Genomic DNA, 57,671 nt, shown 5'->3' with positions numbered 1-57,671 from the left:
GCATGAAGCGGGAATGCTGGAGGATCTGACCGAAGTATATGACAAGTATGCATCCGAACTGTTGAAGGAGTTCATGTCTGCTGAGGATGGAGCAGGTTTGAAGCCGGTAACGAAGGATGGCAAAATATACGCCATGGTGAGTTTTCCAGGCTCGCTGGATTCCTCGGATATGATCTGGATTCGTCAGGATTGGCTGAAAAAGGTCGGTCTTGGAGCGCCCAAATCCATGCAGGATGTTATCCAGGTTGCAGAAGCCTTTACCTTCGAAGATCCAGACGGAAATGGCAAAGATGATACGTACGGCATTGCCTTGAACAAAGATTTACCTATAAACGCGTTCTTGCTTGGTTATCATGGTTATCTCGAAACCTGGATTAAGGATGCTTCAGGTCAAGTCGTGAATGGGACGATCCAACCCGAAGTGAAAGAAGGATTACGTGAGCTTCAGACTCTGTATCAGAAGGGTGTGCTTGATCCCGAATTTGGCGTGAAGGATTTTGCTAAAATGATGGAGGATGTGAATGCAGGCAAGTCAGGCATGTTCTTCCTGCCACAATGGGCACCTTTTCAGGTTAGCAGCATGATCAAAAAAGACAAAAACATCGACTGGATGCCTTACCCGGTTCAATCGATTGATGATCAACCAGCAAAAACACAGAATCATCTTAGTCTGGGCGGTATATTTGCCGTTCGCAAAGGCTACGAGCATCCGGAAGCGTTAATCAAGTTGCTCAATTTCCAGGCTGAAAAAATGTTCGGTGAGTCTGCCAAGGAAGAACGGGCTGCTTATTTGAATGGACTGACAGGTCTTGGTTTTCATAATGCAACGGTCTCCAACCTGCCAGCCAACAAAAATGTGAAGGCACAGGATGAAGTGGAGCAGGCGCTCAAAACAGGAGATACGTCCGGATTGGAACTCGAAGCGAAGCTGTTCTATGACGATATTATGGATTATCGGAATGGGAATCTCGACAAGTGGCATATGGAGCGTATCTTTGGCCCAGAGAGTTCACAAGGTGTGATTAAATATTATCGGGATAATAACCTCATTGTCATGAATGAATTCATCTATGCACCGACGAGAACAATGAATACGAAGCAAGCAACACTGGATAAACTGAGAGCCGAGACGTTTCTGAAAATCATCTATGGTAACTTGTCAATTGACGAGTTTGATAACTTTGTAGCCAATTGGAAGAAACTTGGCGGGGATCAGATCACACAAGAAGTAAATGATACCATCGCAGCTAACCAATAGAAGGACTAATTGATATAATCCAAGAATGAAAAATGAAAAAATGGTGCGCTCCTAAAGGGAGGCACCATTTTTTGATGCTGATCATTTGCGTTTCAATAACAGAACTCCACTGATCGCTGACGTTTTCTGGCGGTACACCACTTTGAATCCAATATCATTGTCCAACAAACAGTTTAATGCATTAATCAGTAATGCACCGGGAACCAGTGTGAATGTACATGGAGACGTATTACCAATCACGCGTACACTTTGGATTCTGCGCGCAGAACCGGGAATGAGCGGATTTCTAGACCAATAAATTAATACCAGATCCGGTTGTGGAACAGCATTGACACGAGCCATACTAATCATCTCTTTTCTATTAAAGGTTCTTAATAGTAGATGAAAAGTAGAGAAAAGGGTGTTAGACGGAAGACATGATGTTTAATAAATAGACTCTACTTATTCGTTGAGTGCTGTTTGGATGGCAACTTGTCCCCTGGCGTTCCCTTGCCGTTGTTTTTATTGTGACGCGCTTTTTCGGCATTTTCGTTAACTTTCTTCACAAAATCTTGAGTACTTTCCATTTTAAATTACAGCTCCTTCCACAAGCAAAATGTGTATTCCCGATTGTTAATATAACCACTGGAAAGTGATTTTATTTTGGTGACATCGCTAAATTTAATTTTGATTCCACATGCTTAGGTCAGTTGGGACATACTGGACATGGGAAGTTCATGCGTCTAAACTAGATAGACCAGACACACTAAGAAGGGATGCGCCGATCCAAACCATGTTGCAGAAATTCGGGTTTACACAATATGAAAGTCAGGTATACGAGGCTATATTTGCCCAGGATGAACCGCTTGATGCCACATCGATTGTTAATTACTCCAACGTTCCCAAAGCCAAAATCTATGAAGTGCTCAATCGCCTGATCGACAAGGGAACGGTGCTGACAACGATGGATGGGAAGAAGAAACTATATATGGCTGTGGATCTTCAGTCCATTATTCATAAGATAAAGGCTGATTTTGAGAAAGATATTGAGGAATTGAAGAGTTACAAAATCAAACGTACATTCACCGATGAACATATCTGGACGTTAAAAGATGAGTCATCCATCGCGTCGAATATCGAACAGCTTATCGAAGAAGCAGATTCATCGATTCTTTTTCTGGCCTGGAATGAGCGAATGGAGAAATATCGTGAACTGCTGGAGCAGAAGGAAAAGCAGGGAGTGTACGTTGAAGTGCTTGCCATTGGGGGAATGGAGACATCCTTAAACCGGATATACTCGTTGATTCCATTGCTTGATGCGCCGGAACCTTCACAGCTGCTTATTGTGGATCATGCATATCTGCTGTTTGCTGGTGTAGAGCACGATTCATGGCGAGCGATCAAGACGATGTCCAAACCGATTGTTAAAGCGATGACTGATTATTTCTATCATGATGTTGCCCTTACTCAAATTACCAAAAAATACGGTGACCAACTGTTACAGGATGCTGAAATCGAGCGATTGCTCACCAGATTGATTTATTAAAACTATTCTCTTGGAGGATAGTTTTTTTGCTTGAAAAAAATCATGAAAATAACTATTGAAACTTTCATTCTTATGGGTTACTATCGTAGTTGTAACTTTTGAGGAGGATTCAAAAATGAACAAGAAAGTATATGTGCTTGCTATCGCAGCATTTGTGGTCGGAACCGTTGAATTGATCTTGGGAGGAATTCTGGACCTGATTGCTACGGATCTTCATCTTTCCCTGGCGAAAGCCGGGTATTTAATCTCTATTTTCTCACTTGTCTATGCGTTGTCTGCACCAATTTTATTAAATATAACGGCCAGATTCGAGCGTAAAAAAGTATATATGTGTACGCTGTTTGTATTTCTAATCAGTAATCTGATCTCTGCGTTCAGTACCAGCTTTTATATGCTGATGGCGGGTAGAGCACTCGGAGCAGCAACGGGTTCACTTATTTTTGTGCTCTCCCTAACCCTTGCAGCGCGCATTGTGGAACCACAGTATAAAGGACGCGCCGTGGGGACCATTACCATGGGAGGCAGTGCCTCACTTATCCTGGGTGTACCCCTTGGTATCTTTGTAGGCAACTTGGCTGGCTGGCGTGAAGTGTTTATGTTGATTGCTATACTGACCGCAGTGGTTATGGTAGCGATCTGGATTGCGATGGATCGAGTGCAACCAATTCCCGCTGTATCCCTGAAAAAACAGCTTACGGCTCTGTGGAATCCAAAAATGTTGGCAATTCATGCTACGACTCTGCTTGTTCTCGCGGGTCATTTGACGTTATATGCATATTTCACACCATTTCTGCAAGAAACGCTGGGTGCCAGCGCGACGATGGTTACCTTTATCTATATGATGTTTGGGATCGCCGCTGTTGCAGGTGGAGGCATTGGGGGCATGTTATCTGATCGTCTGCACCCTGCTAAAGCGATAGTCATTGTGCTGATTCCCTTTATCGTGAGTATGGCTGTCATTCCGTTCAGTGTTCAATTGCCTTTGATTGCCTTCTTGATATTATTAAGCATCTGGAGTGCACTGAGCTGGACGGTTACGCCTGTACAGAATAGTCTCATTATCAAAACTTCGCCGGAAACAGCCGAAACGCTAATCAGCACCAATTCAGGTATTGCACATGCAGGTATTGCACTGGGTACCTATATCGGCGGCATGGTGATTGATCACTCATCGATTCTGAACACCGGATGGGTTGGTTCTGTGCTGATTCTGCTTGGTTTGGTGTCTGCCATCTATGCCATTAGCGTTAAGGAAAAAACCGTTCAGGCGGTTGCTTAGAATAAAGAAATTAGACAAAAACTTGAACCTCTGCATTCCCATAGACAATGGGGTGTAGAGGTTTTTTTGCTATCTTACGAGAGTAAGCGAGAGTAGAATAAACTACTTTTCATATAGACTGAAACTTGCTTTATTCATCGTAATCTATATAATTAAAATAGTTTTAAAAAGTGTCATCTAATGTCGAACTGGATGATATACACAGAGGGGGCAATGATCATGATCACAAAGACGGAGAAACAAAAAATGCTGGACGGCGAGCTGTACATGGCTTCGGATCTTCAATTGTCTGAGGACAGAGAGTATGCAAGGAAAATGACGCGGACGTTCAATCAAACGACGGAAACGGACGGTGAGCTTCGCACCAAGTTATTGAAGGAATTGTTGGGATCTACTGGGGAACACTTGAGTATGGAACCCCATATTCATGTGGATTATGGATATAACATTCATGTAGGCAACCATTTTTATGCCAATTTTAACTGTACGATATTAGATGTGTGTGAAGTACGTATTGGAGACCATTGTTTAATGGGGCCTGATGTACATATCTATACGGCTACTCATCCACTCCATCCGCATGAGCGCAATACGGGTGCAGAATATGGCAAGCCCGTTACGATTGGAAATAATGTATGGATTGGTGGTAGAGCCGTTATTAATCCGGGTGTGACCATTGGACACAACGTAGTCATTGCTTCTGGGTCTGTGGTTACGAAGGATGTTCCGGATAATATGATCGTGGGCGGCAATCCTGCTAGAATCATTAGAGAGATAGAGCTTTAACATATTTATAGATAGAAGATGGGAAGTGCTAGGGATGATGACTGAAAAAGAGAAATCTCAATTAGGGCTCTTATATAATGCTAATTATGATCAAGAGTTAATTGAAGAGCGTTTGTATGCCAAAGGACTTTGTTACGATTATAACCAGCTTCATCCAGCCAAGATCAACGAAAGAGAAGCGTTAATCAAGAAACTGCTGGGGAAAACGACGGATCGTTTCCTGATTGAACAGCCATTTGTATGTGATTATGGTTATAATATTGAAATTGGTGAGAACTTCTATAGCAATCATAATATTGTCATGCTGGATGGGGGAAAAATCAGTTTTGGAGATAACGTTTTTGTTGCTCCCAATTGCGGATTTTATACAGCAGGCCACCCTTATGATGTTGAGCAGCGCAATGAAGGTCTGGAGATCGTTGGACCCATCACGGTGGGCAATAATGTGTGGATTGGTGGCGGTGTGACAGTCCTTGCTGGTGTGACGATTGGAGATAATACGATCATCGGCGCAGGGAGCGTAGTGACCAAGAGTATACCGTCTGGTGTGATTGCTGCGGGTAATCCTTGCAGGGTCATTCGCAAGATAACAGAAGAAGACAAATCAAAGTACAGCAGGGATGTAGTGAAGAACATCTAGTGAAGAATAAATAGTGAACAACGTGATAGTCGCTAATGATAATGCCCGATGTGTATCATCGGGTGTTTCTTTTTGAAAATAAAAATAAAATCCCCCAGACAGAAAACATGCCAAGGTATCATATAACCGACACTTTTTCATGTGATATGTCTGGGGGATAGAAGAATGTATCTGTTACATTTGCTTAAAAAACCTTAACGCTGCAAACTTTTCCCGTTACTGCTGATCACTTCTTTGTACCAATGGAAGGATTTCTTGCGATAACGTTCGAGTGTTCCTGATCCATCGTCATGACGATCCACATAGATATAACCATAACGTTTTTTCAACTGGGCAGAAGACGCACTGACCACATCAATACAACCCCATGATGTATAACCCATAACTTCAACGCCATCTTCAATAGCTTCACCAACTTGAACCAGATGATCATTCAGATACTGGATTCGGTAGTCGTCTTCAACTGTTTTCTCGCCGTCAGCACCCGTGATCAATTCATCAACAGCACCAAGACCATTTTCTACAATAAACAGTGGTTTTTGATAACGGTCATAGAACATGTTAAGCACATAACGCAATCCTTGCGGGTCAATCTGCCATCCCCATTCACTTGCTGGCAGATAAGGGTTAGGTACACCCCCAAGCAGGTTACCTTCACCTGCGATTTGTTTCTCCGGGTCTGCCGTCTGACAGATACTCATGTAATAACTGAAAGAGATAAAGTCTACCGTATTCAGCAACATTTCCTCGTCGCCAGCTTCCATCTGAATCTCGATTCCATTCTCCCGGAAATAACGTTTCATATAACCAGGGTAGCGACCTCTTACATGCACATCACCGAAGAAATAGTTGCTATGTTCGAATTCCATGACTTTAATCATATCGTCTGGATTCGGTGTCAGTGGGTAGGTAGGCATACTGAGCATCATACAACCAATCTGTGCCGTAGGAATGATCTCATGACAGAGCTTCACAGCGGAAGCACTGGCTACAAACTCATGATGGATCGCCTGATAGAGATCTTGCTTGCTAAGCTTTTCCTTCGGCGTATAGATGCCACCGCTCATGAATGGTGCTTCGAGAATGGAATTGATTTCGTTAAAAGTAAGCCAGTATTTTACTTTGTTTTTGTAACGGTTGAAGACAGTGGTTACATAACGCTCGTAGAATCCAACCATTTTCCGGTTAACCCAGCCGTCGTATTCTTTGGACAAGTGAAGAGGTGTCTCATAGTGGGATAACGTTACGAGTGGTTCGATCCCGTATTTGTGACACTCGTCAAACAGATCGTCGTAGAATTGCAGTCCTTCTTCATTTGGTTCCAGCTCGTCCCCTTTTGGGAAAATACGGGACCAGGCGATGGAAGTACGGAATACCTTGAAGCCCATCTCGGCAAACAGTTTCACATCTTCCTTGTAGCGATGATACAGATCGATACCGATCAGTTTCATGTTATCTTCGGTTGGTTCTTCCGTGATTGGCCCCATGATGCCTTTGGGAGCTACATCCTGAGTAGATAATCCTTTGCCGCCTTGATTGTATGCACCTTCAGCCTGGTTGGCTGCAATTGCGCCACCCCACAGGAAATTTTCCGGGAATTGATAGGTTTGATTTTGAGAGTTGATCATGTTTATCGCTCCATTCATCAAATTGATTTTAAGAGGTTGTTCAACAAGCCCGCTTTTGATTACAAATGATGCCCAATGGCATCATCAGCATCGAATATGGAATTCAGCCGAAATGTCCGTTGCTCACGTAGTTTTCCCTACGCTCTGCTACTCCATTTCTAGCTTCATCCCATCTTCTCGGTACTGAAAACCGGTCTTTTTGAACACTGACTTTAAGATGATTCATGTATGACATAAAAAAAGCTTAAACGTTGTAACGGGTTACACGTCAAGTTTTACTTTTGACCCCAATCTAAGGCATACTATTATTCTAAATAAGTTCAACTAAAATTTACACGAAAACGGAGAGGACAGTAATAACCAGAAGAAGCGAAGCGGTCGCCTGAAAGCTTTCTGAAAGAAAGCTACATCGGAAGCATACGCTATCCCCGGATTTTCCCGTTTAGATATGGGAATCAAAAAATCTGGGGATAACAGCGATCGGAAGGTTGTTCTGTCATCGAAGTGCCAGTGTAAATAATCTTAGTTGAACTAATACAGTTAGTTAGCAAGAAGGGAGTCTCCGATGTCCAAGTTTGATGAAATTATGAAGCGGTCCGGTTACTCAAAAGCGACAGTGTCACGCGTGATTAATCATTCTCCGCATGTTAGTGATGAAGCAAGACAGATCATAACGGATATTATGAAACAGTTGAATTATATTCCCAACCGGAATGCGGTATCGTTATCTACAGGACAGACAAAGCAGATTGGAATTGTGACCTCTACCACAGGTGAGATCATTCTTACATTCATGAATCAATTCATTGATACAGCCATGGATTTTGGGTTTCAGACGATTATCTATACATCCCGTGGAGATCCAGAGATTGAATTGCAGGCGTTCGAAGATCTGCGCAGTAAACGAGTTGATGGTCTAGTTATTATTGCTTGTGTCAATGATCCTCGGAAATTAAAAGCTTATATGGAGTATGGGCCCATTGTCTCCTGGCAGCGAATGGGGAACGACGAGATTCCGTCTGTTGCGATGGATCAGGCAGAGGGGTATAAGTTAGCTCTGGAGCATCTGGTATCAAGAGGATACACCCGAATTGCAAATGCATTTGGCAGGGCTGAAAGTTTGAATACCCAGAGTCGCCGTGAAGCCTATGAATCTTTCATGAAGAGCAGAGGGTTGCATGTGTGGACTGAAGCATATCAATATTCCGTATTCAGCTCCTCCGACGGCGAAGAAGCGATGCGAAGAATGGCTGAGGGACCAGAACTTCCACAGGCCGTATTATGTTCGAATGATTATGCAGCCATCGGTATTCTGAGTGAAGCACGCAGACGAAATATTCAGGTACCGGAACAACTCGCCATTGTGGGGTTTGATGATATCGAGCTTTCCCGTGTTCTTGGAATCACGACCATACACAATCCGATTGCGGAGCAAGCCACCCAGGCTTTCCATCACTTGTGGGCTGTATTGGGTAAAACAGAGTTGAAGACAGAGCAGCTGACATACCAGCTGATTGAGCGTGAGACAACTTGAATCCATAAGACCTGATGTGGAAATCTGGTTTTATGGATTCAATAATTATTCAAATTTGAAGCATCTTCGAATCGGACACATACGTTATACTGAATATGAGCTTCAGAACGACATATTTGTATGGAGATGTGGCGTGAGGTTTTTGTATCATGTTACAAGTTACATATTTCACAAACGATCTGCGGGAAAGGTGAGAATGAACTTTATGAAGACAGTGACAGGCCGATTCAGAATTGCGGGCATATGGGAGGGCGTATCCTTACTTCTGTTGATTTTTATTGCTATGCCTCTGAAATATTTTGCAGATATCTCTTCCGCTGTAGCCGTAATGGGCATGATTCATGGTATTTTGTTTCCTTTGTACCTAATTGCGCTAGTTCACTTGGCTTTGGTCAAGAAGTGGAAGATAACGCGCTGGCTGATGGGTGGACTGGCCGGTCTACTGCCGTTTGGAACTTTTGTATTTGAATCTTATCTTCGGAAGAGAGATTGGAAATAAAAATCAATAAGAATAAATGAAAGCAGGCGACTAATTCAGATGTTATCCGAATTGTCGCCTGTTACTTTCTGTACAAGTACTACTTTACTGTACCTTGTTGACGATCGGACAATAAGCTGACTCCAATATCGCCAGAGGCATTCGATACAGGTGCATATGCCGAGAAGGAAGTAACAACTACCAGCGCAGTGAACAGAAACAAGAATGATTTTTTCATACCATAACCTCTTTCATATGGGGATATATTCCATTTGATTCTAACGCATATAGGCTATACTTGAAAAGAAAAAGTTTAAATGAGCAAGCTATTGAATGACTGAAAGGGTTGAGCTTCTATGAAAGATATTCATGAGTTAACATCCATAGAAATGGTTGAAGAAACTATTCAACAACATGAATTGGTTTTTTTGTATGTATCTCGGCCAGAGTGCAGTGTATGTCACGCTTTACTTCCCAAGATCAGGGTGTTGCTTGAACATTACCCATCAATATACCTGGGTCACATTAATGCTAATGAAGTGGAAGAGGTTGCGTCCAAGTTTCTTATTTTTACCGTTCCAACAATGATCATGCTTGTGGAGCAGAAGGAATATATTCGAGCGGATCGTTTTGTTCGCTTGGAACGTCTGGAAGAGCAGCTGCAACAGATTCACTCCATGTATATCCAGGATGAGGAATAGAAAGCAAAGTTACAGGAACAGCGGCTCATACATGAGCCGTTTTTTTTCACCCGCAGTGGCATATAGCTATATATAAAGTACATGATGTCTGAACTCGCAAATTAAAGTGTTGCCATGAAAACGGTTTTATGATAATTTAAACATTATAAAAACGTTTTTATAGTAAAGGGACAAAACTTATGGCAAAGATAACGATTAAAGATGTAGCAAGGGAAGCGGGCGTATCCATATCTACAGTCTCCAACGCCTTGAATGGTGTGGATGTCTTGAACCCGGAGACGAAATCACATGTTCTTAAGGTGGCAGAGCGTTTAAACTATGTGCCTAACCTGAATGGTAAGCTATTGAAGTCCGGTCAAACCAAAATGCTTGGTTTTTTCACTACAAGTGTATCGGGTCCGTATTTCTATAAGCTGGTTGAGTCAATGTCTCGCGAATGTGATCGTCTTGGGTATGGGCTGAATGTATTTGTGACCAAGGATAAACACGTTATTATGAGTAATATTCTGGGTCGGCGGGTGGATGGTGTCATTATCTACGAAGAGCTTCGGATCGACGAGCAAGATATTATCGCCATGGAGAAAGACAAGATCAAGGCGGTTTTTCTGGATCGGGTCTATCAGAGCGATACGATGGGAAGTGTCATTTTTGACTCGTATGTGGCGGCTTATGAAGCAACCAAGTATTTAATTGGGCTGGGGCACAAAAAAATTGCTTATATTTCGGGTGTGGACACGATGTTTGACAGTGTGCAGCGTAGAGACGGCTATTTGGCCGCCTTGCGTGAATACCAGCTACCAATCGATGAAGATTACATTATACAAGGGTATTTTGAGGAGGAGAGCACGTATAGTGCGATAAAATCTTTTCTTCATTTGCACCCCGGCAAGCGGCCAGATGCATTTCTTGCGGGGAATGACTTGAGTGCAATTGGCTGTATGCATGCGTTGAAGTCTGAGGGCTTTGAAGTGCCTCAAGATGTTAGTGTCGTGGGTTTTGACGATATTGATATCGCACAGTATTTTTCTCCACCGCTCACAACGGTAAGAAATCAAATTGCAAGACAGGGTATCCTGGCAATCAACCAATTGGTGGGGATGATCAAGGAGAAAGAACAAGGGGCTGCGCAAAAATTGGCGGGTGAGCTGGTGGTGAGAGGTTCAAGCCATGTGAAGATCGACCGGAAAGACTACCGTACATAAGTTGATTCAGCGTCTTCTCCGGTCTTTTTTTACATAAATAAAAACAAAGGGGTTTTTTATGCCGAAAAATAAAAACGTTTTTATAAACATGCATGCATGATGGAGGGGAGTAAAAAAACGTGGATAAATTAGCCGTAGAACCATCAACTAGTAAACATACGATCAGTCCCAACGGAAAGAAGCCCATCGGGCAACGAATCAAAGAATTCGTCGTGGATTATCGAAGACAATGGGAGATTCAATCGATGATTATCCCGGGCATTATCTTTATGATTATTTTCTGTTACATCCCGATTTACGGTTTGACGATTGCCTTCAAAAATTACACGGTCATTGATACGCTGGCCACCGCTCCTTGGGTAGGGCTGGATAATTTCAGAATCATTTTGTCAGATAAATACTTCTGGGATGCAGTCGTGAATACACTAGGAATCAGTTTTTTGAAATTAGGTATCGGGTTTGTCATTCCGATCATTCTCGCGATCATGATCTATGAGTTAAACAGCGGACGCTTCAAGAAGTTTGTGCAAACGGTTTCATATTTACCTCATTTTTTGTCCTGGATTGTACTTGGGGGAATGCTGATTACCTGGTTTTCGACAACGGGGTTATTTAATCAGTTGTTACTTAGCCTGGGAGTGATCTCGCAACCGCAGAACATCTTGCTGGATGCAGGCAAGTATTGGTGGATTGCTACGTTATCGGATATTTGGAAAGAAGCAGGTTGGGGAACGATTCTGTATCTGGCGATCATGGCAAAGATTGATCCTACGTATTATGAAGCTGCCAAAATCGATGGTGCAAGCCGTCTCAGACAGATCTGGAATATCACATTGCCTAACATGAAATCAATTATCAGCTTAAATCTGATTCTAACTGTAAGCGGTTTATTGGGATCGAATCTGGATCAAACGCTGGTTCTCATGAACTCCCAGAACCGTGACAAAGCGGAAGTCATTAATTCATACGTGTACCGTATGGGGATGTCTCAGGGTGACTTTTCATATGCAACGGCCGTTGGCTTGGGTGTCTCAATCATCTCTGTCATTCTGCTCGTCACGGCAAACAAAATCACAAGCAAATTAAACGATAATCAATCTGTGTTGTAGAAGGAGGCATCCCGCGTGAATGGAAAGGTGGCAAAAGAAGATCTCGATAGTCGGATCTTTGATACGTTAAATATGATTTTGCTAATCATCTGTACGATCGTTATTCTGGTTCCGCTCTGGAATGTCATCATCTCTTCCTTTAGTTCAGGCAAGGCACTGGCGGAAGGTGGATTCATCTTCTGGTCACCGGAATTCTCGCTGGAGAATTACAGAGCTGTATTCAATGATCAGGGCATCTGGCAGGCCTTCTTCATATCGGTGTCCAAAACAACGATTGGCGTTGTTACACATGTGTTCTTCTGTGCCATGGTTGGTTACGGTCTGAGCAAAAAGTACATAAGAGGCCGTAAATTATACGTTGCCATGGGTGTTATTACAATGTTCTTCTCGGGCGGCATGATCCCGACATACCTGTTAATCAAATCACTTGGATTGTTAAACAGCTTCTGGGTGTACATTATTCCGGCGTTGTTCAGCTTCTATGATGTCGTGATTCTGATGAATTTCTTCCGGAATGTTCCGGATTCGCTGGAAGAATCGGCCAAGATTGACGGTGCAGGGGATTGGCATATTTTCCTGAAAATATTCATTCCACTCTCCATGCCTGCTATGGCTACAATTGCGCTATTTAATGGGGTGGGGCAATGGAACGACTTCATGACAACCAAGTTATACATTACCGATCAGTCACTGTATCCACTTCAGATGATGTTGTACGAGATTATCGTTCAGTCACAGACACAATCCATGCAAAATGTCGGAGGTTCAGCTGTCATTGAAACAACGACCAAAGGCGTGCAGTTGGCCACCATTGTCATTACAACACTCCCTATCGTGCTGATCTATCCCATCGTTCAGAGATACTTTATCTCGGGAATGATGCTCGGAGCAGTCAAGGAATAGGAGCAACAACTATCCCATTTTGAGGAGGAACAAAAACATGTTGAAGTTGAACAAGGCATCAGGAAAAAAAGGGGTTAAATTGCTCGCAACACTACTCACAACCGTACTTATGATTACAGGTTGCAGTGGTGGATCTGGGGGCTCCAGTGAAGGAAACTGGGTTTCCATTGAAGATCGGTATACGGTTGACCCGGAAAAGCCGGCTTGGCAGTTGGATAAAAAGGAAGAGGCTACCGACCTGACGTGGTACGTCAATGCTGACTGGTGGAACACTGATTTTGGCAAGGACATTGTTACCAAGAAAATCAAAGAGGATCTGAACATCAATATTAAATTCATCACGGGTGATGATACCAAGTTAAACACCTTTTTCGCGGGTGGAGATATGCCTGACTTGCTGACCGTATTTGACTCCAATTCTCCAGTGGTGCAAAAAGCTGCAACCTGGGCTATGCCGCTGAATGATCTGGCGGAAAAATATGATCCTTACTTCAATAAAGTTGCGGCTGCCGATACATTGAACTGGTTCCAATTGGCGGATGGTAAAACGTATGGTTACCCGAACTATTCCAATACGCAAGAGGATTATGATAGCGGTAACATTCCTGCCAAGACGGCATTTATCATTCGTAAAGATGTGTACGAAGCATTGGGCAGCCCTGTTATTGGAACACCAGAAGAATTCCAGAGTGTGATGAAACGAATTAAGCAAGAGTTCCCTGCGCTGATTCCGTTTGGATTCAACTCCATTGGTGAAGGAACAGGTTCACTCGGGGATACGTTGCAAGATTTCATCGGTGTTCCGTTGGAGACCGAATCAGGAGAATTCTATGATCGCAATCTGGATGAAGATTACCTCACGTGGTTGAAAACATTGAACACAGTGTATAGAGACGGCAATATCAGTGATGACAGTTTTGCCGATGATGGAACCGCTTTTGAGGAAAAAGTGAAGTCCGGTAAATATGCGACCATGCTGCTTGACGGTACACCTCAACAAGGAGGAAACTTGCAAATCTACATGAGTGCCAATCCAGGCAAAGAATATGTTGCTATCGATGGACCGCAGAGCACCAAAGGCAATGCACCAACATTGAATCAATCCGGGATAACGGGGTGGATGATCAATTTCATTTCCAAGGACTGTAAAGATCCGGCCAAGGCCATTCAGATATTCACATACTTGCTGAGTGAAGAAGGACAGACACTTATGAATTACGGGATCGAGGGGGAAACCTACCAAACCAAAGCCGACGGTAGTGTAGAATTGCTGCCAGCAGTTAAAGACCTGCAACTCAATAACGCGGATCAATTCAAAAAGGATTATCGGATGGGTGAATTTATGTTCTTCGGTCATGACCGCCACAAAGCACTCAGTGCAGATGCTTTTCCGGAAGCGATTAAACAGATGCAGGAGTGGGGCAAAGGCAAGCTGAAACCACACTTCATTCTGGAGAATATTAGCCCGGATCAAGGTACACCTGAAGCTCGTGCGTTGTCAGCAATCAATACGAAGTGGAATACAACACTGGTCAGTATGGTACGTTCCAAGGATGATGCCTCGTATGACAGTGCACTGGCTTCTTACAAATCATTTTTAGGTGAAAATCGGTGGGAAGAGATTGTGAAGGTACGTAGTGAAAAGATGAAATTGAACAAAGAGAAACTAGGCATTCAATAATAGAAATACAAAGGAGAATCCTATGACTACATTCAAAATGTACAAATCTACGGGTGAAGAAGATTTATTCGTATCTCTACCCCAAGAGCAATTGAAACCACTGGATGCTGATAAGGAGACAACGACGATCCATCTGGATGATCAGCTAACGTATCAGGAGATGGACGGATTTGGTGCTTCTTTTACCGATTCATCTGCCTATTTGATCAACCAAATCTTGAGTGAGGAGCAGCGTGATGAGGTCATGACCCGGCTCTTCCATCCGGAGAAAGGGATTGGGCTGTCGGTCATCCGTAATCCGATGGGCGCTTCGGACTATGCGAGAACGATATACAGTTATAACGATATGCCAGAACAGCAGACAGACCCGGAATTAACCCAATTCAGCATTGCACATGATGAAGGTGACGTTATTCCTTTAACGCAAAAGGCGTTGGCATTGAATCCTGAACTGAAGCTATTTGCTTCACCATGGAGTGCACCCGGCTGGATGAAAACGAGCGGATCAATGATCACCGGACAGTTGAAGGCTGAATGGTATCCCGTTTATGCTGAATATTTCGTGAAATACGTTCAAGCGTATGCAGAGCATGGATTACCGATCCATGCCATCACACCACAGAATGAGGCGCTGTATGAACCCGGGCACTATCCGGGTATGTTGATGCCAGCCGAGGCCCAAGCAGATTTTATCAAAAACCATCTTAAACCAGCCTTTGTGCAAAACGATATTCAAACCAAGATTCTCTGTTACGATCACAACTGGGATCAACCGGACTATCCCCTGACCGTACTTGAACAAGCTGGAGAGGAAGTGGATGGCGTAGCCTGGCATTGGTACGGGGGAGATGCTTCTGCTCAAACGAAGGTTTATGAAGCTTTTGCAGGCAAAGAAGTACACTTCACTGAAGGTTCGGGTGGAGAGTGGATTCCGCCATTTGAGCAAGCTTTCTCGAATGTGATACGAACAGGAATTCAGATTCTTCGTAATTACAGCAAGTCTTTTGTACTTTGGAATATGGCGCTTGATGAGAAGAACGGGCCGACCGTTCCTGGATTTGGCCGCAGTACGTGTCGTGGGATCGTACAGGTGAATCAGCAAACAAAGGAACTTACGTATACACTTGATTATTATGCTCTGGCTCATTTCAGTGCTGTGATCCGTCCGAAGGCTGTTCGGATCGAATCAACATCCAGTGATGATGGAATTTGTTCTGTGGCTTTTAAGAATGTCGATGGTTCCGTAGCATTAGTCCTCTTCAATGATGGGGAGGAGACGGGCAACGTACAGGTTAAGCTGCGGGACGATGTATTGATGCAGTTCCAGCTGGAAAGCAAGAGTGTCTTGTCCGTATTAATCACAGTTTTATAAATGGATGAGTTATAACCAGGCTTCATTAGAAAAGAAACCAAAAGAAGCGATATCCAGAGTGTACACGGATATCGCTTCTTTTGGTGAAATTCAACTGATTCATGGCTATATTATACGGGCTGAATGGCGAGATGGGGTGTCCCGCTACTCTCATCAACGAACAGGATATATTGGTTGCCAGCAGTCCCTGTTAAGACCAGACCGGGTTGACCTGCAACACCAGGATTGTAATATCTGAGTTGTTGCAAAACAGGTAGGGAGATTGGAAGAGTAGGTTGATTGAGTGCCATTAATTGTGTAGCGGCCTTAACGCTATCTCCAGCTTCAATTACTCCGCCTACACCCAAATGGTTGACAATCGAGGAGCTGGCGTTGATTTGAAGGCTGCCTGCTATGGTCTGACTACCATTGACTTGTAGATCGACACCAACGGTTTGATTACCATTAACGTGCAGATTTTGATTTATCGTCTGATTGCCGGTGACAAGGATACTATCAAATGTTGGCAAAGATATCATCTCCTATACAGTATTCATATATTCTATGAGGACAAGATCTGGAATGATCCGGGTGGCCACACATTATATACTTGGGATAAAGCCCCTTTTGCAAAAAAAGAGTTAGCGAAACACTATTTCGTGCATATTGTAGGCAGAGAATGTTTTCGCATGGAACAGGAGGGTTTGTTATCCGAAAGAAGTTAAGAACGCAGGTTAAGTCCACGAAAAAGAAACGTTCAGTTCATGATGCGAACCGGTTATTCCTGAGACAGATGAATGTGGTTCTGAACAGGAAACTCAAATCCATGCGTAAACATATGGAAGTACAACAATTGGAACTGAATCAGCAATGGCTGAAAATGATGCAGGTGGGAAGCATACCTGCCCGAGAAGTGCCAAAAGTGATCTATAAAGAGTTAAATGTGCTTCTTATTACTCCTTGTAATGACCGAGAAATGTCATCACATTGCGTCCTGATTGAACAGAGTCTGAAACATCTCGTGAGAAATGTAAATGAGATTAAATATATCGAATCCGTGTCAGCCTGTTTATCTTCTTATGATGTTGACCTGATTATGGTCATCGGAAGCGAAGAAAACTTGCCGGATGAGAATATCACAGCATTAAGGACATCAACCGTGAAGAAGGCAATCTGGTTGTCTGCCGATCAACAGGTGAATCAAAGCGAAACTATTCTACCGATTTTTGATCACGTGTTTACACAACATTCAACGCAAATAAGCGATGATCAGCAGCATATGGGAAGCACTGGTAGTCATGAACTGTTCATGCCGCCTGATCCACATATATTCTGTCCGCAAGCTGTTCCCCCGGAGTATGAATCGGATGTTTATATCATCGGGGATGCAGAACCGGATGGCATCGTCACCGCAATTGCCAAATCAGGTCTTATGGATAACAAAAAGGTTCGGGTGGATGGAAAGGGTTGGGCACAGATCGGGGATTTCAAGCCTGTTCATATGAATGAAGCTCGTCAGATGTTATATAACGGAAGCAAACTGGTTATTCATGGTGGGGAATCAATCAAAAACGTGATGGAAATTGCCGCATGTGGGACGTTTCAGCTCATAGGCCCATCTGTGAATCAGAGCAACGGGATTGACCTTAGTAACTTTCAACAATACAACTCTTGTGAAGAACTCACTCAGAAGTTTGAACATTACTGGCAGAGTGTTGATGCAAGGAGACTGGCCGCTAGCCATGCTCTGGCATACATGAAATATAATCAATCCCATCTACAAAAAACATTGCGACTGCTGGATATCATTTTCATATAAATCATCCCAAAAATCACAGGAGCGTAGGCTGCATCATGTTGCTGCATTGGAGGAGTTCTGATTGAAGGTAATTGCTCTGCATCTGCCCCAATTTCACCGGATTGAGGAGAACGACCGATGGTGGGGGGACGGTTTTACTGAATGGACGAATGTAAAAAAAGCCACGTCTTTATATTCGGGTCATTATCAGCCTAAGCAGCCGTTTCAGGGGAACTATTATGATCTTTCCGATCCAGATGTACGAAAGTGGCAAGCGGAAACGGCTAAACAGCATGGCATTTATGGATTTTGTTATTATCATTATTGGTTCAAAGGCAAGCGTTTGCTGGAAAAACCAGTGAATGAAATTCTGGAAAGTGGGGAGCCTGATTTTCCCTTTTGTTTGTCTTGGGCCAATGAGACATGGACAAGAAAATGGGATGGGCAAGAATCCGATATTCTCATGGCCCAGAACTATGGGGATCGAGATGATTGGGAAGAACATTTTAATTATCTGGTAAAAGTATTTAAGGACAAACGATATATTCGAGTGCAAGGTAAGCCTTTATTTCTGATCTATCGACCAGCGAGTATTCCGCAATGTGAGGAAATGATTCAGTTTTGGCGTGAATTGGCTTTGAAGCATGGCCTGAAAGGGATCCATTTTGTGCAGACCATTGGTGGATTCCCTACATTTAATCGTCAGATCTTTGATGCGAGTATGGAATTTGAACCGCATTATACGTTTGCACATGGACATATGAATGGAATCTGGATCGGAATGAACATCAAGGGACAGCAGCATATTGCTGTGAATTACGACAAGGTTTGGTCCTCCATTCTCGAACGAACACCACACCGTAACGGAGAAATTGTCTATCCAGGTGCTTTTGTCAATTGGGATAATACACCGCGGAGAGGCGTTGACGGACAGAGTACGCTCGGTGCTACTCCAGAGAAGTTTGGGCTGTATCTATCAAGGCAGATGGAGAGAGCAAGGACACTGTACAAAAGTGAATATCTTTTTGTTAATGCCTGGAACGAGTGGGCGGAAGGGGCATATCTTGAGCCGGATCAAAACTATGGTTATGCTTATTTGAGAGAACTCAAGAAAGTAACTCAGCATGAGCAATTGAATAGAAACAAGTCTATAAGAGGGAGTTCCGAATGAGGGAACTCTCTCTGAAGTGAGCTTATTTATAGACCATGTTTCGTTGTCAGTACTGTTTTTTGTTTGCGGTACTCCGTTGGAGTTAGCCCTGTATGCTTTTTGAACTGTCTGGAGAAATAATACAAATCACTGAAACCGAGATGCTCGGCGATGGCAGTTATTGTGTTCGGGGTGCAGGCCAGCAACTCCTTGGCCTTATCGATTTTTTTACCAGTAATATAGAGGATCGGAGGAACTCCAATCTGCTGCTTGAAGAATCGAATGAAATAATTTGGATGCATGTAGGCGATCTGGGCCAGATCCTGAACCGAAATATTCTCTTCAATGTTGGAATCAATATATGCCAGAATGGTGGACAGTTTCTCCATGACAGGAACGTTAATAAAAGAGATCTGATCCAGATCCAGATTCATTAGATAGTGGGATAGTAACTCGGTCAGTTTGCTCTTGGCCATCATATGGGCATAGACTTCATCGGATTTTGCATATGTAAGGATACTGCTGAAGATTGCTTGAACCAACTCAGGTTGATCTATCGTACAGATGCGTGGGAATTTCAGAATTTGGAACAAATTGATTCCCCCAACCTTTGCGCTAAAGTGACACCAATATTTGAGAAAAGGACTTTCATTAATGGCAGAGTATGACTGTTTGATCCCCTCTGGCATTAGAATAAGCTGATTAGGCGCAGGATAATACTCCTCATCCCCAATTTTGAGCCAACCTTCACCTTCGCATATGAAATAAAACTTGCTGTAATCGGGCGTGTAATCCAGATCCCGCCAATCCGTATCGCACCGATTGTAGTTGACCATGAATAATTCGACTTGGAGATTGGACAGGTAGTTCGTAAGCAAAGTTTGGTGATTCATACTTTTCATCTCCATACAAGGTTATTATTGTCCATCTAAAAGTTAGTGTTCTGCATGTCTATCCTTCGGCCTTAGCACTACAATACAACTACAGACAATAACAGAAGGGATGAGAACATCTCATGGACAAAAACGAATATTTGCAACATATCGAAGCAACGATTGAGAGCGGTAAATTCAAGGACAACTGGAGTTCGCTTAGCGCCTTTCAAGTACCCGAATGGTACCCAAAAGCGAAATTCGGCATATTCATTCACTGGGGGCTATATTCTGTACCGGCCTATGATAGCGAATGGTATTCGCGAAATATGTACATACAAGGCACCAAAGCTTATGAACATCACCTTGAGGTGTATGGACCTCATAAGGACTTTGGATATAAAGACTTCATTCCGATGTTTCAAGCAGAGAAGTTCAATGCAGATGAATGGGCAACGTTATTCAAACAGGCTGGAGCCAGATATGTTATGCCTGTGGCTGAGCACCATGATGGTTTTCAGATGTACAAAAGCTCTATCTCTCACTATAACACATATGAAATGGGCCCCAAACGGGATCTTCTGGGCGAGATGAAGGTTGCATACGAGAAGCAGGGGCTGACCTTGTGTGTGTCGTCTCACCGCGCCGAGCACTGGTTCTTCATGTCTCACGGGAAGGAGTTTGATTCAGATATTAAGGAACCTCTGGCGCGTGGGGATTTCTATTGGCCTGCCATGCCTGAACCCAAGGATCACTTCGACTTGTATGACTCACCTCCAACCGAGGAGTATCTGGAGGACTGGTTGATTCGCTGCTGTGAACTGGTTGATCAATATCAGCCAAAGGTCTTCTATTTTGATTGGTGGATTCAAACGGTTGCGTTCAAACCCTATCTAAAAAAATTTGCTGCCTATTATTATAACAAAGGCGAAGAGTGGGGTGTGCCTGTAGCTATCAATTATAAACATGAGGCCTACATGTTTGGTAGTGCCGTTCCGGATGTGGAGCGGGGACAGTTCGCTGAGCTCAAGCCCTATTTTTGGCAAACGGATACAGCTGTTGCTAAAAACTCATGGTGTTATACGGAAAATAATAACTATAAAACGGCTGAGGAGATTATTCGGGATCTCGTCGATATTGTAAGCAAAAACGGGAATTTACTGCTGAATATTGGTCCCAAAGCAGACGGCAGCATACCGGATGAAGATCGCGACATTTTGCTGAGCATTGGCAAGTGGCTGGAAGTGAATGGGGAAGCGATCTATGACACGTCATTCTGGCGTACGTTTGGCGAGGGTCCGACAGAGGTGAAGGAAGGGCAATTCACGGATGGGGATACGAAGATATTTACGAGTGAAGATATACGTTTTACGTTAAAAGAAAGCAGTCTGTATGCCACGGTTCTTGCCTATCCAGATAATGGGGTGGTGCAGATTAAATCCCTGAAGGAAAATTCTCACCATTTTCAAGGGGTCATTCAAGATATTCAGGTACTTGGCTATGAAGAACAGCCGCAATGGGAGAGAACAGCGGACGCACTGACGATCACAACAACAACTGTGAAAAGTAATGCGCCAATTGTTTTCAAAATTAAATTGGACTAATCAACAAAGATAAATTAACTACTGTAAATATAAAAAGGGCGCATCCAGGAGTATTGTACTCATCGGATAGCGCTCTTTTGGTTGGGCTATACACAGGGCTGACTTCCATGCAAAATCCTCTCCATGATAATGGAGGCTGCTCCAAGCTGAAAACGGTAATTCGGAAACTTACTTATATAATAATCACGAAATTCTTTCTTGCTAATATACTGATATCATCAAACCAGTGATGTTCGCCTGTAATGGAATGATTGAGACTCACTAAGGAGGATCTGCAAAAAAGATGAAACCAAAGAAACGCATCAGATATGGTTGGAGCGGATTTAAGAAAAAAAAAGCTGAGGACTGTGACCATCCCCAAGAGCAGCACAAAGAACACCATCACGAGCACAATAACCACCACAATAACCACCACAATAACCACCATCATAAGTGTTTTGACAAAGAAGCCGAATTGCTTCTCAAATTAATTGGTGAGTTGAAGGGAGCAATTGTACAGGTTTTTGCCAATCCCACGCCTCACAATGTTTCACTTCTGATTGAGGTACTGCGTAAATTACTGGCTCTGGTTCATCATTCGGATTTGAAAAAGGGAACCAAGGCAGATCTCGAAGCGGTCTTGGAGCTTACCATTGTATCTGCAGAGGCCGTTCCATTTTCTCCAATCAGTGTGGGAACCAATTTGCAGCAATTGCTGGATGTGCTCCTATCTGTCATTTTACAGGGGAATATCGATTCGGCTGAGAAAGATCAACTGGTCATTTTGATCCGGGCGACCGAATTGGCTATCACATCAGGGCTTAGAAACATAGGGAGTCAAGGTCCGGCAGGACCTGCAGGACCAGCGGGTCCTCAGGGCGTACCTGGTCCACAAGGCCCGGCAGGCGTTGCTGGTTCTCAGGGTGGTGTAGGTCCAGCTGGTACACCGGGAGCTGCTGGTGCCCAGGGACCAGCAGGTGCGACAGGTGTTACTGGAGCAACGGGTGCGGCAGGCCCAGCAGGTGGCGCAACAGGATCGACAGGGGCAACGGGGAGTACAGGAGCTGTTGGGGCAGCTGGCGTTACAGGAGCAACTGGTGATCCTGGCGTAGCAGGAGTCACCGGGGCTACCGGGGCAGCTGGACTTGCGGGAGTCACCGGGGCTACCGGCGCAACTGGGATTGCGGGAGTAACTGGCAGCACTGGTGTTACAGGAGCTACGGGTTCGGGCGCCATCATACCGTTTGCTTCTGGCGGACCTGCCATATTAACAACGGTTCTTGGTGGACTGGTCGGAACGACAAGCCTTATCGGTTTCGGCAGCTCGGCAACAGGAGTAAGCATTCTGGGTGGCACCATTGATTTAACGGGAACGATTGTCGGACCACTCATTAACTTTGCGTTCTCTGTCCCACGGGATGGCGTTATAACTTCCATTGCTGCCTATTTTAGTACCACAGCAGCCTTGGCCTTGGTCGGTTCAACGGTGACCATCACTGCGCAATTATTCAGTTCACCTACACCTGATAATGCATTTACTGCGGTTCCAGGGGCCGTCGTTACACTGGTACCTCCACTCACCGGTATCATTGCTTTGGGTAGCATCTCCAATGGCATAACCACCGGATTGACTATACCTGTGACTGCACAGACACGTCTTCTGCTTGTATTCTCCGCAACGGCAACTGGACTTAGTCTTGTGAATACCGTTGTTGGTTATGCAAGTGGCGGCGTGAACATTACATGATGAGATATAAATTTTGATATGAACGACATGAGAGTTCTCATGTCGTTCATTTTCTTGGTTTGAAATTTTGAGTATCAGGTCTTGGTTATATAGAACTACTAAAACCTATTATTCATCAAAAACATGCAGGAATACGAAAAATAAGCTGAAATGTGTAAGCGACATGAGACACATAAAAGCATTAAATAGACTTATTTTCTATATTTTTCAATAAAGTGCTTGTATATATCGAATAATGATTTTATACTATACCAATAAAATCCAATTAAATTCCTAATCGACTATTATATGTAATTAAAATGTTTAACTACTCACTCGAATCACGATCGAAAGTCATATTGACCACTCCTTAGCAAGCGTTCTGCTAACGCTCCAGATTACCCTTCCACATGAATGCTTATCGACATTCACTCTCATTGCATTATTCAAACACCCAAACTATTCACTCACATGGTTTAATCCGATTCATTCAATCTCCTAAACTTCCAAGTCAAAAATCATAGACTGATCTGTTATCTCTTCTGACTCATATTGTTCCCTAACCAGACCTGCAAAGGAGGTGAGGCTTTATGTGAAATCCATGGTATCTATTTCGTCCGCAATAAAGGTTATTTTACCGTTTTATTCTGCAGAGAAGGGTATATGTACCAGACTAAATTAAAAAACCGGGTAAAAGGAGTGGAAAAGTTTGATAAAGATTAATCGGTTACGCAAGCCCATCTCCATGGGGCTCTCGCTTCTCCTTGCATTTTCGATCATTCATCCGGTTTCAGCTGAAAACTCCACATCATCCAAATTGGATATGAAATCTGGACTTGCCAATGTTTCGGAGTCCAAAGTAAACGCCAAGTTGACCAAAGAATTCGAAGGTAGTGAATATGTTACCTATCTGGTGAAAATGAAGGAACAGGTGGATACAGCAGCAGTCTCCAAACAGGCCCTTGAAAAGGCGACCATCGCCAAACAAACGGCTTCAGCCACAAAGCTGTCCGTTCGTAATTCGGTCGTCAGCTCTCTGCGAGAAACGGCCTCGCGTACACAATATCCATTGGAAACTTATCTGGAAAAGGAAGTTGACCTGGGTAAGGTCAAAGAATATAAAAGCTATTTTATTGTCAATTCACTGGCAGTAACGAGTACCAAAGAAGTCATGGAACAGATTGCGCTGCTGCCTGAGGTGGAGAAGATTCTACCAAATGAGACACGATACTTACAGAAAGCCGAAGTGAGTAAAGAACCGGCGAATGCGGTATCAGGCAAAGATGCTGTCCAAACGCCAACTAAAGACTCTGCAGTCGGAGTCAAAGACAAAGAGCCTGCTACAAAGGACAAGCTTGCGACAGAGAACGTGGAATGGAACCTGGATTACATCAATGCGCCAGCCGTGTGGGATCGGGGCATCGATGGAACAGGGATTGTTGTTGCCAATCTGGACAGTGGTGTGGACTATACCCACCCTGCGCTTCGCAGCAAATGGCGGGGACTGGATGCTTCGGGTAATATCGTTGATCCCGAACTGAGCTGGTATGATCCGCACAGTAATGCTTCCCTCCCTGCGGACGGAGACGGGCATGGTACTCACACGATGGGTACGATGGTTGGCTCCGAAGCAGATGGCACCAACCAGATCGGGGTTGCTCCCGGTGCGAAGTGGATTGGTGTACGGATATTCAATCCGGAAACAACAGATGCCATTATTCTGGATGGCGGACAATGGTTGATTGCTCCGGTGGATGCGGAAGGCAATCTGCATCCTGAACTTGCACCGGATGTTGTCAACAATTCATGGGGCGGAGGAGCAGGACTGGATGAGTGGTTCCGACCGATGGTGCAAGCCTGGCGTGATGCTCAGATTTTCCCAGAATTCTCCGCAGGAAATGTGAGACTGGGTAACCCGGGCGGACCTGGTTCTGTTGCTAACCCGGCGAACTATCCTGAAAGTTTTGCTACAGGAGCAACCGATATCAACGGAAACCTGGCTTCATTCTCCTTGCTGGGCCCATCCCCGTATGGTGAGATCAAACCGGAAGTATCTGCCCCTGGTGTGAATATCCGCTCAGCAGTTCCGGGCGGTGTATATGAGGGAGGGTGGAACGGAACATCCATGGCAGGCCCACATACAACTGCGCTTGCTGCACTTCTTCTTCAAGCCAATCATTCCCTTACAGTGGATCAGCTGGAGCAGATCATTACAGATACAGCCACGCCGAGAACAGATAGTCAATATCCGACATCTCCTAATAACGGCTATGGTCACGGCATTATTAATGCCCTTGATGCTGTAGGTTCTGTACTCGAAGGGATCGGCACAGTATCCGGCAGAGTGGTTACGGCCGGAGATGATCTGGAAGAGCCGGTACTGGCACACACCCCTGTTAATTCTGCCTTTACAGGCATCGATATACCATTAACCGCTCATGTGACAGATAACGTCGCGGTAGTCTCCGTCGAGGCTTTTGCCAAAACGACAGGTACCAACCAGTACGTCTATCTGCCGATGAATCGGATTGCTGGAGATAACAAAGATGGTACGTACACAGCGACCATTCCGGCATTTCTCATTGAGCCACAAGGTGTGGAGTATTATATCCGCGTTAACGACTACGGCAACAACGGCTTCGAAAGTCAGGTATATAAAGTGGCTGTGTCCAATGGTGTTCAGCCAGGATATCTTCAGGATTTTGAAGAAGATCAGCTGGGCTTCACGACAGGCGGAACCGGAAGTACTTGGGTATGGGGAGCACCAACCAGTGGTCCTGGAAGTGCATACTCCGGTGACAAGGTGATTGCAACCAATCTGCAAGGGACTTATGTGGCGAATAGCAATGCATATCTGCTTGCGCCACCAATTGATCTCACCGAGAGTCCAGAAGGCGCGTTATTATCCTTCAAACACTGGTATGATCTGGAGAATAACATCGACTTTGGCAAGGTATATATCGCTTCCGAGGACAGCGACTATGTGTTCGAAGAGTTGTTAAGCTTCACGGGTACAGGTGGGAACTGGAAGAAACAATATGTCGACCTTCGCGAATACGCGGGACAGCAGGTATTTATCAAATTCAATCTGACCAGTGATAACTCGGTGCAAAAGGCTGGTTGGTACATTGATGATTTCGCAGTTGAAGAATTGGATGATCTTGCACCAGGAGCTCCAGCGGGATTAACTGCAACCGCTGATATTCTGGGCAACGTAGCCTTGAGCTGGACTGGTCCGAGCGATGAGGATCTCGAATCCTATATCGTATATCGCTCCACAACCGCAGGTGCAGGTTATGAATCCATTGGAACTGCAACAGGAACAACGTTTACGGATACGGCTACGGTGACAGATTCGACCTATTACTATACCGTTTCCGCACTTGATTATAGTGGTAATGAAAGTGACAAATCGAACGAGGTCTCCATTACAGTGGATGTGCCTCAGGATATCTACATTGATCATTTCGATGGTAGTGATGATAATGGCTGGACTCATTCAGGAACCAAAGATGAGTGGGAACGAGGCATTCCGGTAACGGGACCTGCAAGCGCCGTTTCTCCGCCAAATGTCTGGGCGACTGATCTCGACAATACGTACGAGAATGGCTCCAACTATTCACTCGTATCTCCAGTTGTTGATTTGACGGATGTATCCGAAGGAACACTTACGTTTAATCATTGGTACGAGATTGAGAGTGGATACGACTACGGTTATGTGGAAGTTACCAAGGATGGTGGAACGACATGGTCAGAACTGGGCAAATTCTCACATAGTACAAACGGTAAACAATGGACACCGGTATTTTATGACCTGGATACACTTACCGGCAATGAAGTGCAATTCCGGTTCCGTCTGACCTCAGACAACAGTGTTGTGAAGACAGGTTGGTTCATTGATGATTTCCGTGTACTGGGAGTTGCTGCGGAGACGGTAACGGAGGACAGTGCGGTTGTGCTTAACAGCGACAAACCGAAACCGTCCTATGATAACCCATGGTACAAAATTTCGCGGACTGACAAAGCGGAATTTAACAAAACGAAACAGCAATTACCGGAAGTTGAAAAACCAGGAACAGGTTCGGTTAATCCACAAAGCCTGCCTGCAAGTGCAACGGTTACCGTACTGGAAACCGGACGTTCGGTGAAGACAGATTCAGCTACAGGCAAGTATAGCTTCACACACGTAGCAGGTGATTACACGTTAAAAGCTGAGGCATATGGATATTATCCTCGAACTCAGCAGGTAACGATCACCGATGGCAGTGGTGCCAAAGCCAACTTTAATCTGGAGGCAATCCCGCATGGGCAGATTGAAGGTGTAGTCACAGATGAGCGGACAGGACAACCACTGGCTGATGCTTCCGTTCTCGTGATGGAAGATGCCAATGTAGGTGAAGTTCGCACAGGTTCAGATGGCAGCTTCAATATTCAGGTATTGGAAGGAAGTTATACCCTGTCCATCCGGGCTGCTGATTATTACAGTAAAACCGTTACTGTTACTGTCCCTGGTAATGGTACAGCTGAGGCAAATGTTGCCTTGAAACCATTCATCGGTTTCCCTGGGGAAATTGCTTATGATGATGGAACAGCAGAGAACGCACGAGCTTTTAACGCTGCGGATAACGCTTGGGCGGTTCGAATGACACCAGAGCTGGAGACCGCTCAACTGACAGGTGCATCGTTCCGATTCTGGAACAGCGAATGGCCTGTACCTGGAGGTACAGCGTTCCAATATGCCGTCTATGATGCTTCGGGTACTGGCGGCGCTCCGGGACGACAACTGGCTGGACCATTTGACGGTACTGCACTTCGTAACGATCAATGGACAACCGTTGAATTCCCGGAACCGGTCATTGTAACGGGCGACTTCTATATCGTGTATGTTCAGAGTGTAGCTGGAACTGGTGCTCCGGGACTGGCTACTGATGAGAATGGTACGAATGCAGGTCGAAGCTGGCAGCGAGTAGGTGGCGCATGGAGCACTTCACCTGCAGAAGAAGGTAACTACATGATTCGTGCAGTTGTGAGATATCCGGTAAATGCACCGGTGCTCACAGCCCCTGCGAACACGTATACGAATCAGTCAACCTTCACCGTGTCGGGAACGTCTCCAGCATCCGGCGCCCAGATCAAGTTTTACAACGGCAAGGATCTGGCAGGTACAACAACGGTAGCGAATGGGAAGTTTTCATATGGTGTGAAACTCCGTTCTGGCATTAATGCGATTACTGCTGAGGCAGTGGTAGACGGTAAAACAACCGACCGTTCACTCCCCGTTGTCATTATTCTGGATCAGACCAAACCGCAATTGACGATTGTTACCCCAGCTCAAGGGGATCGCATCAATGCAGAAGTTGTTCACGTAACGGGTAATGTCGTGGAACAATTCCTCGATAAGGTAACCGTTAACGGACAAACCGTACAAGTGGGCAAAGACAGAAGCTTCAGTCACCGCGTATTGGTCAATGAAGGCGAGAACACAATTACCATCACGGCAACCGATATCGCTGGCAACAAAACAACCGTAACACGCACCGTTTATGTGGAGACGGTGTTGCCAGAACTTACGAATACTACTCCGGCTGAGGATGTGCGAATCACATCAGGGGAGAGTGTTACCGTTTCATTTGACAGTAAACCTGGTCTGCAAGCATCTTTCCGTATTCAGTTACCCTTGAATCTGAATGCCCAAGGGGCAGGAGAGATTCCATTGGTGGAGACTGAGCCTGGTCGTTACACGGGTACGTACACAACACCTGCATCCCTTGTTCTTGAGGGGGGAGTCATTGTGATTCGCGCTCAGGATGCAGCAGGCAACAAAGTAGAGGCTGAAGCAGCTGGACGATTGTTCGTCAGCGCAGCACAAGAACAATCAGTTCCAGAACCAGATACGACCTCTGAAGAGACTGAAACAGAAGTAGATCCACCGTCCGCTGAGGGTCTGCAACCTTAATTATGAAAAGTGTGACATGGATGATAACTGCATTTTGACCATCTAAGCAAGAAGTCGATAAGCCGAGGGTATCAGGGCTTGTCGGCTTTTTGTTGTATCAATTCATATCTGACGCCTAAGATTACTCGGCTATCAAACCATTTATCCCTGATACACAGCGAAGTTTGATATGCGACCTAAATGCATCAAAGACGTATAATATCCCTTAAGTCATTATTAGATGGATAGGGAGATGAACGATGAGAACACAAGTGAGAATATTTGAAAATACAAGTACTGTAGAGTTGGAGAAAGAAATGAATGAATTTTTAAATGGGATCAATACTGTGAATGTAGTGGATATCAAGTATTCTGAAGTATCCGTTACTAACGGAGGTTACGTTATAAATCATTATTCGGCTATGGTTATCTACGCCAAATAAATTTAATAATGAACTTTTGGAAATGAAGCATCCATCGGGATGCTTTTTCTTTTGCTCTCATAGGACACAAGGTGAGCCGTCTCTTTCTTCACATTAATGATATAACATGATATATTAGGATGTAGAACATGAGAAGTATGGGTATTTATGGAGGTGCTTGTATTGGGGAAAGATTCGGCATCGAAGCCGATGTATGAACAGATCTTTGAATCCTTGCGCGAACGGATACAGCTTCATCAATATCAAGTCGGTGAGCGTGTTCCTTCGGAGAAGGAGTTATGTGATGAATTCGGAGTTAGCCGGATTACAACAAAAAAAGCGCTTGAGATGCTGGCGAGTGAACAATTAATTGTTCGTCAGCCAGGACGGGGTTCTTTTGTAGCCGATACAGCAGATGTGTTACAGGAAAGACCTAACAGACTTGCTCCGCGTGCTTCGGTTAAAGATCCAGAGAAGAAGCTGCTCATTGGTCTTGTCATTACTAACTTCAGTGATATGTATGGTACAGAACTGTTATATGGTATGGAAGAAGCTTCGCGAGAGCATGATTGTTTTCTTGTACTTAGACGCTCCTTCGGGATTCCCGAGCAGGAGGAACAGAGCATTCAGGAACTGCTGGAACTGGGTGTGGACGGATTGATTATTTTCCCGGCACAGGGTGAATACTTCAGCGATGAGATTCTTAAACTGGTTGTTAACAAATTCCCTTTTGTCCTGATTGATCGGTACTTGAAAGGCATTCCGGCTTCATCTGTCAGTACGGATAATGTAGGCGCGGCGCGAGAAGGGATGAATTATTTGTTCGATCTCGGTCACCGACATATCGCTTTTCTGACGCAGCCTCCGGCGAACACTACACCGATTGAGGAACGAATTGAAGGAATCATTGAGGCTCATCATGATCAAGGGGTTCTGGTGAACAAGGAACTGTGGTTAGAATCTTTTCTTTCGACACTGCCAAGTGTGTTTGATCCTCAAGTCGAGGTCCGTGATGTGGAGACATTGGTGGAACATTTACAGAAATACCCCCAGATTACTGCACTTTTTGCTGCGGAGTACCATATTGCTTTACTTGCAGAGCAGGCAGCGGATCGGCTTGGTCTGAGAATCCCGGAAGATATGTCCATCATTTGTTTTGACAGTCCAAACGCTGCCGAAGGAAGCCGTATAACACATATGAGACAAAGCCAGTTTGATATGGGAAAACAGGCATTCGAGATGGTGCTTCAAAGTATGCAGAACAACGAAATGGCAGTGAACAGAGTTATTTTGCCTGCCCGCTTGGTGAAGGGCAAATCAACGAGTATGGTGAAACAAAAGGGTTAATTTTAGCGGCTTTATAATTATTGTGTTTAAAGAGGGACTTCGTGGAAACGAGGTCTCTTTTTGTTGTGGATAAAAAGGGACACATTACCTTAATTGGTATACTATTTAGTGCGGTGAAATTAAAATAACATGCTAATATACAAATAAATATATTGACATAACATTATATTCGTTTTAGGATGATGAAAGCGGTTAACAAATTGGATTACATAAGGAGGACAACATGCTGACACCCAGAGATGATCAAGAAATTTCCCCCTCGATATACGACATGATTGATCGGGTTAACAAACGTATGCCGGATTATCCGGAACTTAACCAAATGTTCAAAAACTGTTTTACCAATACAATGGCGACCACAATTCAGCGCAAAGAAGATGGCACAACTTTTGTGATTACGGGAGATATCCCTGCCATGTGGTTACGTGATTCTGCTGCTCAGGTCAGACCTTATCTGGTTCTCGCTTCAGAGGATGAAGATATCGCCGACATGATCGCTGGATTGGTTGAACGTCAACTGAATTATATTCTGCTGGACCCTTATGCAAACGCTTTTAATGAGACGGAGAGTGGGAAAGGACATCAGGAAGATCTGACGCAGATGAATGATTGGATCTGGGAAAGGAAGTATGAGATCGACTCTCTGGCTTATCCGATTCAGCTCAGTTATCTCCTGTGGAAGAACACGGGAAGAACAACTCAATTCAATGATACGTTCCGCAAAGCAGCCCAGGTCATCATGCAGTTATGGCAAGTGGAACAGCATCATGAGACGAAATCACCCTACACGTTCCAACGTCTGGATGCTCCTGAAACCGATACGCTCAGCCGAGAGGGACGAGGTACTGAAACAGCCTACACCGGCATGACTTGGTCGGGATTCCGTCCCAGCGACGATCGCTGTGAATATGGTTATCTGATTCCATCCAATATGTTCGCCGTTGTGGCGCTTCGATATCTACAGGAAATTGCTGAAGCGGTGTTCGAGGATGAAACGCTGGCAGCGACTGCTAAGCAGTTGGAGGAACAGATCAACAAAGGTATTCAGGATTACGGCACCGTTGAACATCCCGAATATGGAACCATATATGCATACGAAACGGATGGGATGGGCAATCACAATCTGATGGATGATGCCAATGTGCCGAGCCTGCTGTCTTTACCTTATCTCGGATATGTGGATGAGAACGACGAGGTGTATCAGAATACACGCCGTTTCATTTTATCCACGAACAACCCGTATTTTTATGAGGGAACAGCTGCAGCGGGAATCGGTAGTCCGCATACACCGGAAGGGTACATCTGGCATATCGCGTTATCGATGCAGGGGCTGACTACAGGGGATCGCAACGAAAAACTACGATTGCTTCAGCTTATCCATAAGACGGATGCGGATACCGGACTGACCCATGAAGGCTTTTCGGCCAACGATCCACGTGAATATACACGTCCATGGTTTTCATGGTCCAACATGCTCTTTAGTGAACTGATTATGGATTATTGCGGATTCCGCGTACAGAAATAGGATAGGAAAGCAAGAGAGAACCTGCGAGTACATCATAACGTTCGGAGTTCGTTGAATTCCGACAAGAGGAGAGCGAACCATGAGAAAAATATCATTGAAAATGCCGGTAGCAGCAGTTATGACATCCTTACTTATTCTAACTACAGCCTGTTCGGGCGGAAGCTCAAGCACAGGCACAACCAGTGATGGCAAGAAGGAAGTAACCGTATCGTTCCGTTCTTCAGGATCTGAAGATACACTTACGAAATTCTTCCAATCAGGTTTGGTGGATCAATTTGAGAAAGAAAACCCTGATATCAAAATCAACATTGCGCCTGTATTGGCAAGTGAGGGTGATTATACGTCCAAAATGGTTTTACAGATGAAATCGCCTGACACGGCGCCTGATGTTATTGCCGAAGATACATCCATCATCAAATCCGATGCTGCTGCGGGATATCTGGAGCCGCTGGATACACAGGTTCAGGGATGGCCCGATTGGAAAGAACATATTATCGATAACCTGAAGGCGGGGGTTACCGGCGAAGACGGCAAAGTGTATGGCGTTCCGGCTACCTCGGATACACGCGGGATCTGGTACAACAAGGAACTGTTTCAACAGGCGGGACTTGAAGTTCCATTCAAACCTGCAAGTTGGGCAGAAGTACTCGAAGCAGCACGTACCATCAAGCAAAAACTGCCAGGTGTGACACCGCTTAATATGATCGTGGGCAAAGCAAACGGTGAAGGTGTCACCATGCAAACGCTGGAAATGCTGCTCTATGGTACGGCGGATACGCTGTACGACGACACCACCAAGAAATGGGTCGTTAACAGCCCGGGGCTGCTGGATTCCTTCAAATTCATAGATCAAGTGTTTAACACGGATAAAACAGGTCCGACCATGCAGGTTGCCCTGAATGGACAAGCTGGCAGTATTGCTTTCCAGCAACAGTTCCCGCAAGACAAACTGGCAATGGCTGTAGATGGTAGCTGGGCAGGTTCGACATGGGCCGAGAACTGCGCTGCTCCAATCGCCAACGTTGAAGAGAAAATAGGTTTTGCACCATTCCCAACACAAAATGGGGAAGAACCTGGAGCAACTACGATGTCTGGAGGATGGGCTTGGTCTGTTCCTGCACAGGCGAAAAACAAGGAAGAGGCTTGGAAATTTATCGAGTTCCTGATGAATAAGGAAAATGCGACTGCTCGTGTAGTAGCGGAAGGCAGCCTCAGTCCACGTAATGATTCCACGGAAGTTGAAGGTTATACGGATCGTCCATATACCAAAGAAGCACAGGAACTTTTGAATGTGGCCCACTTCCGTCCAGCGAACGATCAATATGCAGCGGTATCGGCACAATTGCAAAGCATTGTTGAGAGTATTGCCTCTGGTAAGCTGACGCCGGAACAGGGAATTACGCAATTGAAGGACAACGTATCCCGTTCCCTTGGCGCGGACAGCATCGAAGAGAAATAAGGATATCGATATATTCGGAGGGGGAGGGACGATCTCCCCTTTTTCCGGTTCGAATGGAGAGTGACTTATGAAAAGGAAAGCACCAGGTTCATTTCTGTTTCTAATGCCTTCCGTACTGTTATTACTTGTGTTTTTCATTGTTCCCATCATTCTGACGATCTGCTTTGCCTTTACGAACATGGCTCTGACTGGGGCGGCAGCCAAGAGTTTGGAGTTTGTTGGATTCCAGAATTTCATTAATATGTTCCATGATCCGGACTTCCGCATTAGTGTCTGGCGTACGCTGGTCTTTCTCATCTTCTCCGCAGTGATTGGTCAGGTATTGCTTGGGTTCATTCTGGCACTTCTAATGAAGGAGAAAAATGTGACGTTCCGCCGGGTCATCGGGATCATCGTCATTGCCGGTTGGGTGACACCAGAGATTGTTGTGGCATTCTGTATGGTGGCCTTTTTCAGTGACAATGGTTCATTGAATCAGATTCTCGGCTGGTTTGGGGCAAATCCAGTCTCCTGGTTGTTCAGTTTCCCTATGGTGAGTGTCATCATCGCAAATATCTGGCACGGAACGGCCTTTTCGATGATGGTCTATCAGTCGGCACTGGATGATATCCCGAAGGAAGTTGAAGAAGCTGCAATTATTGACAGTGCCACCGGGTTCCAGATTGTCAGACATATTACGATTCCAATGGTAAAAGGGTCCATCGTGACCAACATGATGTTGGTTACCCTACAGACGTTGGGTGTGTTCACGCTGATCTATACGATGACCGGTGGTGGCCCGGGTACTTCAACACAAACCTTACCGATCTTCATGTATAACCAGGCCTTTGTGAACTATCAGTTTGGATACGGCACAGCCATCTCGTTGGTTCTGTTGTTCATCGGTATTATCGCCAGCCTGTTCTACATGCGATCCATGAAAGTGAAAGTGTAACCATGAAGGAGGTTCGATCCCTATGGTCAAACATGGGCTTCAACGCAAAATCCAGTACGGCATTTTAGTTTTTCTAGGGCTCTGTTTTTTATTGCCGTTGCTCTGGATCATTCTGGCTTCATTTGACCCGAACGCGCAGCAGGGCATCAAAATGCCCAGTACCTGGACCATTCAAAATTTCAAGGATGTACTTGGGGATTCGAGCAATCTTCGTTCATTCGGTGTAGGCTTGATTCTGTCGGGAGGGCAAGCGATATTGGTTGTTCTGGTATCGGTGCTTGCTGCGTATCCTTTATCCCGTTACGAAATGAGATTCAAAAAAAGCTTCTTGTTATCCATTCTGTTCATGACAGCTCTTCCGATTACTGCCGTGATGGTTCCGGTATTTCAGATGTTTCTGTTCTTCAAAATGCAAAATAGCATCATTGCCACGATGCTGTTCCTGACGGCATCCTCACTTCCGTACGGCATCTGGATGATGAAAAACTTCATGGATTCGGTGCCGATTGATCTGGAAGAATCGGCATGGATTGACGGTGCGTCCGTATGGAACGGATTGAGACGAATTGTAGCGCCATTGATGTTGCCGGGTATTGCAACGATAGCGATATTTACCTTTTCGGGAAGTTGGGGCAACTTCTTCGTGCCATACATCCTGCTCCAGACACCGGAGAAACTTCCGGCATCGGTCACGATCTATCAATTCTTCGGCAGCCACGGCATGGTTGAATACGGCAGATTGGCTGCATTTTCACTACTTTATACAATGCCTTCGGTTGTGTTATATATTTTCTCCCAGCGTTACATGTCCAAGGGCTTCAGCATGGGCGGGGCAACCAAAGGTTAATGACAGGAGGTACGCAACATGACAACCAAAAAGACGGCACATCTCATCTCGCACACCCATTGGGACCGCGAATGGTATATGCCTTATGAACACCATCACGTACTGCTCATTGAGCTGATGGATAAACTGCTGGACACGCTTGATCAGGACCCGAAATATCGTTATTTTCATCTGGATGGGCAGACGATTATTCGTGAAGATTATTTGCAGGTTCGGCCCGAACAACAGGAGAGGCTCGACCGTTATATTCGTGAAGGACGTATTCATTTTGGCCCATGGTATGTGTTACAGGATGAGTTTCTGACCAGCAGCGAGGCCAACTTGCGTAATCTGCTCATCGGTCATCGTGATGCTCGACCTTTAGGTGTGATATCCAAGACAGGATACTTCCCAGACTCATTCGGAAATATGGGACAGGCACCGCAGATTCTGCAACAGGCGGACATTCATAACGCGATTTTTGGGCGTGGGGTAAAGCCTACGGGATTCAATAATGCGGTGGTTGATGCAGACAGTTACGAATCTCCATATTCCGAGATGATCTGGCGTTCGCCGGATGGTTCGGAAGTACTCGGCATTTTGTTCGCGAATTGGTACTGTAATGGGATGGAAGTTCCGGTTGATTCAGAGAAAGCCCGAGCGTATTGGGATAAAAATCTGGAAGATGCCGAGAAGTTTGCCTCGACCCCACATCTGTTGTTCATGAATGGTTGTGATCACCAGCCGATCCAGACGGACCTGCCCGAGGCATTACGTACGGCAGCGGCTTTGTATCCTGATGTGGAATTTATCCACTCCAATTTTGACGATTACATTGAGGCGGTTACGAAGGATGTCCCTGAGCATCTGGCGACCATTGAGGGCGAACTTCGCAGTCAGCACACGGATGGTTGGGGAACACTGGTGAATACGGCATCCGCACGAGTTTATCTGAAACAGTTGAACCAGCAGGGGCAGACGTTGCTTGAAAAAGTAGCCGAACCACTGGCCGCCATGGCGCATATGGCCGGGGTGAAAGATTATCCGCACCACCTGTTGACGCATGCTTGGAAGATGCTGATGCAGAACCACCCACATGATAGCATCTGCGGATGCAGTGTGGATGAGGTTCACCGTGAGATGGTGACCCGCTTTGCCAAGAGCAGACAGCTTGCAGAGAAATTGGTTTCCCAGAGCGCGCAGGCGATTGCTGAGTCCATCCGTGTGCAACCTGCTGAGGCTTGGGGAGAGGAAGCAGTGCTGTTCACTGTGTTCAACACGAGTGGATGGAATCGAAATGGAATCATTGAGATGGACCTGATTGTAGACAAAGCTTTTTTCCCAGAAGGGCCTAATCCCCAGGCACTTGCGCAGAAGGTGGAAAAAGATGCACTGCCAGCGTACCAGCTGGTCGATTCGGATGGACACGTGTATTCGGCAGAACTCACTGATATGGGCGCACATTTTGGTTATGAACTTCCGAAAGATCGCTTCCGACAGCCTTATATGGCTCGTAAAGTAAGAGTTACTTTCCAGGCGGTGGATGTACCTTCGCTGGGTTATAAGACATATGCTCTCATTCCAGTAGAGAAGCCAGCAGAGATTGCTGAGATTGCTGAAGTGCCCGATACGAGCGAACTCATCCTGGTTCAGGGAATGATGATGGAGAACGGTCATTTGCGGGTGACGGTTGAAGAGAATGGTACGGCAACGATTGAAGATAAAGTCTCTGGTGCTGTTTACAGGGGGTTGAATTCATATGAGAATACCGGTGATATCGGCAATGAATATGTCTACCGTCAACCTGAGGGAGAGACAACGCTGACCACGGAGCATCTGAAGGCAGACCTGCGGATTGTGGAGCAGTCTCCGTATCGTGCAGTTATGGAAAGTGTATTACGCTGGGATATTCCTGCTGAAGCAGATGAACTTTTCGAACTTGAAAAACGCCAAATGGTTCCTTTTACAGAACGAAAGGCGCAGCGAGTTAAGAACACCGTTCCGCTTGTGATTACGACAACGTATACATTGGAAGCAGGCAGTAATATGGTCAAGGTAAAGTCTGAATTCAACAATCAGGCCAAGGATCATCGACTGCGCGCACTCTTTCCATCAGGACTGCTGACAGAGGATCATTATGCGGATTCTATTTTTGAAATCGCCAAACGTTCCAATACACCGGCCAAAGAATGGGTGAATCCGAGTAATGCGCAGCATCAGCAAGCGTTTGTACATGTGACCGATGGTGCTCATGGCTTGATGATTGCAAACAAAGGGCTGAATGAATACGAGATTTTACAGCGTGAAGAGGGCAGTAAGATTGCGGTTACGCTGCTGCGTGCCTCTTCGGAACTGGGAGATTGGGGTGTGTTTGAAACACCGGAAGCCCAATGTCTGGGACCTCAGAGCGTGGAATATGCGATTATTCCATTTGCAGGCGATGCGGCACAGTCAGGTGCATGTGCATCCGCATACGTGTATCCGATTCCGTGGACGACTTTACAGCTAGGGGCACTAGCACGCACGTTTGAGCGAGAAAGTCATGCCGGAGCTGATGCGCACAAGGTGGAGCTGCCTCTGTCGAAGCAATGGCTGGCGTGGAATGCACAAGGTTCGTCACTGGCCTTCTCCACATTGAAGATCGCAGAGGAAACCGGAGATTTGATTGCTCGCTGGTATAATCTAAACTCCGAACCTGTTGAGTTGAATGTACAAACTGGATTCGAATGTGCTTCCGTCTATGAGAGCGATGTGCTGGAACGGGTTAAGGACACGTTGGAGGGGCACAGCCAGATGGTATCGGGGTACAAAATTGTTACACAAGGGTACGCGTTACGTTGAGTTGATTATTGAACATCATAATTATAGAAACCTCCTGTTCACGTTATTGTGGACAGGGGGGGGAGTCAAGAAATTCAGCAAGTAAAAGCCGCTATATAGCGGCTTTTTTACTTGATATAGGTTATTTTGTACAATCAACTAATTAATATTTTATTTATTGACTTAATTTGTAAAAGAATATATTATATTCTATATAAATACTTATTTCCCATAATAGAGAGTTTTGAATAGCTGGCCAGCTTTCAAATATATTTAATAATTGAGAGGGAGATATAAAAATGAAAAAAGTGGTATCAGCTTTATTAGTTACAGCATCCTTATTTGTTGGTAGTGTCGCTTCTTTCGCATATGCAGAAGAATCCGTTAGTAAAATTCCTACCAGAATGCAGGCGGGAACAATATTAGAGTATGACGGATCCAATCAGATGGTTATTTTGGAAAAGGGTGAACCAGTAAATATCCCTTCCGTCTATCAAGGTCAAACAACAAAGAGTGTCACACAAAAAGTAGATCTTGATAAATTAAAAATTGAAGAAGAATTCATTGAAAAAATAAAAGCAGAAGCAAAAAACTTGCCTGTATATAAAGTTGAGAACCCTCTTCCACAGCCAGGTTTGAAAGTTATATACGATGGCGAGGGTTACATAAAGGAGTTTGTTTTCCCTCAAGGGAACGACTTCGCATTAGCTGCTTATAAAGCCCTACCAAGGGGCACTAGAAAAGCAGCGGGAACCTATACTTATGGAGATAACAATAATAAAATTACAATTACAACGAGCACTGTTCTTGGTGAGGGACGATTCACTAATTTTACTGATACAACTGGCGAAAACAGTAACACTCTGAAAAAAGGTGATGCAGCAACAAGAGGGGATATAGATAATCCTAAATATGAGCAAGTTTTGGATGCGCGGAATTTGGATAATAATGTATTTGCGAATGTAACTAAGAGAGATAATGGAGCACTTCCAGACGCGACATTAGATATTTGGAAAACTGGAGTAGAACTTTTTGACCTAAAATGGTCTTCCTCCCTATCGTTTAAAGGAAGATACTTCTATACATTTTAATTTATAAGATTATTATAAAGGGGGCGATATATTCGCCTCCTTATCCTATCTTCTTAATGAAAAGGATGATGAATCATGAAAAAAAATTTTTCAATCACAAAATATATTCCAGTCATAATTACCCTAATTCTCTTCATTGGGGGATGTAGTTCCGAAAAACCAACAATTGAAAAAGTGAACCCCACTGATATGCAAACCATAGGTCCACAAACTCATGAATATCTTTCAATTACAAACACCGAGTATGTTAATGGAAAAGATACCAATGATGGAATGGTAATGAGAGTATACACATATGATATCCTCTCTAAGAATCTAACTAAATTAGCTGATTTACCCTATAACTCTCAATATCCCTTAACAGTGGCTTCCTTAGCAGAAGACACCATATACTACTCGGGATCTGGAAAAGATAAGGGTGACGAATTGTTTTCCTATGATATAAAAACACAGATCACCCAGCAATTAAGCTCCGACTTATTTGCAATCAATTCGATAATTCCGGATACCGTTGATCATACATTGGTTATGGCTGCTGTTAAGAACGGAGAACGGCCTGTCAAAGTTATGTTCTTTGATAAAGAAACTCAAGAAATGACCATATTGAATGACAATGATTCGGATACAACAACATGGGATATTTCTTATGATCCAGAAACAAGAAAATCCTATGCCATCCAATATTCAGAAGAGGATCAATATAATCATATGGAGGAGTCCAATAAAACGCAAACACCGATGGTTCCTCCAAACCATACGATTATTGAGATAGATCCAATCTCTAAACAGACACGCAAGGTTATTGAACTAACGGAGGAACAAATTTTAACCTTATCAACAAGGGGAGACCAAATTCTAATTGCCACTGCAAAGCATATCAACAAGTATCCAATTAAATATAGTATGGTTAATATTAAAACAGGAGAAAGAAACGAAATTGATCTTCCCATTAAGGCCAGCAGTGAATTGTTTTTGTCCAAAGACGGGCAGGGTTTCTATTTCCTCGGAGAAAATACACAAGCAAAAGAAAATCAGGAACGAGGGATTTATTTCTATGATTTGAAAACGCAACAAGTTGAAGCCATATTTCTTCAAAAAGAGGGCTTCATTAATAATTTTATGCTGTTAACGAATCCAATAAAAAAATAAATTAAATTCTCCTTAAACACTATATTATAAGCCATTAATCCTTAGAGCTAAACGTCACTTCACCAATTGTGGCGTTTTTTAGTTTTCGTTAAAACACGTTCTTTAAAAAGTGGATATCTATTTCGTTTTATCTCCAATATAGAAAAATGTGGTATTATTGTGCTCTAGTTTGTTGTAATGGAGGTAGACTAATGATCTATATTTTATTTGTATTCATCGTTGTAGTGATTGTTGCACTTAGCCTTTGGATTCTGAGTTTGACACGTAAACAAAAGAAATCAGCGGTACTCTTTAAGGAGAATTACGACTTAAAAGCGATTACTATTGCTGATATAGACAGGATGGAGGATGGCTCTGGCTTCGAGATGTACTTGTACAGATTGTTAATGGAGTTGGGTTATTCAGGAGTCTACAAAACGTTAGGAAGTCGCGATTTTGGTGCAGACGTAGTTTTCACTGATCGGGAAGGTGTTAGAAATGTCATTCAAGCAAAGCGATACTCAATAGAGTATCCGGTCGGCATCAGCGCTGTACAAGAGGTGTTTTCTTGCATGAGATATTACAAGGCTAAGAAAGCAATCGTAATTACTTCATCCCACTTCACAGAGTCGTGTGAGACATTAGCTGGTATTAACTTTGTAAAGTTGATTGATCGAACTGACTTAATTCATGTGATTGAGGCTTTTAGAGACGGTGATATTATTGAGGCGCGTGACATCATTGAAGGGGAACCGAGGATGATACTTGAATCCTGGTCGGAATCGAATAGCAATACGCTACATGAGGTTCGAAAAGATTACAAGGCAGAAAAGTATGTAAAAAAAGTGATGAGTAAGTGAACATATGAATTATTCAGTAGATTTTGTGATGATTGATCAATAAACGAGTATTCTATCTAAAATGAATGATTTTGGTGGCTTTTCATACATAATATTTAATTCTGTATTTATTCAGGGATGGAGATGGGTGACACATTTAGGTTCACTAAGTGTAATCTATTTGTGGGAAGAGGGGGTTCAATTTTAGTGAAAAAAATGAGCTGGATTGCTTTGTTTTTAGTCCTGATTTTGTACTTTGTTTCGATGTACTCACTATATTCTCATATGAATAATAAATGGCTAGTTAGTCCTCCAACCTATGTAATACTAATTCTTTCTATTTTAGGACTGGCTCTAGCCATACTTGGTTTTAAAGATACATCGAACAAGTCTACGAAGGTAAGAAGTTGGATCTCAACGGTTCTATCCTTAGCATTGATCTTCATCCTTTTGGGTGCTTTGTCATTTACATCGATATTTTCTGGGTACAAACAATTACTTACGACTACACATTCACCAGATAAGCACTATACAATAAGTTTCTATAAAACTGACGCTGGAGCCATGGGATCGTTTGGCGTTATGGGGGAATTGAAAGGCCCGCTTTGGTTTAAAAGAGTATTTTATTATGAGGGAAAGACGGATCAGGTAGACTTGGAATGGGTTGATAACCATACCATTTCAATTAATGATCAAAAAGTTAATTTATTAAACGGTGAAACTGTACGCTGTAGCCCTTAATTTTCTAAGATTTTTTTCTTAACTGATATCTAAAGTGAAATTCTTTTGCGGAGTTTCGCTTTTTTGCGTTTCGAGAAAAAGATGGATAGAAGAGGAGTGATCGTCATCAAGAATCCTTTGAGGTTTTATATGAATGAATAGAAGAAGTTAAACATGTCGTGATTTTATACATTTATTGTCGTGAGTTTCTATTAAAAATAGATTAAGTCTATGATAACTTATAGATAAATGTCAGAATATTATATAGTATGGAGGTAAGACAACAGTGACCATTCGAATTGGGAAAATTAGCTTGTGGCATGTTCACGCATGGGATTACATCAAGCAGGCACAAGAACATGAGGATACAGTCATCGCCGCTGTGTGGGATGAAGATGCCAAGCGGGGGCAGGAAGCGGCTGAACGCTTAAACGTACCATTCTATGCTTCGCTTGAAGATATGCTGGCCAAGGATGACATCGATGCCGTTATTGTAGATGCGCCAACCCGCATCCATGAAGAAGTGATCACCGCTGCTGCAAAAGCAGGTAAACACATCTTCACGGAGAAAGTTATTGCGTCGACACAGGCGGAATCCAACAGAATCCTTAATGAGGTAAAGGCAAACAAGGTTAAAATGACGGTCTCCTTACCTCGTCTGAATGCAGGGTATACGCTAACGATTCAGGATGTACTTAACCAAGGATTACTTGGCAAAGTGACTTATGTTAGAGCGCGTTTATCGCATGATGGAGCGATCTCGAACTGGTTGCCTGAACACTTCTATGATCTGAAGGATTGTCAGGGCGGTGCACTGATTGATCTGGGGTGCCATCCAATGTATCTGGCCAAACTGTTTTTGGGTCAGGAAGTAACAGCGGTTAATGCGAACTTCGGATACATTACAGGCAAAGAAGTGGAAGATAATGCAGTTGCAACCTTGTTTACGGATTCCGGAGCAGTCGGCGTTGTTGAAGCTGGTTTTGTGAACAGCCATTCTCCGTTTACGATTGAGGTTCATGGTACGGAAGGTACACTTCTGTATGGAACACCTGATGACAAGTTATTGATTCGTACAAAAGCAGCACAGGGGAAATATAATGACTGGACTGAACTTCCTTTAGCAGACAAAAGAGAAAGCGCATTCAATCAGTGGGTTGCACATATACAGAATGATACGGATGCAACTGAAAACGTGCAGATCGCTATGGAGCTGACCCGTTTGATGGAAGCTGCGAATCTCTCTGCCAAGGAAGAACGTAGAATAGCTCTCAATGAGTTGAAGGGTTAGGTTTTATTAAGGAGGTGTGCAATCTTGAGCCTGTATCCTTATGAGAAAATGCTTGAACGGCAGGATCTCCTGGAGAGACTGGATATTCTAATGGTTTGGGGACATTATGAGATTCGCGTGATGCGATTTCATCTGACTTCTTTTCCAGCGGGCCGAGTTGTGGATTTCCATAATCATGCGGAGTTTGAGTTTCATTTTATCCCGAGAGGTAAAGGCAAAGTTATTCTCGATGATCAGACACATGCACTCTCGGAAGGTATGCTTTATTTGACTGGACCGGGTGTCGTTCATTACCAGGAGGCTGATGCCAAAGAGGACATGGATGAATTATGTCTTCATGTGGATATCGTTCACAAGCCAAGAGAACATGTCGATCCCTGGGAAGCTGCTGAATCCGAGGAAACGATTGAAAAGCTGAGAACGCTTCCGCTTACTCCGGTGAATGATTATCATCGGGCGATGCATTGTTTTTTGGAAGCCTACGAGGCATGTGATCAGAAATTGTTAGGTTATTATACATCGATCAAGCAACTGGTCATCAGCATATTACTCAAAACCGTGCGAGCATACGACACCGGGGGGAATCGACCGGAAGCCCCTGTGCGGGATATGTCGGTATATCGCTATGAGTATGCAGTGCAGTATATGGAGGCGAATCACCCTACCGTGGTCACGCTGGAGCATGTAGCTGAGAAACTTCATATCAGCAGCAGACAATTGCAGCGAATCTTCTATCAAGTACAGCCGGAGATGCCGTTCAGCCGCGTACTGGAGGATATTCGTCTGCGCGCTGTGTGCCGTAATCTGGAGGAAAGTAACGTATCTATCGAACAGATTGCTCTCGCTTCAGGCTTCAATAATGCCAACTATTTGCATGCTGTATTTCGCAAACGGCTGGGGATGACCCCGTCGGCTTTTCGTAAAATGAAACAACCAATACTTAAGTGAGGGTGAATATATATGAGTAAAGTATATCGTATCGGAATTATTGGCTGTGGGGGAATCGCGAATGGCAAACATCTGCCGAGTCTGAGTAAACTGGATAATGTTGAACTGGTGGCTTTCTGCGATATCGTTCAGGAACGTGCGGATGAAGCCAAACAGAAATATGGCACTACTGAAGCCGAAGTCTACACGGATTATCAGGAATTGCTCAAGGATGAGTCTTTGGATATTGTGCATGTGCTAACGCCGAATATTTCTCATGCCGAGATTTCCATTGCTGCTCTGGAGGCAGGCAAACACGTGATGTGTGAAAAGCCAATGGCGAAGACATCTGCTGAAGCACAGCTCATGCTGGAAGCGGCAGAACGTACCGGCAAGAAATTGACCATCGGATACAACAACCGTTTCAGAGAAGACAGTCAGTATTTGAAGAAGGTGTGCGAAGCGGGTGACCTGGGTAATATTTATTTTGCCAAAGCACATGCGATTAGACGTAGAGCAGTACCAACATGGGGTGTTTTCCTGGATGAGGAGAAACAAGGTGGCGGCCCGTTGATTGACATTGGTACGCACGCACTCGATCTGACGCTCTGGATGATGGATAACTATCAACCAAAAGTTGTGCTGGGTACGACCTATCATGAGCTTTCGCAACGTGAAAATGCGGCCAATGCCTGGGGCCCGTGGGACCCAAAACAATTCTCTGTAGAGGACTCGGCCTTCGGCATGATTGTGATGGAGAATGGCGCAACGATTATGCTGGAATCCAGTTGGGCACTGAACTCACTGGATGTGGATGAGGCGAAATGTAGCTTGAGTGGCAGCGAAGCGGGTGCGGATATGAAGAACGGACTGCGCATCAATGGTGAGAAATTTAGCCGTCTATACACGAATGAGATTGAACTGAGTGCAGGCGGGGTGGCTTTCTATGATGGTAAGAGCGAGAGCGCACCGGACGTTGAGATGAGAAAGTGGATTGAAGCGATTGAGAACGATCAGGAACCAGTCGTTACACCAAAACAAGCGCTGGTTGTATCTCAGATCCTGGAAGCACTTTATGAATCTGCTCGCACTGGCAAGGCTGTATACTTGAATAACGCTAGCGAAGCATAGAACATACTGAAAAGAATAGATTACAGAACCCTTTGTCCTGTTATTTGGGGATAGAGGGTTTTTTGGTGTTTTGGTAAATTCAGCGAGTTTTGAGACACGCCATAGCTATTGGTCCATACCAGACTCTATTTCGGCACATATGATGAGAGAAAAATAAGCTGAAAAGAGGGTATGTCGTGACTAAACACAAAACGAGTCATGGTGTTTCCATTGTGGTATGTACCAATCGGCCGCAATTTTTTGAAAACATTCTGCAAAATTACAGTCGACAGCATTACAAAAGCAAAGAACTGATCATTGTCCTGAATCATGACCGTATGAATCTGGCATTATACCAAAACCGGGTTCGGAATCTTGCCAATGTTCATGTATATCAAGTTCCTGAGAGCATTTCGCTAGGACAAAGCTTGAACGCTGGCATGACAAGGGCTCGCTTTTCGTTGATTGCGAAATTTGATGATGATGACTACTATTCGCCGTATTATTTGACAGAGCAGGTGAGAGAACTTAGACGGACCAAAAGTGATATTGTGGGCAAACATTCGTGCCTGGTCTACTTGGGTGCGTCCAAGACACTGTTGGTCAGATCTCCCGCTGAAAAAAATAAACCGGTTGAATTTGTACAAGGGGGCACTATTTTATTCAAAAGAGAGATCTTGAAAAAAGTCCGCTTTACGGACCGTTCCATAGGGGAAGATGTGACCTTCCTGAGACAATGCAGGAAAAGAGGATTCAAAGCGTACGCGACCTCTCCTTACAATTATGTCTATCACCGCAGACAGAACAAAAAGAGTCATACCTGGAGAGCGGATGACAGCTTTTACCTGGAGGGAAGCAAAAAACTTGCGGTTACAGAGGATTTCAGACCCTTTGCTAACAAGAAACTGTAGAGGACAGGAACTAAACATTTACACAAAACGGAGAGGACAGAAAGAACCTGAAGAAGCGGAGCGTTCGCCTTTATCCCCGGATTTTCCCCTTTCAAAAGGGCTTCAAAGAAATCCGGGGATAACAGCGATCGGAAGGTTGTTCTGTCATCGTAGTGAACGGTGTAAATCAATTAAAGGGAAGATGTATCTGCTGCGTGCAGATGCATCTTTTTTGTGCCAAAATGGTTCAATTTGGAGGTGGTTAGAAAAAAAGTTGAATTTACTTGAAAAAAAGTATTGCATATAAGTTTAGTCGGAATTATATTAATGGTATAAGGTCTAGACCATATACAGATCGGAGTGTTTAGATGTCCAGTACGTTTTCATTTCGTTTTGAGAAAGTATCTACCAAAAAAGTTAGTGAATTCATTAGAGAACAACTGGAAGAAGCCATTATTTTGAAAGAATTAATGAGTGAAGAACAGCTTCCAGCCGAGCGAGATCTGGCAGAGATTTTTAACGTAAGCCGCATTACCGTTCGCGAGGCACTCTCTTCACTGGAAGAGAAAGGTTTGATTGAGAAAAGGGTGGGTGCCAAAGGTGGAACATTTGTACTGCCTCTGACAGCCAATTCGCATAAACGGACCAGAGAAGAAATTAAACGGGACTGGTCACAGATGCTGAAGGTGTTTGAATATCGAACCATCATCGAGCCGGAGGGAGCTTTTCTCGCTGCTGAGCGGATCACCGCAGGCGAACTGGAGCTGCTTGAGGGTTACATGGAGCAAAGTATAGAGCCAGACTGCACAAGGGAATGGTTCAGGGCGCTGGATGTGAAATTTCATCTGACCATCGCCAAGGCTTCGGGGAATCCATACTGTGAGAGAGCCGTCAGACAGATTCGGACGAAAATTAATCCGGCTCTCGACTTGATGCCTTATGATGACAGAATACGTACCGTCAATCACGGTGTACATATGGAGATTCTTGAAGCATTGAAAGCCCATGATAGCATCAAGTCTAAGGAGACGATGAAAAGGCATATCGAATTCTCGGCGGATGCAATCTATGCCCGTTTGGTTTCTGAATCGGACAAAAATGAAGGGAATGACAGCGAATGAATCGTTCAGAACTGATACAGCTGGCTCAGCCACTACAAGCCCAGTTAAGCGCCTGGCGCAGAGATCTGCATCGGCATCCGGAGATTGGTTACGAGGAGCATCGTACATCCGCTATCGTAGCTGAGCATCTGGAAAGCCTGGGACTCGAAGTTACACGCAATGTTGGAAAGACCGGGGTTACAGGCCTGCTTCGCGGAGAGAGCGATGGACCAACCTTTGCCTTGCGCGCAGACATGGATGCCCTGCCAATCCAGGATCAAAAAGCGGTGGAATACCGCTCGCAAGTGGAAGGCAAAGCGCATCTGTGCGGACATGACGCTCACACCTCCATCCTTATGGGAGTCGCTCAATTGCTTACTGGCCTTGGAAGACCGAAATCAGGTAACATCAAATTCATTTTCCAACCAGCAGAAGAGGGACTTGCAGGTGCAAGAGCCATGATCCAGGACGGTGTTCTGGAGAATCCGAAGGTTGATGCCATCGCAGGATTACACATGACACCTGGACAGGACACGGGAACCTTGGGTGTAAGTCAGGGCGTTGCTTTTGCATCAGCTGATCCCTTGATTATCAAGGTGTTTGGCAAGGGTGGCCACGCAGCTCGTCCCCATGAGGGCATTGACGCAATCGCGGTATCCGCTCAGGTCATCACCGCCTTGCAAAATATCGTCAGTCGGATGGTTGATCCACTTGAACCGGCAGTAGTCACGATTGGTAAAATCACCGGAGGTTATATGGGAACAGCCATCGCCCCGGAAGTTGAGATGATCGGTACGGTTCGTACACTCTCACCTGCCATTCGTGAGCGGATGCCAGCTTTGATCGAGCAGGTTGTCAAAGGGGTCTGCGAATCTTTTGGAGCAGGATGCGAAGTCGTCTACGGTGATGGATATCCTGTTGTCGTGAATGATCTCGGCATGGTTGACCTGCTGACAGAAACCTGTGATCAGGTTAATGCGCAGAAGGGATGGAGCTATATCAAACCTTCCACAGGGGGCGAGGACTTTGCGTTTTATTGTGAACAGATTCCGGGTGTGTTTTTCAGACTAGGATCTGGGAATGATGAGGAACGTACTCGTTATCCGCTCCACCATCCAATGTTTGATCTCGATGAGACAGCAATGCCATATGGTGTGGGCATGTTGTCTGCAGTAGCACTTGAATTTTTGGCAAGGAATACAACTTCTGAGGGGGAGCAATCACAATGAAAAAAAGACAATGGACAGGCTTATGGATCACGTTACTGGCAGTCGTAATGGTACTCAGCGCTTGCGGAGGAAAAACGACAAGCACGAATGATGGTTCCGCAACAGAAGGAACAGGCAGTGGAAGCGCAAGTACAACACTGACCGTTGCTGCGGCAACCGATATCGAGAGTTTTGATCCGCACAACAACAACAATACCTCTAGTGAGGCCGTTCTGGTCAACGTTTTTGATTATCTGATCAAAAATGACAGTGAACAGAAAAAAGTTGCGGGACTTGCGACATCATGGGATCAAGTCGATGATACAACGTGGAGATTTAAGCTGCGTGAAGGTGTTACCTTCCACAATGGCGATCCATTCACTTCAGCAGATGTAAAATACACGCTGGAGCGCGTAGCCAAGGACGAGACACTGAAACAAAACAGTTATTTCAAAAATATTGTAGAGGTTAAAGCTGTGGATGACTATACCGTAGATATTATCACGGATGGTCCAGATCCGTTGCTCCTGAATCGTCTGTCCAAAATGGGAGCAGGCATTCTGCCAGCAAAATATATTGCGGATAAAGGATTCGATGCTTTCCTGAAACAACCGGTAGGCACAGGCCCTTATAAATTCAGTAAATGGACCAAAGATGATCGTGTGGAACTGGTGAAAAACGAGAACTACTTCGACGGTGAACCAAAATGGAATGAAGTGGTGTTCCGTGTTATTCCTGAAGCCTCCACACGTGTATCCGAATTGCTTGCTGGTGGTGTAGATGTGGCGTCTTCCATTCCGTCCACGGACATTGCCCGGATCGAAGGCGAAGCAGACAAGAAGATTGTCAAAGCACCAATCCAACGTGTGCTTCAGTTGATCTTCCGTCAGACAGAAGGCAGCATCACGGCTGATCCGAAAGTACGTGAAGCGATTGACCTGGCTATCGACAAACAAGGAATCGTGGACAGCATTGCCGGCGGAGCAGGTATCGTAACCCGCACATCCGTAACACCAGGCAACTTCGGTGCTGATCCTTCATTGTACAAAACGTCACTTTATGATCAAGAAAAAGCCAAGCAGTTGCTGCAAGAAGCTGGCTATGCGGAAGGTGAAGCCGAGATGACCATCTCCGTTTCCGCACAGTACAAAGAACAGGCTGAAGTTGTTGCAGCGATGCTGGAACAAGCCGGATTCAAAATCAACCTGGATGTCCTGGAAGCAAGTGCATTCAGTGAACGTTACAGCTCCAAATCATTCAAAGAAATCTTCATGATTGGTATTGGTAACTCCTTGTTCGATGCTTCGAACAACTACAATCGTTATATGTTGGAAGAAGCAAAAGGCGAGTCGGATTACAACAATCCTGAAGTAGAGAAACTGCTTCAATCGGCATTGGTGAACATGGACCCTGCGTCTCGTGAGAAAGAGTATCAGCAAGTACAACAGATCTTCTCTGAAGAACGCCCAGCGGTATATCTGTACCAAATGGAAGGTGTCTACGGAACAAATGCTAAAGTGAACTTCGCGCCACGCAGTGACGAGATGTTCTATGCTGACGAGATTACACCTGTTGCACAGTAACATCGGGTATAACAACCGGTCATTGAAAAGATAAGGCCGTGAACGGCAGGGACTGGATAACCATGTTCCTGCCGTTCTTTTTTAAAAGGGAGGTGAACAAGGAATGGGCAAATACGTACTTAAGTCATTACTACAGATCATTCCGGTGCTGTTCATTGTTTCATTAATTGTGTTCATTTTGGTTCGAGTCACCGGTGATCCGGTTGCGCTAATGTTGCCTGAAACGGCTACCGCTGAAGATCGTGCTGTCTTGACGCAGGCACTTGGTTTGGACCAGCCTTTATATACGCAATACGTGAAGTTTCTGGGCAGTGCGATACAGGGAGACTTTGGTCAGTCTTTTCGCTACAATCAGCCTGCGTTAGAGCTGGTGCTGGAGAGATTGCCTGCCAGCTTTGAATTGGCGGTAGCCGCCATGTTTTTTGCCGTACTTATGGCAGTGCCACTTGGCGTCATCTCAGCTGTCAAACGCAATACGTTTACCGATCTCATTATTTCAGGAATATCCGTCATTGGTAAGGCGATGCCAAACTTCTGGATGGGGATTATGCTTATCCTCTTGTTCTCCGTCATGCTGGGCGTATTGCCGGTATCGGGTCGCGGAGGATTGTCACATCTGATCTTGCCGGCATTTACACTTGGCGTTGGACTGGCTGCGCAGATGACCCGACTGATTCGCTCCAGCATGCTGGAGATTCTCAACCAGGACTATATTCGAACAGCCCGCAGCAAAGGGCTAGGCCGAATGGTTGTCATTGTGAAACATGCGTTTCGGAATGGACTAATTCCGGTCGTGACAATTATGAGTTTGCAGTTTACAAGTCTGATCGGGGGAACCTTGATTACGGAAACGGTATTCTCCTGGCCTGGACTGGGTCAATTGCTGGTCGTTGCAGTCAACACACATGATATGGCGATTGTACAGGCCGCGGTGTTTGTCATTGCCTTTATCGTTGTAGTAATTAACATCTTGACGGATGTAGCTTACAGGCTACTCGATCCGCGCATCAAATACGACTAGAAGGAGGTGCAATCATATGACAGGCAGCAATGAAATGCCAATTCCGGGTACAGAACAGGAACAAGACAATGGGCGTGCACCAACGGGATTTCGTTATATCTGGCAACAACTGATCATCAGCAAGACCGGAATGTTTGGTGCTGTGCTTGTATTGTTGGTTGTGTTAATTGCCATAGGTGCACCTCTATTGACGAGTCATGATCCGGCAGCGGTGAATCCGCTAAACCGACTTAAACCACCAGCATGGCTTGAGGGTGGAACGGCCGAATACTGGCTGGGTACCGATAATCTTGGCAGAGACATGTGGAGCCGTATTGTATACGGTGCCCGGGTTTCCTTAATCGTGGGTATGGGTGCCGTCATTGTGTCAGGAATCATTGGCGCGATTCTGGGGCTGGTATCCGGGTTCTACGGGAAATGGCTGGATGCCGTCATCATGCGTGTAGGTGATGCATTCATGGCGATTCCAACCATCCTGTTCATGCTTGTTGTGATGGCGATTGTTGGCCCGGGTATTACAACGTTGATCTTTGTCATCGGGGTGACGAACTGGGTTCCATTCACCCGTGTGGTAAGAAGTGAAGTACTAAGTATCAAAGAGCGTGATTTTGTTCATGCGGCTAGATCGATTGGCGCGAAGAATGGAAGATTGATTCTGAAACACATTTTGCCGAATATTCTTTCATCCTTTATCGTGATCTGCGGTATGAATGTGGGCACGACCATTATTATGGAAGCTTCACTCAGTTTCCTGGGTCTGGGTATCAAACCACCCGATGTATCCTGGGGAGGGATGCTTAGTGATGGCAGACAATACGTTGCAACAAGCTGGTGGGTCGCTACATTCCCGGGACTAGCCATTACATTTACCGTACTCGGTGTTATTTTCCTTGGAGATTGGCTGCGTGATGTGCTTGATCCACGTACGGAGACAACCCATAAATAAACGGAGAAGGGAGCCATCATTATGAATCAAAGACCAATTATGCCGGAGGATCTGGTTCACTATCGTTGGATAAGTCAGCCGGTAATCAGTCTGAACGGGCAAGTGGCTTATGTGGAACAGACCATAGATCAGGATAAAAACGAATATAACACGCAAATTCGAGGAATCTCCCTCGATGGTGATGAAGATATTGCACTTTCGGATGGAACAAAGGATTCCTCACCTGCGTGGTCGCCGGATGGGACACAACTCACATTCATTCGCTCAGTGGATGGTGGAAAAGGCCTATGGACGCTCCATTCAGATCAAAACGAGCCTGTCATGCTGATATCTCCCGCTCGTAAAATATCGAGTTATATCTGGTCGCCGAACGGGCAGCACATTGCGTTTACCAGCAAAGTGCAACCGGAGGATCAACAGAAGAAAGCAGACGCCCAACAGGAGTCTGTACCTGTGCTGCGAGGTAAAGTCTTTGAGCGTACAACGCCGAAGGCGGAAGGGTCTGGCTGGTGGGATGGTCAATACAGCCAGTTGTTTGTATATGAGCTCAAAAGCGGGGAGATCACGCAGGTGACTTCCGGGCTATGGAATATCAGTGCTCCGGCATGGTCGCCAGATAGCCAGCAGCTTTCTTTCATTTCGAAGCAAGTAGAGGATGAGGAGCTTGATGCGGATCTGCTGTACTTTACGGATATATACAGCATTCGATTGGGAGAGCATGATCTCTTCAAAGTGACGGATTCCAGTCTGGCGATAAGCCAGTTCTCCTATTCTTCCGACGGGCAGCAGCTGATCCTGATCGCCAGTGATCGTGAATATGGAAGCGGGAGCCACAACAGCTTATACGCTGTCCCCGTTCATCGAGGTGAACCCAGGATAATTGCACCGCAATTAGATATGCAGATGGGTAACGCAGCACTGGGGGATATGAAGTCAGCAGGTGCGTCTCCTTCTCCAATCTCGGATGCCCATAATCCAGAACGTGGTGTATATGTACTCGGAACGCATAACGGGAATGTGGACGTGTATCGCATTCAAGATGATGGGAATTATCAAGCTGTGACGGGACCTGGTGAAAAGGATGTGTATCAGTATACCTTAACACCAGATGGTACGTCGCTGATTATCGCTGCGTTAACGGATGAACACCCTGGAGAGTTATATCGCGTGAATATCGACAGTGGTGAAATGTTCAGACTCACCCGGCGAAATGATGAATTCATGGCTGAATTGGCTGTAAATGTGCCAGTTCGTGTAGAGTTTACATCCTCCGATGGATGGCCGCTTCAAGGTTGGTTAGCCACACCGGCAATACGTGATTCCAATGTGAAACTGCCACTGATTATGCAGATTCATGGCGGACCTCACGCGATGTATACAGGAACATATAGTCATGAGATGCAGACACTCGTTGCGCAAGGTTATGCTGTGCTGTGGATCAATCCTCGCGGAAGTATGGGATACGGGCAAGAATTTGCCAGAGCTTGTCGTGGCGACTTTGGCGGAGGGGATTACCGGGATCTGATGGAAGCTGTTGATTATGCCCTGTCTACATACGATTTCCTTGATGCATCACGTCTGGGTGTAGCGGGTGGCAGTTATGGCGGAGTGATGACCAACTGGATCGTGGCGCATACGCACCGTTTCAAGGCGGCTGTAACCCAGCGTTGCATCTCCAACTGGTTATCCATGTATGGAACGAGTGATATCGGTATTTCCTATGTCGAGGGAGTCATCGGTGGTAATCCGGCGGAAAACGCTGAATTCCTGTGGTCCCGCTCACCTCTTGCTCATGCACACCACATTGAGACGCCACTTCTGATCATGCACGGAGAGCAGGACTATCGGACACCGATTGCACAAGCGGAGGAATTATATACTACGCTAAAACGATACGGCAAAAAGACCAAACTGATTCGTTATCCAGGTTCCAACCACAGTTTGCTCAAAAGCGGTAAACCTTCACTTCGGATCGATAGCTTCGAACAGGTGAATGCCTGGTTCAATCAGTACCTCGGGAATGAGGAGGGCGAGCAATGAGTCGAACTCAGCTGTCCATTCCTGTAGGGCTTCTTGTAGAAAATGTACTGACAAGTGGAGAATCAAAAGAAGTGATTATTGAATGTTTACAACGTCGAGACTATTCCCGGTTGTTGCCTCTGGTTAAGGAGTCCGCGATGGATTTTGATGAAAGACTACAGACAGCAGATGATATCGGAGACGATTGGGAAAAGGCGATACGTCAAGGTTATGAGTTCAAATTTTTGCATATTAACGGGTTGAAACGATTGCTCGATTTCCGGTTTGACCGTAAGGTGGATCGGGATTACATTCAAGATGAACTGTCACTGAAGCATATTCGTCTGACCCCACAAGAGATTGAACTGCTACAATCGTTAATTGGCAGGCAGTGGATCGTACAAGCAGAAGAAACAGAGGCAGCAGAAGAAGGCAGAACAGATAGTGAGTTATCTTCCTGCATTCCTGTCCGTATTCAATTGAAATTCCCATAGGTTGACCAGAAGAAGCCGCGATGATCGCGGTTTTTTTGCTATGTACAGGTAGAAATGAGGATGACTGAATTCAAAAGTTGAAATTGGACTTCGCATGATTTATATTTATATTAAATGATATTATTATCTATCAAAAATGCAGGTATAAAGAGGGGGACCTAGGATGTCCATTCAAAATGTTTTGGGAAAAATTCAAATATCGGATGATGTGATCTCCAAAATTGTCGGCAAGATCGCAAATACCACCAGTGAGATTTCCTCCATGTCGACAGGACTTGTAGAAGGCATCACCAAAAAGTGGAGTGGGAAAAGTCTGCAAAATGGCATTGCCATTCGCAAGATAGATTCCAGACTGGAGATAAACTTAAAGGTTGTCGTTTGTTATGGAACAAAAATGCATGAAGTCTGCAGGGAATTGCAAAACAATGTGAGATTACATGTGGAACAGCTGACTGGATTAACCATTGATACGGTGAATGTGATCGTTGAGGGGTTATCATTCAACCAACCTGCTGCCAAGCTTTAAACTAATTTTAGCTACCTAGAGGAGTGACAGCGATGAATAAGATTTCCATAACAAAAGCCAGTCCACAATCATTAGTCGGCGGGCAACTAAATCAGATGGCACTTGAATATATGGCCTATTCGCTTGCAGGTACCAAGGATAAAGGCATAATAGAGAAAACATTTAACAAGTTATGGCGTTCGAATCAGAACCGATTCAGTCACCAATATGCTTATGAAGCCAAAATGGGTAACCAAACGCTGGGCATGATCATGTGTTATCCGACCACTGTAATGAAAAAACTTGCTTTGCCAACGTTCTCCAAACTGTTTGAACTCCGTAAATGGAGCCTGATTAAGTATAATCTCCAACACTGGAAAGAGTTCTACTCCATGGTGACATTACAAGAAGCGAAGAACGACGAGTACCACATCGGAACATTGGCTACGTTGCCTGAAAGCAGAGGACTAGGTGTAGGGACACACCTCATTCATTTTGCTGAGGAGCAAGCTATAACACAAGGTCTGTCCAAATCTTCACTTACGGTTAAAAAGGAAAATCTACTAGCTATTAAACTGTATGAACGTTTGGGGTATCAGAGAGTAGGGGAAATCAATAAACCTTCGCTATCCCTGTACCGAATGTCCAAAATACTGGTGTAGTGCATTCTAATACGAATAGAAAAAAGCAGCTAACTGGAGAGTTTCACATAAATAAGCCCACATTGGAACAGTTAAAAGTGTGTGCTTGAGGGGCGCTTTATGCGTCCCTTTTTTAGTTTTCAGATTTTTCTCACAAAAAAAGTAACTTGACTTTTGTATGGGTTTAAGCAGGTACTTGACAGGGGTGTGGTATAGTATAAAAAGTTCTTTTAATGAAGAAAGACGGAGAAATATACAATGTGGGGTGTAACCAGTGTATCAATATAAGGATCAGGAATATGAAGCAGTACATTTTGAGGGACGTGATCTGCGCTATGGAGAACTCATAAGTTGTGTTTTCAAGCAGTGTACATTTATGAACGCTTCTATGGAAGAGATTGAGACAAGTAACTGCCGTTTTATCGAGTGTGACTTCAAAGGGGCTTCCATGAATGGTTCGATTCATACGGAATCAGCTTTTGAAAACTGCACCTTCGGTGGTGCGAATCTATTTGCTTCCAAATTCAGCTCCTGCAAGATGACAGGCTCAGACTTTTCAGGTGCGCAAATGGATGGCATCACACTAAGTCACGGCGATTGGTCTTATACGAATCTGAGACATACACGTTTGGGGAAACAGGATCTGCGAGGAATTCGTTTCTTTGAGGCTGACTTTACGGACACGGATTTCACCAAAGCGGATTTGAGAGACTGTGATCTTACTCGAGTTGTATTAAGCAGAGCTAAGCTGCAAGGGGCGGATCTAAGAGGGGCTAATCTGGAAGGCATCGATCTGAAATCACTGGATATCAAAGGTGTACGTTTGGATCGCGAACAAGCCGTTCTGTTTGTACGCTCGTATGGTGCGAAAGTAGACTAAGTTGAGTTGAACATACACAGCATGAAGCCGCCCTTAAGGCGGCTTTTTTGAGTTTGAAGCTTTCCGATTCAGAGAGAATAGGCAGGAAAAAGAGATCTAAACAAGAAGTAGTTAACATAAGTTTCAACTAAAAGGAGGTTATCATGTCCGTCACATTAATTATTTTTGTTGCTGTTATTGTCTTTGGGCTTACAACAGGCACGATCACTACGATTATTGCATTTAAACTGTTACGTAACAATAAAGAGAAACATCACCTCCGCAAGAGCATTCTGATGGACGGAATTCCAACAGAAGCAATAATTCATGATATTGTACAGACATCATCCAGTAGGGATGGAAGGCCTGGCGTGCGATTGGATTTGACTGTAACCCAAGTTGACGGCCGCACCTTCCCAACAATTGTAGAGACTTATATTCCAATCACACATATTCCCCATTTTCAGAAAGGAAATGTCATTAATGTAAGATACATTGCGATGGGGAATGAACGAAAAGTTGAGGTAGAGGATGCCTACCTTCCGTGAGGTGCCGCAGGGTGGTAAGCTTCGGTTATCAGGCATATCAAAAACCATTATCTGAAACAACTCAGGTAGTGGTTTTTGATGTTAATTTAATTGAGTTAATCCTCTTCTTTTGACATATTTCTAACGATCAGAAAAATCGCAAATATACCTAATAAAATAATAAATCCATTGGTTATCGGAAACCACATGATTCTATATACCTCGCTTTGTTTCATGAAGTGAATTTCATTATGTTTTAACGCTGCGTTTTTGTGCTCGTTTTAAGCGCACGGCAACCCA

The 57,671-nt window shown here is 44.7% G+C and carries 51 protein-coding genes (2 of these 51 running past the window's edge); 44 read left to right on the top strand and 7 right to left on the bottom strand.

The window, feature by feature from the left end; all coding sequences use genetic code 11:
* A protein-coding gene (locus tag MKY87_RS30600; RefSeq protein WP_340967781.1) for an extracellular solute-binding protein crosses the window boundary here: on the top strand, window positions 1–1,258 show its 3' portion. 386 nt of this gene lie to the left of the window's left edge; the window shows 1,258 of its 1,644 coding nt (coding positions 387–1,644); its start codon lies off the left edge, out of view; the stop codon is at window positions 1,256–1,258.
* A gap of 81 nt (window positions 1,259–1,339) precedes the next feature.
* On the opposite strand, the gene MKY87_RS30595 is transcribed toward MKY87_RS30600, so the two are convergent.
* A complete protein-coding gene (locus tag MKY87_RS30595) occupies window positions 1,340–1,600 on the bottom strand; it encodes a hypothetical protein (protein ID WP_091030953.1) in 261 nt (86 codons plus the stop codon).
* A gap of 95 nt (window positions 1,601–1,695) precedes the next feature.
* Window positions 1,696–1,824, bottom strand: coding sequence for a DUF4023 family protein (locus MKY87_RS30590; protein WP_047842809.1), 129 nt, complete (start codon window positions 1,822–1,824; stop codon window positions 1,696–1,698).
* 206 nt (window positions 1,825–2,030) lie between these two features.
* On the opposite strand from MKY87_RS30590, the gene MKY87_RS30585 reads away from it, so the two are divergent.
* From MKY87_RS30585 to MKY87_RS30570, 4 genes are all read left to right on the top strand, one after another.
* On the top strand, window positions 2,031–2,783 hold the full coding sequence (locus MKY87_RS30585; protein WP_340967780.1) for a TrmB family transcriptional regulator: 753 nt from the start codon (window positions 2,031–2,033) through the stop codon (window positions 2,781–2,783).
* A 115-nt stretch (window positions 2,784–2,898) separates the two neighbouring features.
* Entirely contained in the window at window positions 2,899–4,062 is a 1,164-nt protein-coding gene (locus MKY87_RS30580; protein WP_340967779.1) for an MFS transporter, read from the top strand.
* A 219-nt stretch (window positions 4,063–4,281) separates the two neighbouring features.
* Entirely contained in the window at window positions 4,282–4,848 is a 567-nt protein-coding gene (locus tag MKY87_RS30575; protein ID WP_340967778.1) for a sugar O-acetyltransferase, read from the top strand.
* Window positions 4,849–4,885: 37 nt separating this feature from the next.
* Window positions 4,886–5,488 (top strand): sugar O-acetyltransferase, encoded by a 603-nt coding sequence (locus MKY87_RS30570; protein ID WP_340967795.1) that lies wholly within the window; start codon window positions 4,886–4,888, stop codon window positions 5,486–5,488.
* Window positions 5,489–5,682: 194 nt separating this feature from the next.
* On the opposite strand, the gene MKY87_RS30565 is transcribed toward MKY87_RS30570, so the two are convergent.
* Window positions 5,683–7,116: a glycoside hydrolase family 1 protein gene (locus MKY87_RS30565; protein ID WP_340967777.1), complete on the bottom strand. Its 1,434-nt coding sequence runs from the start codon at window positions 7,114–7,116 to the stop codon at window positions 5,683–5,685.
* Between the two features lie 565 nt (window positions 7,117–7,681).
* On the opposite strand from MKY87_RS30565, the gene MKY87_RS30560 reads away from it, so the two are divergent.
* Both MKY87_RS30560 and MKY87_RS30555 read left to right on the top strand, forming a co-directional pair.
* On the top strand, window positions 7,682–8,650 hold the full coding sequence (locus MKY87_RS30560) for a LacI family DNA-binding transcriptional regulator (protein WP_340967776.1): 969 nt from the start codon (window positions 7,682–7,684) through the stop codon (window positions 8,648–8,650).
* A 205-nt stretch (window positions 8,651–8,855) separates the two neighbouring features.
* Window positions 8,856–9,149 carry a DUF3817 domain-containing protein gene (locus tag MKY87_RS30555; protein WP_036608336.1) on the top strand — a complete coding sequence of 98 codons (294 nt, stop codon included), beginning with the start codon at window positions 8,856–8,858 and terminating at the stop codon, window positions 9,147–9,149.
* Between the two features lie 79 nt (window positions 9,150–9,228).
* Here MKY87_RS30555 and MKY87_RS30550 read toward each other — a convergent pair whose 3' ends face one another.
* Complete coding sequence (locus MKY87_RS30550; protein ID WP_167350856.1) at window positions 9,229–9,366, bottom strand: hypothetical protein; 138 nt, start codon at window positions 9,364–9,366, stop codon at window positions 9,229–9,231.
* A 118-nt stretch (window positions 9,367–9,484) separates the two neighbouring features.
* Between MKY87_RS30550 and MKY87_RS30545 the strand changes: the two genes are divergently transcribed.
* The 6 genes from MKY87_RS30545 to MKY87_RS30520 all read left to right on the top strand — a co-directional run bounded on the left by MKY87_RS30545 (window position 9,485) and on the right by MKY87_RS30520 (window position 16,096).
* Window positions 9,485–9,829 carry a thioredoxin family protein gene (locus tag MKY87_RS30545; RefSeq protein ID WP_340967775.1) on the top strand — a complete coding sequence of 115 codons (345 nt, stop codon included), beginning with the start codon at window positions 9,485–9,487 and terminating at the stop codon, window positions 9,827–9,829.
* Between the two features lie 179 nt (window positions 9,830–10,008).
* Complete coding sequence (locus MKY87_RS30540; protein ID WP_076330992.1) at window positions 10,009–11,031, top strand: LacI family DNA-binding transcriptional regulator; 1,023 nt, start codon at window positions 10,009–10,011, stop codon at window positions 11,029–11,031.
* A 119-nt stretch (window positions 11,032–11,150) separates the two neighbouring features.
* Window positions 11,151–12,140 (top strand): ABC transporter permease, encoded by a 990-nt coding sequence (locus tag MKY87_RS30535; RefSeq protein ID WP_340967772.1) that lies wholly within the window; start codon window positions 11,151–11,153, stop codon window positions 12,138–12,140.
* 15 nt (window positions 12,141–12,155) lie between these two features.
* Window positions 12,156–13,043 carry a carbohydrate ABC transporter permease gene (locus MKY87_RS30530; protein WP_017688674.1) on the top strand — a complete coding sequence of 296 codons (888 nt, stop codon included), beginning with the start codon at window positions 12,156–12,158 and terminating at the stop codon, window positions 13,041–13,043.
* Window positions 13,044–13,080: 37 nt separating this feature from the next.
* Window positions 13,081–14,724 (top strand): sugar ABC transporter substrate-binding protein, encoded by a 1,644-nt coding sequence (locus MKY87_RS30525; RefSeq protein ID WP_340967770.1) that lies wholly within the window; start codon window positions 13,081–13,083, stop codon window positions 14,722–14,724.
* 22 nt (window positions 14,725–14,746) lie between these two features.
* On the top strand, window positions 14,747–16,096 hold the full coding sequence (locus tag MKY87_RS30520) for a glycoside hydrolase family 30 protein (protein ID WP_340967768.1): 1,350 nt from the start codon (window positions 14,747–14,749) through the stop codon (window positions 16,094–16,096).
* 110 nt (window positions 16,097–16,206) lie between these two features.
* Here the strand turns inward: MKY87_RS30520 and MKY87_RS30515 are convergent, their stop codons facing one another.
* Complete coding sequence (locus MKY87_RS30515; protein WP_340967766.1) at window positions 16,207–16,614, bottom strand: hypothetical protein; 408 nt, start codon at window positions 16,612–16,614, stop codon at window positions 16,207–16,209.
* 287 nt (window positions 16,615–16,901) lie between these two features.
* On the opposite strand from MKY87_RS30515, the gene MKY87_RS30510 reads away from it, so the two are divergent.
* Entirely contained in the window at window positions 16,902–17,894 is a 993-nt protein-coding gene (locus tag MKY87_RS30510) for a hypothetical protein (protein WP_340967764.1), read from the top strand.
* 61 nt (window positions 17,895–17,955) lie between these two features.
* A complete protein-coding gene (locus MKY87_RS30505; RefSeq protein WP_340967762.1) occupies window positions 17,956–19,044 on the top strand; it encodes a glycosyltransferase WbsX family protein in 1,089 nt (362 codons plus the stop codon).
* 26 nt (window positions 19,045–19,070) lie between these two features.
* Here the strand turns inward: MKY87_RS30505 and MKY87_RS30500 are convergent, their stop codons facing one another.
* Window positions 19,071–19,916 (bottom strand): AraC family transcriptional regulator, encoded by an 846-nt coding sequence (locus tag MKY87_RS30500; protein WP_339784062.1) that lies wholly within the window; start codon window positions 19,914–19,916, stop codon window positions 19,071–19,073.
* Between the two features lie 122 nt (window positions 19,917–20,038).
* On the opposite strand from MKY87_RS30500, the gene MKY87_RS30495 reads away from it, so the two are divergent.
* The 29 genes from MKY87_RS30495 (at window position 20,039) to MKY87_RS30355 (ending at window position 57,392) form a co-directional block, all read left to right on the top strand.
* Window positions 20,039–21,499 (top strand): alpha-L-fucosidase, encoded by a 1,461-nt coding sequence (locus MKY87_RS30495; protein ID WP_340967760.1) that lies wholly within the window; start codon window positions 20,039–20,041, stop codon window positions 21,497–21,499.
* A gap of 283 nt (window positions 21,500–21,782) precedes the next feature.
* Complete coding sequence (locus MKY87_RS30490; RefSeq protein WP_340967759.1) at window positions 21,783–23,225, top strand: exosporium glycoprotein BclB-related protein; 1,443 nt, start codon at window positions 21,783–21,785, stop codon at window positions 23,223–23,225.
* Between the two features lie 688 nt (window positions 23,226–23,913).
* Window positions 23,914–29,160 (top strand): S8 family serine peptidase, encoded by a 5,247-nt coding sequence (locus tag MKY87_RS30485; RefSeq protein WP_340967758.1) that lies wholly within the window; start codon window positions 23,914–23,916, stop codon window positions 29,158–29,160.
* A gap of 239 nt (window positions 29,161–29,399) precedes the next feature.
* Window positions 29,400–29,582 (top strand): sporulation protein Cse60, encoded by a 183-nt coding sequence (locus tag MKY87_RS30480; RefSeq protein ID WP_133384634.1) that lies wholly within the window; start codon window positions 29,400–29,402, stop codon window positions 29,580–29,582.
* A gap of 153 nt (window positions 29,583–29,735) precedes the next feature.
* Entirely contained in the window at window positions 29,736–30,908 is a 1,173-nt protein-coding gene (locus MKY87_RS30475; RefSeq protein ID WP_340967794.1) for a GntR family transcriptional regulator, read from the top strand.
* 223 nt (window positions 30,909–31,131) lie between these two features.
* Entirely contained in the window at window positions 31,132–32,433 is a 1,302-nt protein-coding gene (locus MKY87_RS30470; RefSeq protein ID WP_340967757.1) for a glycoside hydrolase family 125 protein, read from the top strand.
* Window positions 32,434–32,512: 79 nt separating this feature from the next.
* Window positions 32,513–33,892: an extracellular solute-binding protein gene (locus tag MKY87_RS30465; RefSeq protein ID WP_340967756.1), complete on the top strand. Its 1,380-nt coding sequence runs from the start codon at window positions 32,513–32,515 to the stop codon at window positions 33,890–33,892.
* Window positions 33,893–33,959: 67 nt separating this feature from the next.
* Window positions 33,960–34,826 carry a carbohydrate ABC transporter permease gene (locus MKY87_RS30460; RefSeq protein WP_036608294.1) on the top strand — a complete coding sequence of 289 codons (867 nt, stop codon included), beginning with the start codon at window positions 33,960–33,962 and terminating at the stop codon, window positions 34,824–34,826.
* 22 nt (window positions 34,827–34,848) lie between these two features.
* Window positions 34,849–35,673, top strand: a complete 825-nt coding sequence (locus MKY87_RS30455; protein ID WP_076211825.1) for a carbohydrate ABC transporter permease — start codon at window positions 34,849–34,851, stop codon at window positions 35,671–35,673.
* A gap of 18 nt (window positions 35,674–35,691) precedes the next feature.
* Window positions 35,692–38,493, top strand: coding sequence for an alpha-mannosidase (locus MKY87_RS30450; protein WP_340967755.1), 2,802 nt, complete (start codon window positions 35,692–35,694; stop codon window positions 38,491–38,493).
* Between the two features lie 278 nt (window positions 38,494–38,771).
* Window positions 38,772–39,563, top strand: a complete 792-nt coding sequence (locus MKY87_RS30445; protein WP_340967754.1) for a hypothetical protein — start codon at window positions 38,772–38,774, stop codon at window positions 39,561–39,563.
* Window positions 39,564–39,638: 75 nt separating this feature from the next.
* Window positions 39,639–40,712, top strand: a complete 1,074-nt coding sequence (locus tag MKY87_RS30440; protein ID WP_339784054.1) for a hypothetical protein — start codon at window positions 39,639–39,641, stop codon at window positions 40,710–40,712.
* A 191-nt stretch (window positions 40,713–40,903) separates the two neighbouring features.
* Window positions 40,904–41,551: a restriction endonuclease gene (locus MKY87_RS30435; RefSeq protein WP_339784053.1), complete on the top strand. Its 648-nt coding sequence runs from the start codon at window positions 40,904–40,906 to the stop codon at window positions 41,549–41,551.
* A gap of 195 nt (window positions 41,552–41,746) precedes the next feature.
* On the top strand, window positions 41,747–42,271 hold the full coding sequence (locus tag MKY87_RS30430; protein ID WP_340967793.1) for a DUF5412 family protein: 525 nt from the start codon (window positions 41,747–41,749) through the stop codon (window positions 42,269–42,271).
* A gap of 265 nt (window positions 42,272–42,536) precedes the next feature.
* Complete coding sequence (locus MKY87_RS30425) at window positions 42,537–43,541, top strand: Gfo/Idh/MocA family protein (protein ID WP_339784052.1); 1,005 nt, start codon at window positions 42,537–42,539, stop codon at window positions 43,539–43,541.
* 24 nt (window positions 43,542–43,565) lie between these two features.
* Window positions 43,566–44,489 (top strand): helix-turn-helix domain-containing protein, encoded by a 924-nt coding sequence (locus MKY87_RS30420; protein WP_240767998.1) that lies wholly within the window; start codon window positions 43,566–43,568, stop codon window positions 44,487–44,489.
* 12 nt (window positions 44,490–44,501) lie between these two features.
* Window positions 44,502–45,599 carry a Gfo/Idh/MocA family protein gene (locus tag MKY87_RS30415; RefSeq protein ID WP_062834239.1) on the top strand — a complete coding sequence of 366 codons (1,098 nt, stop codon included), beginning with the start codon at window positions 44,502–44,504 and terminating at the stop codon, window positions 45,597–45,599.
* A gap of 176 nt (window positions 45,600–45,775) precedes the next feature.
* Window positions 45,776–46,489, top strand: coding sequence for a glycosyltransferase (locus MKY87_RS30410; RefSeq protein WP_339784051.1), 714 nt, complete (start codon window positions 45,776–45,778; stop codon window positions 46,487–46,489).
* Between the two features lie 347 nt (window positions 46,490–46,836).
* Complete coding sequence (locus tag MKY87_RS30405; RefSeq protein WP_036670784.1) at window positions 46,837–47,589, top strand: FadR/GntR family transcriptional regulator; 753 nt, start codon at window positions 46,837–46,839, stop codon at window positions 47,587–47,589.
* Window positions 47,586–48,797 carry a M20 metallopeptidase family protein gene (locus MKY87_RS30400; protein WP_340967752.1) on the top strand — a complete coding sequence of 404 codons (1,212 nt, stop codon included), beginning with the start codon at window positions 47,586–47,588 and terminating at the stop codon, window positions 48,795–48,797. The genes MKY87_RS30405 and MKY87_RS30400 overlap by 4 nt, the downstream gene beginning before the upstream one ends.
* Complete coding sequence (locus tag MKY87_RS30395) at window positions 48,794–50,359, top strand: ABC transporter substrate-binding protein (RefSeq protein ID WP_340967751.1); 1,566 nt, start codon at window positions 48,794–48,796, stop codon at window positions 50,357–50,359. The genes MKY87_RS30400 and MKY87_RS30395 overlap by 4 nt, the downstream gene beginning before the upstream one ends.
* 103 nt (window positions 50,360–50,462) lie before the next feature.
* Entirely contained in the window at window positions 50,463–51,380 is a 918-nt protein-coding gene (locus tag MKY87_RS30390) for an ABC transporter permease (protein ID WP_017688654.1), read from the top strand.
* 16 nt (window positions 51,381–51,396) lie between these two features.
* On the top strand, window positions 51,397–52,326 hold the full coding sequence (locus MKY87_RS30385; RefSeq protein WP_091030896.1) for an ABC transporter permease: 930 nt from the start codon (window positions 51,397–51,399) through the stop codon (window positions 52,324–52,326).
* 21 nt (window positions 52,327–52,347) lie between these two features.
* On the top strand, window positions 52,348–54,366 hold the full coding sequence (locus MKY87_RS30380; RefSeq protein WP_340967750.1) for a S9 family peptidase: 2,019 nt from the start codon (window positions 52,348–52,350) through the stop codon (window positions 54,364–54,366).
* On the top strand, window positions 54,363–54,839 hold the full coding sequence (locus MKY87_RS30375; RefSeq protein WP_340967749.1) for a hypothetical protein: 477 nt from the start codon (window positions 54,363–54,365) through the stop codon (window positions 54,837–54,839). The genes MKY87_RS30380 and MKY87_RS30375 overlap by 4 nt, the downstream gene beginning before the upstream one ends.
* 163 nt (window positions 54,840–55,002) lie before the next feature.
* A complete protein-coding gene (locus MKY87_RS30370) occupies window positions 55,003–55,365 on the top strand; it encodes an Asp23/Gls24 family envelope stress response protein (protein ID WP_340967747.1) in 363 nt (120 codons plus the stop codon).
* Between the two features lie 32 nt (window positions 55,366–55,397).
* Window positions 55,398–56,006 (top strand): GNAT family N-acetyltransferase, encoded by a 609-nt coding sequence (locus MKY87_RS30365; RefSeq protein ID WP_340967746.1) that lies wholly within the window; start codon window positions 55,398–55,400, stop codon window positions 56,004–56,006.
* Between the two features lie 253 nt (window positions 56,007–56,259).
* Window positions 56,260–56,865: a pentapeptide repeat-containing protein gene (locus MKY87_RS30360; protein ID WP_036608249.1), complete on the top strand. Its 606-nt coding sequence runs from the start codon at window positions 56,260–56,262 to the stop codon at window positions 56,863–56,865.
* Between the two features lie 143 nt (window positions 56,866–57,008).
* Entirely contained in the window at window positions 57,009–57,392 is a 384-nt protein-coding gene (locus MKY87_RS30355) for a hypothetical protein (RefSeq protein WP_338594499.1), read from the top strand.
* Between the two features lie 228 nt (window positions 57,393–57,620).
* Here the strand turns inward: MKY87_RS30355 and MKY87_RS30350 are convergent, their stop codons facing one another.
* Window positions 57,621–57,671 carry the end of an MFS transporter gene (locus MKY87_RS30350; RefSeq protein WP_340967745.1) on the bottom strand. Its footprint extends 1,455 nt past the window's final position, so only the last 51 of its 1,506 coding nucleotides appear in the window; its start codon lies off the right edge, out of view; it ends in the stop codon at window positions 57,621–57,623.

It is taken from the genome of Paenibacillus sp. FSL R7-0198 (assembly GCF_038000415.1).
Classification (GTDB): Bacteria; Bacillota; Bacilli; order Paenibacillales; family Paenibacillaceae; genus Paenibacillus.
Note: the sequence above shows the minus strand (reverse complement) of the source record. Positions and strands in the feature narration are given on the sequence as shown.

Bases quoted from the DNA above. Each gene is read 5' to 3' on its own strand.
- MKY87_RS30440 (WP_339784054.1), top strand. From the start codon at position 39,639: ATGAAAAAAAATTTTTCAATCACAAAATATATTCCAGTCATAATTACC.
- MKY87_RS30375 (WP_340967749.1), top strand. From the start codon at position 54,363: ATGAGTCGAACTCAGCTGTCCATTCCTGTAGGGCTTCTTGTAGAAAAT.
- MKY87_RS30455 (WP_076211825.1), top strand. From the start codon at position 34,849: ATGGTCAAACATGGGCTTCAACGCAAAATCCAGTACGGCATTTTAGTT.
- MKY87_RS30575 (WP_340967778.1), top strand. From the start codon at position 4,282: ATGATCACAAAGACGGAGAAACAAAAAATGCTGGACGGCGAGCTGTAC.
- MKY87_RS30490 (WP_340967759.1), top strand. From the start codon at position 21,783: ATGAAACCAAAGAAACGCATCAGATATGGTTGGAGCGGATTTAAGAAA.
- MKY87_RS30460 (WP_036608294.1), top strand. From the start codon at position 33,960: ATGAAAAGGAAAGCACCAGGTTCATTTCTGTTTCTAATGCCTTCCGTA.
- MKY87_RS30430 (WP_340967793.1), top strand. From the start codon at position 41,747: ATGAGCTGGATTGCTTTGTTTTTAGTCCTGATTTTGTACTTTGTTTCG.
- MKY87_RS30510 (WP_340967764.1), top strand. From the start codon at position 16,902: ATGCGTAAACATATGGAAGTACAACAATTGGAACTGAATCAGCAATGG.
- MKY87_RS30515 (WP_340967766.1), bottom strand. From the start codon at position 16,614: ATGATATCTTTGCCAACATTTGATAGTATCCTTGTCACCGGCAATCAG.
- MKY87_RS30435 (WP_339784053.1), top strand. From the start codon at position 40,904: ATGATCTATATTTTATTTGTATTCATCGTTGTAGTGATTGTTGCACTT.
- MKY87_RS30540 (WP_076330992.1), top strand. From the start codon at position 10,009: ATGGCAAAGATAACGATTAAAGATGTAGCAAGGGAAGCGGGCGTATCC.
- MKY87_RS30520 (WP_340967768.1), top strand. From the start codon at position 14,747: ATGACTACATTCAAAATGTACAAATCTACGGGTGAAGAAGATTTATTC.
- MKY87_RS30390 (WP_017688654.1), top strand. From the start codon at position 50,463: ATGGGCAAATACGTACTTAAGTCATTACTACAGATCATTCCGGTGCTG.
- MKY87_RS30595 (WP_091030953.1), bottom strand. From the start codon at position 1,600: ATGGCTCGTGTCAATGCTGTTCCACAACCGGATCTGGTATTAATTTAT.
- MKY87_RS30580 (WP_340967779.1), top strand. From the start codon at position 2,899: ATGAACAAGAAAGTATATGTGCTTGCTATCGCAGCATTTGTGGTCGGA.
- MKY87_RS30415 (WP_062834239.1), top strand. From the start codon at position 44,502: ATGAGTAAAGTATATCGTATCGGAATTATTGGCTGTGGGGGAATCGCG.
- MKY87_RS30560 (WP_340967776.1), top strand. From the start codon at position 7,682: ATGTCCAAGTTTGATGAAATTATGAAGCGGTCCGGTTACTCAAAAGCG.
- MKY87_RS30555 (WP_036608336.1), top strand. From the start codon at position 8,856: ATGAAGACAGTGACAGGCCGATTCAGAATTGCGGGCATATGGGAGGGC.
- MKY87_RS30590 (WP_047842809.1), bottom strand. From the start codon at position 1,824: ATGGAAAGTACTCAAGATTTTGTGAAGAAAGTTAACGAAAATGCCGAA.
- MKY87_RS30570 (WP_340967795.1), top strand. From the start codon at position 4,886: ATGACTGAAAAAGAGAAATCTCAATTAGGGCTCTTATATAATGCTAAT.
- MKY87_RS30405 (WP_036670784.1), top strand. From the start codon at position 46,837: ATGTCCAGTACGTTTTCATTTCGTTTTGAGAAAGTATCTACCAAAAAA.
- MKY87_RS30400 (WP_340967752.1), top strand. From the start codon at position 47,586: ATGAATCGTTCAGAACTGATACAGCTGGCTCAGCCACTACAAGCCCAG.
- MKY87_RS30465 (WP_340967756.1), top strand. From the start codon at position 32,513: ATGAGAAAAATATCATTGAAAATGCCGGTAGCAGCAGTTATGACATCC.
- MKY87_RS30365 (WP_340967746.1), top strand. From the start codon at position 55,398: ATGAATAAGATTTCCATAACAAAAGCCAGTCCACAATCATTAGTCGGC.
- MKY87_RS30525 (WP_340967770.1), top strand. From the start codon at position 13,081: ATGTTGAAGTTGAACAAGGCATCAGGAAAAAAAGGGGTTAAATTGCTC.
- MKY87_RS30550 (WP_167350856.1), bottom strand. From the start codon at position 9,366: ATGAAAAAATCATTCTTGTTTCTGTTCACTGCGCTGGTAGTTGTTACT.
- MKY87_RS30480 (WP_133384634.1), top strand. From the start codon at position 29,400: ATGAGAACACAAGTGAGAATATTTGAAAATACAAGTACTGTAGAGTTG.
- MKY87_RS30355 (WP_338594499.1), top strand. From the start codon at position 57,009: ATGTCCGTCACATTAATTATTTTTGTTGCTGTTATTGTCTTTGGGCTT.
- MKY87_RS30565 (WP_340967777.1), bottom strand. From the start codon at position 7,116: ATGATCAACTCTCAAAATCAAACCTATCAATTCCCGGAAAATTTCCTG.
- MKY87_RS30545 (WP_340967775.1), top strand. From the start codon at position 9,485: ATGAAAGATATTCATGAGTTAACATCCATAGAAATGGTTGAAGAAACT.
- MKY87_RS30395 (WP_340967751.1), top strand. From the start codon at position 48,794: ATGAAAAAAAGACAATGGACAGGCTTATGGATCACGTTACTGGCAGTC.
- MKY87_RS30500 (WP_339784062.1), bottom strand. From the start codon at position 19,916: ATGAATCACCAAACTTTGCTTACGAACTACCTGTCCAATCTCCAAGTC.
- MKY87_RS30450 (WP_340967755.1), top strand. From the start codon at position 35,692: ATGACAACCAAAAAGACGGCACATCTCATCTCGCACACCCATTGGGAC.
- MKY87_RS30380 (WP_340967750.1), top strand. From the start codon at position 52,348: ATGAATCAAAGACCAATTATGCCGGAGGATCTGGTTCACTATCGTTGG.
- MKY87_RS30370 (WP_340967747.1), top strand. From the start codon at position 55,003: ATGTCCATTCAAAATGTTTTGGGAAAAATTCAAATATCGGATGATGTG.
- MKY87_RS30585 (WP_340967780.1), top strand. From the start codon at position 2,031: ATGTTGCAGAAATTCGGGTTTACACAATATGAAAGTCAGGTATACGAG.
- MKY87_RS30385 (WP_091030896.1), top strand. From the start codon at position 51,397: ATGACAGGCAGCAATGAAATGCCAATTCCGGGTACAGAACAGGAACAA.
- MKY87_RS30495 (WP_340967760.1), top strand. From the start codon at position 20,039: ATGGACAAAAACGAATATTTGCAACATATCGAAGCAACGATTGAGAGC.
- MKY87_RS30470 (WP_340967757.1), top strand. From the start codon at position 31,132: ATGCTGACACCCAGAGATGATCAAGAAATTTCCCCCTCGATATACGAC.
- MKY87_RS30445 (WP_340967754.1), top strand. From the start codon at position 38,772: ATGAAAAAAGTGGTATCAGCTTTATTAGTTACAGCATCCTTATTTGTT.